Source organism: Flavobacterium lacustre (genome assembly GCF_027474525.2).
Taxonomy (GTDB): domain Bacteria; phylum Bacteroidota; class Bacteroidia; order Flavobacteriales; family Flavobacteriaceae; genus Flavobacterium; species Flavobacterium lacustre.
The window spans coordinates 2,478,976-2,536,646 of the sequence record NZ_CP114882.2; the positions used below are offsets into that span (position 1 = coordinate 2,478,976).

51 protein-coding genes and 1 tRNA gene are annotated in these 57,671 nt (G+C 33.1%); 34 read left to right on the top strand and 18 right to left on the bottom strand.

Annotated elements, in window-relative coordinates; all coding sequences use genetic code 11:
* Nucleotides 1–14 precede the first annotated feature (14 nt).
* On the bottom strand, nucleotides 15–491 hold the full coding sequence (locus O6P34_RS10765; RefSeq protein WP_269684509.1) for a helix-turn-helix domain-containing protein: 477 nt from the start codon (nucleotides 489–491) through the stop codon (nucleotides 15–17).
* Between the two features lie 311 nt (nucleotides 492–802).
* On the opposite strand from O6P34_RS10765, the gene O6P34_RS10770 reads away from it, so the two are divergent.
* The 4 genes from O6P34_RS10770 (at nucleotide 803) to O6P34_RS10785 (ending at nucleotide 5,738) form a co-directional block, all read left to right on the top strand.
* Nucleotides 803–1,957, top strand: a complete 1,155-nt coding sequence (locus O6P34_RS10770; protein ID WP_269684510.1) for a M14 family metallopeptidase — start codon at nucleotides 803–805, stop codon at nucleotides 1,955–1,957.
* A gap of 77 nt (nucleotides 1,958–2,034) precedes the next feature.
* Complete coding sequence (locus tag O6P34_RS10775; protein WP_072943262.1) at nucleotides 2,035–2,514, top strand: Lrp/AsnC family transcriptional regulator; 480 nt, start codon at nucleotides 2,035–2,037, stop codon at nucleotides 2,512–2,514.
* A 94-nt stretch (nucleotides 2,515–2,608) separates the two neighbouring features.
* Complete coding sequence (locus tag O6P34_RS10780) at nucleotides 2,609–5,194, top strand: phosphoenolpyruvate carboxylase (RefSeq protein WP_269684511.1); 2,586 nt, start codon at nucleotides 2,609–2,611, stop codon at nucleotides 5,192–5,194.
* A gap of 28 nt (nucleotides 5,195–5,222) precedes the next feature.
* On the top strand, nucleotides 5,223–5,738 hold the full coding sequence (locus O6P34_RS10785; protein WP_269684512.1) for a DinB family protein: 516 nt from the start codon (nucleotides 5,223–5,225) through the stop codon (nucleotides 5,736–5,738).
* Between the two features lies 1 nt (nucleotide 5,739).
* On the opposite strand, the gene O6P34_RS10790 is transcribed toward O6P34_RS10785, so the two are convergent.
* The 6 genes from O6P34_RS10790 to aroB form a co-directional block, all read right to left on the bottom strand.
* Nucleotides 5,740–6,216 carry a DNA-deoxyinosine glycosylase gene (locus O6P34_RS10790; RefSeq protein ID WP_269684513.1) on the bottom strand — a complete coding sequence of 159 codons (477 nt, stop codon included), beginning with the start codon at nucleotides 6,214–6,216 and terminating at the stop codon, nucleotides 5,740–5,742.
* A 13-nt stretch (nucleotides 6,217–6,229) separates the two neighbouring features.
* Nucleotides 6,230–8,338 carry a DNA helicase RecQ gene (recQ, locus tag O6P34_RS10795; protein ID WP_269684514.1) on the bottom strand — a complete coding sequence of 703 codons (2,109 nt, stop codon included), beginning with the start codon at nucleotides 8,336–8,338 and terminating at the stop codon, nucleotides 6,230–6,232.
* A gap of 85 nt (nucleotides 8,339–8,423) precedes the next feature.
* Nucleotides 8,424–8,825, bottom strand: a complete 402-nt coding sequence (locus O6P34_RS10800) for a DNA primase (protein ID WP_269684515.1) — start codon at nucleotides 8,823–8,825, stop codon at nucleotides 8,424–8,426.
* A gap of 11 nt (nucleotides 8,826–8,836) precedes the next feature.
* Nucleotides 8,837–9,808 (bottom strand): deoxyhypusine synthase family protein, encoded by a 972-nt coding sequence (locus O6P34_RS10805; protein ID WP_269684516.1) that lies wholly within the window; start codon nucleotides 9,806–9,808, stop codon nucleotides 8,837–8,839.
* A 94-nt stretch (nucleotides 9,809–9,902) separates the two neighbouring features.
* A complete protein-coding gene (locus tag O6P34_RS10810) occupies nucleotides 9,903–11,303 on the bottom strand; it encodes a type III PLP-dependent enzyme domain-containing protein (protein WP_269684517.1) in 1,401 nt (466 codons plus the stop codon).
* A 290-nt stretch (nucleotides 11,304–11,593) separates the two neighbouring features.
* Nucleotides 11,594–12,661, bottom strand: coding sequence for a 3-dehydroquinate synthase (aroB, locus tag O6P34_RS10815; protein ID WP_269684518.1), 1,068 nt, complete (start codon nucleotides 12,659–12,661; stop codon nucleotides 11,594–11,596).
* 92 nt (nucleotides 12,662–12,753) lie between these two features.
* Here aroB and O6P34_RS10820 point away from each other — a divergent pair, with 92 nt between their 5' ends.
* A complete protein-coding gene (locus O6P34_RS10820; protein ID WP_269684519.1) occupies nucleotides 12,754–13,923 on the top strand; it encodes a proline dehydrogenase family protein in 1,170 nt (389 codons plus the stop codon).
* 81 nt (nucleotides 13,924–14,004) lie between these two features.
* Here O6P34_RS10820 and O6P34_RS10825 read toward each other — a convergent pair whose 3' ends face one another.
* Entirely contained in the window at nucleotides 14,005–15,792 is a 1,788-nt protein-coding gene (locus tag O6P34_RS10825) for an ABC transporter ATP-binding protein (RefSeq protein ID WP_269684520.1), read from the bottom strand.
* Between the two features lie 186 nt (nucleotides 15,793–15,978).
* Between O6P34_RS10825 and O6P34_RS10830 the strand changes: the two genes are divergently transcribed.
* A tRNA-Val gene (locus tag O6P34_RS10830) sits at nucleotides 15,979–16,056 on the top strand.
* 56 nt (nucleotides 16,057–16,112) lie between these two features.
* Nucleotides 16,113–16,463: a GIY-YIG nuclease family protein gene (locus O6P34_RS10835; protein WP_269684521.1), complete on the top strand. Its 351-nt coding sequence runs from the start codon at nucleotides 16,113–16,115 to the stop codon at nucleotides 16,461–16,463.
* 225 nt (nucleotides 16,464–16,688) lie between these two features.
* Here O6P34_RS10835 and O6P34_RS10840 read toward each other — a convergent pair whose 3' ends face one another.
* The 7 genes from O6P34_RS10840 to O6P34_RS10870 form a co-directional block, all read right to left on the bottom strand.
* Nucleotides 16,689–17,576, bottom strand: a complete 888-nt coding sequence (locus tag O6P34_RS10840; protein ID WP_269684522.1) for a PorP/SprF family type IX secretion system membrane protein — start codon at nucleotides 17,574–17,576, stop codon at nucleotides 16,689–16,691.
* A 19-nt stretch (nucleotides 17,577–17,595) separates the two neighbouring features.
* A complete protein-coding gene (locus O6P34_RS10845; RefSeq protein ID WP_281324523.1) occupies nucleotides 17,596–22,197 on the bottom strand; it encodes a T9SS type B sorting domain-containing protein in 4,602 nt (1,533 codons plus the stop codon).
* A gap of 549 nt (nucleotides 22,198–22,746) precedes the next feature.
* A complete protein-coding gene (locus tag O6P34_RS10850) occupies nucleotides 22,747–23,679 on the bottom strand; it encodes a transglutaminase-like domain-containing protein (protein WP_269684524.1) in 933 nt (310 codons plus the stop codon).
* Between the two features lie 283 nt (nucleotides 23,680–23,962).
* The gene (locus O6P34_RS10855; RefSeq protein ID WP_269684525.1) at nucleotides 23,963–25,087 is read right to left on the bottom strand and encodes an SDR family oxidoreductase; all 1,125 of its coding nucleotides are present in this window, start codon (nucleotides 25,085–25,087) and stop codon (nucleotides 23,963–23,965) included.
* A gap of 76 nt (nucleotides 25,088–25,163) precedes the next feature.
* Complete coding sequence (locus O6P34_RS10860) at nucleotides 25,164–26,033, bottom strand: nucleoside phosphorylase (protein ID WP_269684526.1); 870 nt, start codon at nucleotides 26,031–26,033, stop codon at nucleotides 25,164–25,166.
* Between the two features lie 44 nt (nucleotides 26,034–26,077).
* On the bottom strand, nucleotides 26,078–26,407 hold the full coding sequence (locus tag O6P34_RS10865; RefSeq protein WP_269684527.1) for a translation initiation factor: 330 nt from the start codon (nucleotides 26,405–26,407) through the stop codon (nucleotides 26,078–26,080).
* 151 nt (nucleotides 26,408–26,558) lie between these two features.
* Entirely contained in the window at nucleotides 26,559–27,509 is a 951-nt protein-coding gene (locus tag O6P34_RS10870; RefSeq protein WP_269684528.1) for an isopenicillin N synthase family dioxygenase, read from the bottom strand.
* A gap of 168 nt (nucleotides 27,510–27,677) precedes the next feature.
* Between O6P34_RS10870 and O6P34_RS10875 the strand changes: the two genes are divergently transcribed.
* Together O6P34_RS10875 and O6P34_RS10880 are read left to right on the top strand one after the other, a co-directional pair.
* Entirely contained in the window at nucleotides 27,678–29,654 is a 1,977-nt protein-coding gene (locus O6P34_RS10875) for an alpha-ketoacid dehydrogenase subunit alpha/beta (protein ID WP_269684529.1), read from the top strand.
* A 50-nt stretch (nucleotides 29,655–29,704) separates the two neighbouring features.
* Nucleotides 29,705–29,962, top strand: coding sequence for a hypothetical protein (locus O6P34_RS10880; RefSeq protein ID WP_269684530.1), 258 nt, complete (start codon nucleotides 29,705–29,707; stop codon nucleotides 29,960–29,962).
* Nucleotides 29,963–30,006: 44 nt separating this feature from the next.
* Here the strand turns inward: O6P34_RS10880 and O6P34_RS10885 are convergent, their stop codons facing one another.
* Nucleotides 30,007–31,551 (bottom strand): hypothetical protein, encoded by a 1,545-nt coding sequence (locus O6P34_RS10885; protein WP_269684531.1) that lies wholly within the window; start codon nucleotides 31,549–31,551, stop codon nucleotides 30,007–30,009.
* Between the two features lie 153 nt (nucleotides 31,552–31,704).
* Between O6P34_RS10885 and O6P34_RS10890 the strand changes: the two genes are divergently transcribed.
* The 14 genes from O6P34_RS10890 (at nucleotide 31,705) to O6P34_RS10955 (ending at nucleotide 47,967) form a co-directional block, all read left to right on the top strand.
* Nucleotides 31,705–32,880 (top strand): 2-isopropylmalate synthase, encoded by a 1,176-nt coding sequence (locus tag O6P34_RS10890; protein ID WP_269684532.1) that lies wholly within the window; start codon nucleotides 31,705–31,707, stop codon nucleotides 32,878–32,880.
* A 55-nt stretch (nucleotides 32,881–32,935) separates the two neighbouring features.
* Nucleotides 32,936–34,051 carry a 3-isopropylmalate dehydrogenase gene (leuB, locus tag O6P34_RS10895; protein WP_269684533.1) on the top strand — a complete coding sequence of 372 codons (1,116 nt, stop codon included), beginning with the start codon at nucleotides 32,936–32,938 and terminating at the stop codon, nucleotides 34,049–34,051.
* Nucleotides 34,052–34,312: 261 nt separating this feature from the next.
* On the top strand, nucleotides 34,313–35,986 hold the full coding sequence (ilvD, locus tag O6P34_RS10900; protein ID WP_269684534.1) for a dihydroxy-acid dehydratase: 1,674 nt from the start codon (nucleotides 34,313–34,315) through the stop codon (nucleotides 35,984–35,986).
* A gap of 57 nt (nucleotides 35,987–36,043) precedes the next feature.
* On the top strand, nucleotides 36,044–37,738 hold the full coding sequence (gene ilvB / locus O6P34_RS10905) for a biosynthetic-type acetolactate synthase large subunit (RefSeq protein WP_269684535.1): 1,695 nt from the start codon (nucleotides 36,044–36,046) through the stop codon (nucleotides 37,736–37,738).
* A 4-nt stretch (nucleotides 37,739–37,742) separates the two neighbouring features.
* Entirely contained in the window at nucleotides 37,743–38,267 is a 525-nt protein-coding gene (gene ilvN / locus O6P34_RS10910) for an acetolactate synthase small subunit (RefSeq protein WP_269684536.1), read from the top strand.
* Between the two features lie 15 nt (nucleotides 38,268–38,282).
* Entirely contained in the window at nucleotides 38,283–39,752 is a 1,470-nt protein-coding gene (ilvC, locus tag O6P34_RS10915) for a ketol-acid reductoisomerase (protein WP_269684537.1), read from the top strand.
* A 476-nt stretch (nucleotides 39,753–40,228) separates the two neighbouring features.
* Entirely contained in the window at nucleotides 40,229–42,136 is a 1,908-nt protein-coding gene (acs, locus tag O6P34_RS10920) for an acetate--CoA ligase (protein ID WP_269684538.1), read from the top strand.
* A gap of 222 nt (nucleotides 42,137–42,358) precedes the next feature.
* A complete protein-coding gene (locus O6P34_RS10925; protein WP_269684539.1) occupies nucleotides 42,359–43,489 on the top strand; it encodes an NAD(P)/FAD-dependent oxidoreductase in 1,131 nt (376 codons plus the stop codon).
* On the top strand, nucleotides 43,490–44,215 hold the full coding sequence (locus tag O6P34_RS10930) for a methyltransferase domain-containing protein (RefSeq protein WP_269684540.1): 726 nt from the start codon (nucleotides 43,490–43,492) through the stop codon (nucleotides 44,213–44,215).
* A gap of 37 nt (nucleotides 44,216–44,252) precedes the next feature.
* A complete protein-coding gene (locus O6P34_RS10935; RefSeq protein ID WP_269684541.1) occupies nucleotides 44,253–45,305 on the top strand; it encodes a type III polyketide synthase in 1,053 nt (350 codons plus the stop codon).
* 17 nt (nucleotides 45,306–45,322) lie between these two features.
* Nucleotides 45,323–45,751: a 3-hydroxyacyl-ACP dehydratase FabZ family protein gene (locus O6P34_RS10940; RefSeq protein ID WP_269684542.1), complete on the top strand. Its 429-nt coding sequence runs from the start codon at nucleotides 45,323–45,325 to the stop codon at nucleotides 45,749–45,751.
* 62 nt (nucleotides 45,752–45,813) lie between these two features.
* The gene (locus O6P34_RS10945) at nucleotides 45,814–47,088 is read left to right on the top strand and encodes a beta-ketoacyl-[acyl-carrier-protein] synthase family protein (RefSeq protein ID WP_269684543.1); all 1,275 of its coding nucleotides are present in this window, start codon (nucleotides 45,814–45,816) and stop codon (nucleotides 47,086–47,088) included.
* A 115-nt stretch (nucleotides 47,089–47,203) separates the two neighbouring features.
* A complete protein-coding gene (locus O6P34_RS10950) occupies nucleotides 47,204–47,461 on the top strand; it encodes an acyl carrier protein (RefSeq protein WP_269684544.1) in 258 nt (85 codons plus the stop codon).
* A 17-nt stretch (nucleotides 47,462–47,478) separates the two neighbouring features.
* Nucleotides 47,479–47,967 carry a 4'-phosphopantetheinyl transferase family protein gene (locus O6P34_RS10955; RefSeq protein ID WP_269684545.1) on the top strand — a complete coding sequence of 163 codons (489 nt, stop codon included), beginning with the start codon at nucleotides 47,479–47,481 and terminating at the stop codon, nucleotides 47,965–47,967.
* Here the strand turns inward: O6P34_RS10955 and O6P34_RS10960 are convergent, their stop codons facing one another.
* Nucleotides 47,968–48,567: a 3'-5' exonuclease gene (locus O6P34_RS10960; RefSeq protein WP_269684546.1), complete on the bottom strand. Its 600-nt coding sequence runs from the start codon at nucleotides 48,565–48,567 to the stop codon at nucleotides 47,968–47,970.
* 3 nt (nucleotides 48,568–48,570) lie between these two features.
* Nucleotides 48,571–50,490, bottom strand: a complete 1,920-nt coding sequence (locus O6P34_RS10965; protein WP_269684547.1) for a DUF294 nucleotidyltransferase-like domain-containing protein — start codon at nucleotides 50,488–50,490, stop codon at nucleotides 48,571–48,573.
* Between the two features lie 185 nt (nucleotides 50,491–50,675).
* Here O6P34_RS10965 and O6P34_RS10970 point away from each other — a divergent pair, with 185 nt between their 5' ends.
* The 11 genes from O6P34_RS10970 to O6P34_RS11020 all read left to right on the top strand — a co-directional run bounded on the left by O6P34_RS10970 (nucleotide 50,676) and on the right by O6P34_RS11020 (nucleotide 57,554).
* Nucleotides 50,676–51,182 carry a DUF2911 domain-containing protein gene (locus O6P34_RS10970; protein WP_269684548.1) on the top strand — a complete coding sequence of 169 codons (507 nt, stop codon included), beginning with the start codon at nucleotides 50,676–50,678 and terminating at the stop codon, nucleotides 51,180–51,182.
* A 485-nt stretch (nucleotides 51,183–51,667) separates the two neighbouring features.
* Nucleotides 51,668–51,988 (top strand): hypothetical protein, encoded by a 321-nt coding sequence (locus O6P34_RS10975; protein ID WP_269684549.1) that lies wholly within the window; start codon nucleotides 51,668–51,670, stop codon nucleotides 51,986–51,988.
* A gap of 146 nt (nucleotides 51,989–52,134) precedes the next feature.
* The gene (locus O6P34_RS10980; RefSeq protein WP_269684550.1) at nucleotides 52,135–53,328 is read left to right on the top strand and encodes a hypothetical protein; all 1,194 of its coding nucleotides are present in this window, start codon (nucleotides 52,135–52,137) and stop codon (nucleotides 53,326–53,328) included.
* Between the two features lie 3 nt (nucleotides 53,329–53,331).
* Entirely contained in the window at nucleotides 53,332–53,499 is a 168-nt protein-coding gene (locus O6P34_RS10985; RefSeq protein ID WP_269684551.1) for a hypothetical protein, read from the top strand.
* A 114-nt stretch (nucleotides 53,500–53,613) separates the two neighbouring features.
* Nucleotides 53,614–54,339 carry a hypothetical protein gene (locus O6P34_RS10990; protein ID WP_269684552.1) on the top strand — a complete coding sequence of 242 codons (726 nt, stop codon included), beginning with the start codon at nucleotides 53,614–53,616 and terminating at the stop codon, nucleotides 54,337–54,339.
* Between the two features lie 2 nt (nucleotides 54,340–54,341).
* A complete protein-coding gene (locus O6P34_RS10995; protein WP_269684553.1) occupies nucleotides 54,342–54,779 on the top strand; it encodes a hypothetical protein in 438 nt (145 codons plus the stop codon).
* A 111-nt stretch (nucleotides 54,780–54,890) separates the two neighbouring features.
* The gene (locus tag O6P34_RS11000; RefSeq protein ID WP_269684554.1) at nucleotides 54,891–55,310 is read left to right on the top strand and encodes a hypothetical protein; all 420 of its coding nucleotides are present in this window, start codon (nucleotides 54,891–54,893) and stop codon (nucleotides 55,308–55,310) included.
* A gap of 120 nt (nucleotides 55,311–55,430) precedes the next feature.
* The gene (locus O6P34_RS11005) at nucleotides 55,431–55,592 is read left to right on the top strand and encodes a hypothetical protein (RefSeq protein WP_269684555.1); all 162 of its coding nucleotides are present in this window, start codon (nucleotides 55,431–55,433) and stop codon (nucleotides 55,590–55,592) included.
* Nucleotides 55,585–56,136 (top strand): hypothetical protein, encoded by a 552-nt coding sequence (locus tag O6P34_RS11010; RefSeq protein ID WP_269684556.1) that lies wholly within the window; start codon nucleotides 55,585–55,587, stop codon nucleotides 56,134–56,136. The genes O6P34_RS11005 and O6P34_RS11010 overlap by 8 nt, the downstream gene beginning before the upstream one ends.
* A 161-nt stretch (nucleotides 56,137–56,297) precedes the next feature.
* A complete protein-coding gene (locus O6P34_RS11015) occupies nucleotides 56,298–56,813 on the top strand; it encodes a hypothetical protein (RefSeq protein WP_269684557.1) in 516 nt (171 codons plus the stop codon).
* Between the two features lie 6 nt (nucleotides 56,814–56,819).
* On the top strand, nucleotides 56,820–57,554 hold the full coding sequence (locus O6P34_RS11020; RefSeq protein WP_269684558.1) for a hypothetical protein: 735 nt from the start codon (nucleotides 56,820–56,822) through the stop codon (nucleotides 57,552–57,554).
* The last annotated feature ends 117 nt before the right edge of the window (nucleotides 57,555–57,671 follow it).

Here is a 57,671-nt window from a genome sequence, read left to right on the forward strand (position 1 = left end):
TCGGGTTTTTTATTTTAATCTGGAATGTAACTCTTAAAAGTTCCGTTTTTATAAAAAATTACAATTTTATCAATTTCGCCCGAAGCAGAATCTTTCATCGTATTTTGAGATTCTGTTTTTTTTGTTTCTAATAAATCGTTGTGCTTTGTGCTTTGTATTTTAGAAAATAAATTTTCCGGTACAATTTCTATTTTGGAGGGAGTGGGAATATTTGGTTTTAAAAGTTCATCAAATGTATTTTGCTTAGGCATGATGTTTTCTTCATTTTTTGGAAAAGTTCCTTTGCCATTCAAAATCCAATATAAATCTACATCAGGGAAACCGTCTAAAATTTTAAGAATAAAATCTAAACTGGGTTTGTTCCTTCCGGACAGCAGGTGAGATAAACTGGAACGTTGTACTCCAATTTTATCCGCAAATGAAGAGGCATTCAGGCTATAATAATCCAGTATAATTTCTAATCTTTTTATAAAATCATCTGTGTTTACCATTGTAAATTGTATTTAAAAATAGTGTATTTACAAATGTAATTAAAATAGTGTGATTAGCCAAAATTACAACTGTAAATTACTTAAAAAAGAATAATTAATTTAAATTATAACATAATGTAATAATAATTAAATAACTGATAAATAATAATTTAATTGTTAAAATTATAACTAGTAACAATTGTTAATCACGGTAATGGCAAAACCGATTTAAACCGAACTAAAGCTGTTTACAAATCTAAAATAATCAAATAAAAACAAGTTTACAATTGTAAATGTAAAGATGTTTACTTTTGTAAATCAAATAATTTAGTATGAATTTAGAGCAAATGTTCCAACAATATAAGGAGCAATCAATTCAGGGTCGTTACATTACTTTAGAAAATATCGAACCCTTATTACAGCAATTAAACAGCAATAATCAAGTTAGTGTTATTGGAAAATCAGTACTTGAAAAACCAATTTATAAGTATCAAATTGGTGTTGGAGAAACAAGAATTTTTCTTTGGTCTCAAATGCATGGTAATGAAAGTACGACCACAAAAGCGCTTTTTGATTTCTTGAATCTGTTAAACAGCGATTCGGAATTAGCAAATCAATTGTTAAGTACCTTTACTTTTTGTTGCATTCCGATTTTAAATCCGGATGGTGCTACTTTATATACACGAGAAAATGCTAATAAAATTGATTTAAATCGTGATTCTCAAAATTTGACACAGCCAGAAAGCAGGGTCTTGCGAGAAACTTTTGAATCATTTGAACCGCACTATTGCTTTAATTTGCATGATCAGCGTACTATTTTTGGAGTTGGAAGTACTGGAAAACCAGCAACTTTATCCTTTTTGGCGCCTTCTTATAATGAAGAAAGAGAGATTAATGATTCTCGATTGAAAGCAATTAATTTAATTGCGGGAATAAATGATGTTTTGCAACAATATATACCGGGGCAAGTGGGGCGTTTTGATGATTCATTTAATATTAACTGTATTGGCGATACGTTTCAGTATTTAGGTGTTCCGACAGTGTTGTTTGAAGCAGGACATTTTCCGAATGATTATCAAAGAGAAGAAACTCGAAAATATGTTTTTATGGCACTTGTGTCGAGTTTTACGATACTTAGCGAAAACGATATAGTTAGCAATGGAATTAATAAATATTTGAATATTTCACAAAATAAAGTCGTTTTTTATGATTTAATGTATAAAAACATCAGAATAAATTATGATGGTATTGAAAAAATCACCAATTTTGCAGCACAATACAAAGAAGAATTGGTTGATGGTCAGATTTGTTTTAATGCTTACATTAGTCAAATTGGCGATTTAGAAAATCATTTTGGTCATGTGGAGTATGATGCTGAAGAAGCTTTATATAAAGATGATTATGATAATTTTCCGAAATTAAATCAAAAGGCTAATTTTTATTTAAATAATAACATGAAATTTGTTAATGGATTAGTAAAAATTTAATTTATTTATCGATTTCTTATTTTTTATGTATATTTTTATACTTTGTAATAGTAATTAGTAATATTAATTAAAGAATTATGAGTAAGTTTCGTTTAGATGAAGTAGATCATCAGATATTAGATATGTTGATTGACAACACAAGAGTTCCTTTTACGGATATTGCAAAAAAATTATTAATTTCTGCGGGAACAGTTCACGTTAGGGTTAAAAAAATGGAAGATGCCGGTATTATAATGGGGTCTTCACTAGTTCTTGATTATGATAAATTAGGATATTCTTTTATTGCTTATGTTGGAGTTTTTCTTAATAATACTTCTCAGACTAAATTTGTTTTGGAACGTATCAATGAGATTCCTTTTGTAACCGTAGCTTCTGTGACTACAGGAAAATTCAATATCTTTTGTAAAATTAGAGCAAAAGATACTAAACATGCTAAAGATGTAATCTTTATGATAGATGATATCGATGGTGTTTACAGAACAGAAACGATGATTTCACTTGAAGAAAGCATAAATGATAAGAAGCGCTTGATGCATACTATATTTAAAAATATGTAATTAATCTTGAATGCTATATAAAATATAACCTCAAGTTAATTCTTGGGGTTTTTTTATGAAAAACCGACTAAATTAAACCAACTATAACAAAATTATGTATACACTGCCTAAAATTGAACGTTTCAATCAAGACGTTCTCTCTAAATATCATATTTACAACAGTGTCTTTATCACGTTGCCTTTTGATTCTATAGATAATACAGGGGTTTTACTTCCTTTATTTACAGATATTTGTGAAACAGGGTTTAAAAAACAGGAAACTCCGGGAGAGATTGTCAATTTTTTTGCTCAAAAATATTTGCATACAGATTCAGAAGAGGATAAAATCGATTTGATGTTTCGTTTTATTCAATATATTGAGCGTCAAATTGTTTTGTTTGATGCTATTGAAGATGCTGCGTTTCCGGTTGTGAATAACATGGAAGGAAGAGGTTCGCTTCGAGATATTAAAGAAAAAGCGGATGCTAAAAATAATACCGAAGAGTTGATTGAGTTTCTGGAAAATTTCAATGTTCGAACTGTTTTAACAGCACATCCAACACAGTTTTATCCTGGTGCTGTACTCGGAATTATCAATGATTTGACAAATGCAATCCGTAAAAACGATTTACTTGATATTAAACAATTATTAGCTCAATTAGGAAAAACGCCTTTTATTCAAATTGAAAAACCAAATCCTTTTGACGAGGCTGTAAGTTTGATTTGGTATTTAGAAAATGTGTTTTACGAAACTGCCGGTGAAATGGTGCATTATCTTGAAAAGAATTTATTTCACGGTAATTCTATCAAAAATCCTATAATTAAATTGGGCTTTTGGCCTGGAGGAGATCGTGACGGTAATCCCTTTGTCACAACTGAAATTACATTAAAAGTTGCTGAACGTTTAAGAACTTCAATATTGAAATGTTATTACATCGAAATGAGAAGTTTGAAACGTAAGTTAACATTCTCAGGTGTAGATGTTTTGGTATCTGAATTAGAACAAAAACTTTATCGTTCTGTTTTTTATTCAAAAGGAGAAATTTATATTACTTTAGAGGAGTTTAAAACCCAATTAAACAAGATAAAATTCATTATACAAGAACAACATCAGTCTTTGTATTTAGACGAATTAGAGGCGTTGCTTATCAAAGTTAATTTGTTTGGTTTTCATTTTGCTTCTTTAGATATTCGTCAAAATAGTAAGATACATGATGCTGTTTTTAATGATGTCGTGAATTTTTATTTGAAATCGAATGCGGACGTTTTTCCAGAGAACTATTTTGAACTTTCGGAACAAGAGAAGTTTGAGGTTCTGTCAAGCATAAATGGAAATTTAGACGCAAATGTTTTTGATAATGAAATGACACGCTCTACAATTGAGTCTATTCAAGCTATTAAATCGATACAAGAAAAGAACGGTGAATATGGTGCAAATCGTTATATCATAAGTAATAACGAAAGCGCACTGAATGTAATGGAAACGTTTGCATTATTCCGTTTGAGTAATTGGCAAGACCCAACAGTTGATATTATACCACTTTTTGAATCGGTGGATGATTTGCAAAATGCGCATGCCATTATGGAAAAATTATATACCAATCCTGCATATGCGAAGCATTTAGTGAATAGAAATATGAAGCAAACAATTATGCTTGGTTTTTCTGACGGTACAAAAGATGGTGGATATTTGATGGCAAACTGGAGTATTTATAAAGCAAAAGAGGAGCTTACCGAAATTTCAAGAAAATACGGAATTAAAGCTATTTTCTTTGATGGTAGAGGTGGTCCGCCAGCACGTGGAGGTGGTAAAACACATAAATTCTATGCTTCATTAGGTCCAAATATTGAGAATAATGAGATTCAGGTTACGGTACAAGGACAAACGATTAGTTCTAATTTTGGAACTTTAGATTCTTGTCGTTACAATTTAGAGAACTTATTGAGTGCAGGAGCTACCAATCAGGTTTTTAACAAAGGACAAAATAGGTTATCCACTGATGAAAAAGAAATTTTAGATCAATTGGCTGAATTTGGATATCAAAAATATTTGAATTTTAAGAATCATCCAAAATTCATTCCTTATTTAGAGCAGATGAGTACTTTGAAATATTACGCTAAAACGAATATTGGTAGTCGTCCGTCTAAAAGAAGCAAATCAGAACATTTAGATTTCGCAGATTTGCGTGCAATACCTTTTGTTGGTTCTTGGAGTCAATTAAAGCAAAATGTACCAGGGTTTTTTGGGGTAGGTTCTGCGTTAAAGCATTTTGAAGATACAAATCAATGGGATAAGGTTCAGGATTTATATGACAACTCTTTGTTTGTAAAAACTTTATTAGAAAACAGTATGATGTCATTGGCAAAATCATTTTTTCCATTGACTGCTTATATGAGAAAAGATCCTGAATTTGGAGAATTTTGGCAAATTATTTATGATGAATTTTTAGAAACTAAAAGATTGTTGTTGAAAATTGCAGGTCATAAAGAATTAATGGAGAACTATCCTGACGGTAAAGCATCAATTCAAATTAGAGAGCGTATTGTGTTGCCTTTGTTGACGATACAACAATATGCACTAACCAAAATTAATGAGTTGAATAAAGAAAAAAATCCAAATGAGGAGCTAATTAAAGTATATGAAAAGATTGTAACCCGCTCTCTTTTTGGTAACACAAATGCAAGTAGGAATTCAGCTTAATTCAGGTTTTTAATAAAAAGTAAAAGGTATGAATTCAAATCAATTACCAGTAAATGAATATTCAAATTTTAACGCAACTTATATCAAAGCCGCTGCAAATGTAGAATTGATAGAAGAATTGGAAATTTGTTTACATGAATTTATTCGTTTTGTCCAAAATATTCCAATGGATAAATTCGATTATCGGTATGCCGAAGGAAAATGGACAATAAAGGATATTATTCAGCATGTGATTGATACGGAACGTATTTTTGCGTATAGAGCTTTGCGAATTTCCAGAAATGATACCACTCCGTTGCCAGGTTTTGAGGAAAATGATTATGTAGAAAACACAAAAGCTAACGAAAGAGGTATTCAGGATTTATTAGCTGAATTCTCTGCGGTTCGTTACGCAGCCTTATTTCTTTTTAAGAGTTTTTCAGAAGAGCAATTAAAAAGAATAGGAACGGCATCAGGAACGGTGATTTCTGTTCGTGCCATAGGTTTTATAATTATTGGACATCAAAAACACCATCAGAATGTTTTTCAAGAAAGATATTTGTAGATTATAGAAAACCTGTTGACCAAATTTTCAATTTGTTTTCAAAAGACATTGTATTAGCAGGACTAGTCGAAGGCATCACATAATACGTGATGCCTTCTATTTGCCCGAATTTTTTAATAAAATACTTGTGACTTTCTTTTCCGTTAAAAACAATGGTATGAATTGCCGGGTATTGTTTGAATAGCATTCCAAAATCATTTTCTTTATGATTTTTGATATGTATGTCTAAACTTCCTTTTCTTTCACAATTTTCAAGAACATCCCAAAGTCCAATTTTATTTTTTTGCAGTAATTGTATTTTTTCTTCAAAACTATCAGAAACCGGCAAAGTATCAAACAAAGTATACATGATTCTCCAAAAATGGTTTCTCGGGTTTCCATAATATTCCTGCTTAGTCAACGAAGCTATGCCGGGCATTGTTCCTAAAATCAAAATTTTAGTGTTAGAATCTACAAATGCCGGAAAGGAATTGATCATATACATTGATTTTTTACACTAAATTCTCTTTTTCTAAAATTGCTAACGCTAAACGTATTTTTTCATAAGCCATTTTTTCTTCAAAAAAATCAAAATACGGTTTTAGTGCATTTGGCGCATCTAGTTTTTGTTGCGCTTCGGCAATTTGTTCGACTTCTTCTTTTGAGATAAACGGACTTAGGTCGATTGCTTCTCCATCAACATATAATTTTGCTAAATGTGACATAATAGTTCCAATGCCTAGTTTTCGCTGTTGCGAAATTTCCTCAGCCGAAAATCCTTTTAGGTATAATTCTAATGTTTCTTTATAAGTTGTGGCTTCTTTTTTCCTTTTTAAAGGTTTGTTTTTTTCAAAATCGATAATAACTTTAATGAAGACATCTCCATATTTTTCAAGTTTTGCTTTTCCGACTCCGTCAATTGCGATTAATTCTTGATCACTCATTGGTCTGTTAGTTTCCATTTGGCGCAAAGCTGCATCACTGAAAATCACGTAAGCTGGAACTTCTTCCTCTTTTGAAATTTCATAACGTAGTCTTCTAAGTGTTTCAAAAAGAGAATTGGCGATAGTTTTACTTTTCGGTTCTTTGCTCTCGGATTTTTCTATATTGTTTTTCTGAACGGTATTCAGGAGTACTTTTTCTCCTTCAAACAATACTTTTTTGGCAAAAGCGGTTAATCTGATTTTGTTTTGTTGGTGAAAAGCAATTTCGCAAAATCCTAAATTAATCAGTTGAATTAAATATTGGTTCCAATCGTACCAAGAAATATCATGACCAACGCCATAAGTTTTCAAATTTTGATATTCTTTTTCAAAAATGTATGCGTTTTTTGAACCTCTCAAAAAGTCAATAATTACGGGTAATGGCTCGCTTTCTTGAAGACGAATCACGGCTGACAATGCTTTTTGTGCAATAATTGTTCCGTCAAAAAAAGCAGGAGGGTTTTTGCAAATGTCACAGTTACCACAATTTTCGGTCACTAATTCACCAAAATAAGAAAGTAATATTTTGCGACGGCAGCTCAGTGCGTCCGCGTATTGTTTCATTCTTTCGAGTTTGGCCAATTGTACTTCGGCATTTAAACCTTCAGAAGCAAACTTTTGTAATTGAATGACATCTCCATAACTTTCGAATAGTATAGTTTCGGACGGTAATCCATCCCGACCGGCACGACCAATTTCCTGATAATAACCTTCAATGTTTTTGGGTAAATTGTAATGAATTACCCAGCGTACATTTGATTTGTCGATTCCCATGCCAAAAGCTATTGTCGCGCAAACTACTTGGCAATCGTCATTAATGAATTCATCTTGGGTTTTAGAGCGAATTTTAGTGTCTAAACCTGCATGATAGGCTTTAGCATTAAGGCCGATTTTTTGTAATTTTTCGGCTAATTCTTCGGTTGTTTTTCTACTTAAACAATAGATAATTCCGGATTCATTAGGTTTTCCTTTTATAAAATCGATAATTTGTTTGACTCTGTCTAATGCGGGCCGAACTTCTAAGCTTAAATTTTTTCTATCAAAAGAAGCTACGAAAGTTTTAGCATTTTTAAGGTTTAATTGTTGGCTAATGTCTTTACGTGTAGCTTTATCAGCAGTGGCAGTTAAAGCAAGGATTGGAGTAGAAGGAAAGCGATTTTTTAGGTATCCTAAGTTGGTGTATGCAGGTCTAAAATCATGTCCCCAAGCCGAAATACAATGTGCTTCGTCAATTGCAATCAGACTTACTGTTGTTTGACTAAATACATTTTCTAAGTAGGATAAACTTTCGGGAGCGACATAAACCAGTTTCATCAGATTCGATTGTAAGTGATCTATATAAAATTGCTGTTCCGTTTCTGTTTGGCTGCTGTTGATAAAACAAGCTTCAATTCCGTTTGCTTTTAAACTGTCTACTTGATCTTTCATCAAGGCAATAAGTGGAGAAATCACAATCGTTATGCCGGGTAAAACTAAAGCAGGGAGTTGGAAACAAATTGATTTCCCTCCTCCGGTTGGCATAATGGCTAAAGTGTCCTGACCTGAAAGCACACAATTTATGATGGCTTCTTGATTGGGTCTGAATTTTTCAAACCCAAAATTCTCTTTTAATTTGGCGTGTAAAATTTCTGTTGTCATTATGGCGTATATTTGAATTTCTAAGTTAATAAAAAAAGGAACTCATTTTAGCGAGTTCCTTTTTTTATTTTATTGATGAATAAAATTAATCTTCATCATCATCTTCGTCGTCTTCGTCAGAGATTTCTTTATCATCTGCTTCGTCGTCGTCATCACTTTCGGAATCAGGTTTGTCCAGATTTTCATCTTCGTCGTCATCATCGTCAATGTCGTCATCGTCAAGGTCAAGACCTTTGATTGGTTCTACGACTTCGTCGATAATTTCATCATCTTCGTCAAAATTTTCAATTCTGTCTGCTAATTTGGTGCTTACTTTTACTAAATAAATAGTATCCTCAGTTCGTACTTCGACAGCTTCAATTAATTCGTTTTTAGCATTTCTAAAACGGATAATGTTCGAATCATCATAACCATCAGGAAATTTCTCTACCAAAAGGTTTAAAATTTCGTTGGTAAGTTTTGCGTAATCAACAATTACTCTTTTCATAAATTTTTATTCTATAAATCTAATAAATAAGCGAAAATTAAAGGTGCCACAATTGTAGCATCGGACTCAATAATGAACTTTGGCGTTTTGATATCTAATTTACCCCAAGTTATTTTTTCATTCGGTACCGCTCCAGAATACGAACCATAACTGGTTGTTGAGTCTGAAATCTGACAGAAATAGCTCCAAAAAGGAATATCATGCATTTCCATATCTTGGTACAACATTGGTACAACGCATATTGGGAAATCACCTGCGATTCCTCCTCCAATTTGGAAGAATCCAACACCGTTTGTACTATTTTTTGGATACCAATCAGATAAGAAAACCATATATTCTATACCAGATTTCATTGTAGAAGCTTTTAAATCTCCTTTTATAACATAGGAAGCAAAGATATTACCCATGGTACTATCTTCCCATCCTGGAACAATAATTGGCAAGTTTTTCTCAGCAGCGGCATACATCCAGCTGTCTTTTAAGTCAATTTCATAATATTCTTCAAGAACACCAGAAAGTAACATTTTGTACATAAACTCATGTGGAAAATAACGTTCTCCTTTATCATCAGCATCTTTCCAGATTTTGTAAATGTGTTTTTGCAAACGACGGAATGCTTCATGCTCCGGAATACAAGTATCTGTAACTCTGTTTAGTCCTCTTTCTAATAAATCCCATTCGTCTTGTGGAGTCAAATCACGGTAATTTGGTACTCTTTCATAGTGAGAATGAGCCACTAAATTCATGATATCTTCCTCTAAATTGGCACCTGTACAAGAAATAATTTGCACTTTATCCTGACGGATTATTTCGGCAAAAATCTTTCCAATTTCAGCGGTACTCATTGCACCAGCCATGCTCACCATCATTTTTGCACCATTGGCTAATTGCTGTTCGTATGCCTTTGCGGCATCAACTAAAGATGCAGAATTAAAATGCAAATAATGCTTTTCAATAAACTGACTGATTGGTCCTTTGCTCATTTTTTTTAATTTAAAGATTTAAAAATCGAAAAGGTTGAAAGATATGCATCCAAATTTAACGAATTTTTAAATTGACTAATTGTGTATTTAATAATTATTTTTTGTCGTAACCTAATATTTTTAGAACGTCTTCAGAAGTTTGTTGTTCCGAAAATACTTCGGTTGCCAAAATTCCGTTTTCGTCCCGGTCAATTAAAATATGTTTGGGTTGTGGGATTAAACAGTGATGCAAACCACCATAACCACCTATTGTTTCCTGATATGCTCCTGTATTGAAAAAACCAATATACAATGGTTTTTCTTTATTGTATTTAGGTAAATAAATGGCATTCATATTTTGCTCAGAGTTGTAATAATCATCACTATCACAAGTCATTCCGCCTAATAAAACCCTTTCGTAAGTATCATTCCAGCGGTTAACAGCCAGCATGATAAAACGTTTATTGATAGCCCAAGTATCCGGCAAAGTTGTAATGAAAGAAGAATCAATCATATTCCATTTCTCTCTGTCGTTTTGTTGTTTTTGATACAAAATCTGATAAATGGCACCGCCGCTTTCTCCAACTGTAAAAGACCCAAACTCGGTAAAAATATTGGGAACATCAACTTCTGCTTCGTCACAGGCAATTTTAATCTGATTGATAATTTCATCAATCATATATTGGTAATCGTATTCAAAAGTTAATGAATTTTTGATAGGGAAACCACCACCAATATTCAAACCGTCTAATGTTGGACACTCTTTTTTTAGCGCCACATATACTTTGATACATTTTACTAATTCGTTCCAATAATAAGCATTGTCATTAATTCCGGTATTAATAAAAAAGTGCAACATTTTAAGTTCCAGTTTTTTATTCTCCTTAATTTCTTTTTTATAGAAAGGAACAATGTTTTTGTATCCAATTCCCAAACGTGAAGTATAGAACTCAAATTTTGGTTCTTCTTCTGCAGCAATACGAATCCCAATTTTAAATTTTCCTTTTATTTGACCTTGAAGCAAATCTAATTCTTCAAAATTATCAATAATAGGAATGGCATTTTTATGACCATTATTTATTAATCGGGCAATGTTGTCAATGTATTGATCTCTTTTGAAACCATTACAAATTACATATGTGCTTTTGTTTATTTTGCCATTTGCCAAAAGATTTTCAACAATATTAATATCAAATGCCGATGACGTTTCGATATGAATATTATTTTTGAAAGCTTCATTCATTATGTATTCAAAATGAGAGCTTTTGGTACAGTAGCAATAAAAATATTTAGCCTCATATTTGTTTTTTTCCATCGATTTACGAAACCAGCTTTTGGCTTTGTTGATGTTGTTAGAAATTTGAGGTAAATAAGTGAATTTTAATGGCGTACCATATTTTTCTACCAGTTTCATCAAATCGATATTGTGAAACTGAAGATTATCTTTGTTTAAGGTAAACTCTTCTTGAGGGAAATAATAAGTTTGATTTATTAAGTCGTAGTATTTTGTATTCATTTAGTTTTCAGAATTTTAGATTAAATATACATAAAAATAATTAAACTAAAATTCAAACCCGAATATTTGCATAAACGATCTGAAGCTTTTCATTTTCTGCTTTCAAGTATTGAAATAAATCAAAACTAAAGTTGCCTTTGATAGCATAAAAACGATTCAATATTCTTAAAAAAGGAATATTGTTTTGGTTTCTATCGGAACTAAAATATATTTGATTTTGATTTCTTTTCATTGCAGCAAATGTAAAAAATAATATATACGTTATGCAATCCTTTTTCGTAAAAAATGGATTAAGATTTATAATCTTGAAAGGCGGCAAGAATTAATTCATTTTCAACCAATTGATTGATTTTTATTTTTCCGATACCTTCAATTAATGCGAATTGGATGGTTCCAAACTCATTTTTCTTATCATGAATAAGCAATTCTAAGATAGGTTCGATGTCATTTTCTTCAAAAATGATGTCGTTATATATGGATTTAATAGCTGATTTTATTTGAAAATATTCTGCTTCGTTGATCAAATCCTTTTTTAGTGCAATATAACTTTCCAGAATCATTCCTACAGCAATGGCTTCTCCGTGCAATAATGTAGTTTTATTCTCATTTTCCAGAAAGTAACTTTCAATTGCATGTCCCAGAGTGTGTCCAAAATTCAATGATTTTCGGATATTTTTTTCGGTAGGATCTTGTTTTACAATTTCATTTTTGATTTCAACAGAACGGTAAATTAAAGCATCAAAATCAGCGAAATCAATGGCTTTTAAATCCAAAAATTGTTCCCAATAGGCTTTGTCATATATTAGTCCGTGTTTCAACATTTCTGCTAATCCGGAACGCATTTCGTTTTGTGGGACTGTTTCAAGATATTGGGTGTCTATAAGAACCATTTTTGGAACATTTATAACCCCAATTTGATTTTTAAGATTCCCTAAATCTACTCCGTTTTTTCCACCTACCGATGCATCTACCATAGAAAGCAGCGTTGTTGGGATGTGAATAAAGTCAATACCTCTTTTGAACGTAGAAGATACAAAACCACCTAAATCAGTTACAACTCCACCCCCCAAATTGATTACAAGACTTTTTCTGTCAGCACCAAGTTCCGTCAATACTTTCCAGATTTCTACACATGTATCAATGTTTTTATTGGCTTCTCCCGCATCAAATTCTATGATTTCTATAGTAAGTTCTGTTTCTAAATACGGAAGGAATTTAGGCAAGCAAAATTCATTGGTACAACTATCAACGATGATAAACAGGTTAGAATATTTATGTTCTTTTAAATGAAGATTAAGGGCTTCATATCCTTTTTCGTTGAAATATATTGGGTAATTATTGGCTTGAATCGTCTGCATCTTTTTGTATTAAATGAAAGCGCAAAATAAGGGAATTTTTGGTAATTAATATTGAAAACTCTATCTATATTTGTATAAAAATATAACAAAAAATGAAAGAAATATTCAATAACACACAAATTGCATTTTCATTAAAAAGCGATACCGAACTCGATAGAGCTTATTTTCTCTTCAAAATGATTGATAATCAGCCTTTAGTGCGAATAGGAACCGCTGTAACCAATTTTGCTATAAAAGCGAACCTTCCGGTGGAAGGATTAATACGTGCAACTGTTTTTGACCATTTTTGTGGTGGTGTAAATGAGAATGATTGTTTGACTGTGGTCGATAAAATGTTTACCAAAGGAGTTTCGTCTGTTTTAGATTATTCAGTAGAAGGAAAAGAAGAAGAAGAGCAGTTTGATGCGGCCCTTGAAATGACTTTAAAAACAATAGAATTTGCCAAAGAACGGGAAGCAATTCCGTTTGCAGTGTTTAAACCAACCGGTTTTGGTCGTCTTGATTTATATGAAAAAGTAGGTGAAAAGCAAGCATTGACTCCGGCAGAAGATTTAGAGTGGAATAGAGTAGTGGAACGTTTTGATTTTGTTTGTAACGAAGCCCATAAAAAAAATGTTGCTTTATTGATTGATGCCGAAGAAAGTTGGATGCAAGATGCCGCCGATGATTTGGTTACTAAAATGATGCAGAAATACAATAAAGAGAAAGCAATTGTTTTTAATACTTTACAAATGTACCGTTGGGATCGTTTGGATTATTTAAAAAAATTGCATGAAAAAGCTAAAAAAGAAGGTTTTTTTATTGGAATGAAATTAGTTCGAGGTGCTTACATGGAAAAGGAAAATGAGCGTGCTGAAGAAAGAGGATATCCAACTCCAATTTGTGCTTCAAAAGAAGCTACAGATGTGAATTATGACGCAGCAGTTCAATACATGATGGAGCATTTAGACCAGATGTCCATTTTTGCCGGAATACATAATGAATTGAGTTCTTACAAATTAATGGATTTAATTCAGGAAAAAGGAATAAAAACTAATGATCACAATGTTTGGTTTGGTCAATTATACGGAATGAGTGATAATATCAGTTATAATCTGGCAGCTCATGGATATAATGTGGCTAAATATTTGCCGTTTGGTCCTGTAAAAGATGTGATGCCTTACTTGATTCGTCGTGCAGAAGAAAATACTTCGGTAGCTGGGCAAACAAGCAGAGAATTAGCGATGATAAAAACAGAAAGAAACAGAAGAAAAGGGAAGTAGTTTTCATCTGTTCTTAGATTTTTAGCATAAAAAAAACTCCATTTGCATAGGCGAATGGAGTTTTTTTATTGAAGTTATTTTCTAAAAATTATTAAACTGCAGATTACTTAAATTTTTATAGATTCCGTTTTCTAAAGTAATTAATTCAGTATGTGTTCCTTGTTCAGTTATTTCGCCGTTATCAAGAACCAAAATTTGATCTGCGCTGCGTATGGTCGAAAGGCGGTGCGCAATAATTATACTGGTTCTTCCTTCCATCAAAATTTCTAATGCTTCTTGCACTAACTTTTCGCTTTCACTGTCTAATGAAGAAGTGGCTTCATCCAGAATTAAAATACTTGGATTTTTTAATAAAGCTCTTGCAATTGCGATGCGTTGTCGTTGTCCACCCGATAATTTGATTCCTCTTTCACCGACAATTGTTTCAAATTTTTCAGGGAAACTTTCAATAAAATTATAAGCATTGGCTTGTTTTGCTGCAATAAGAATTTCTTCTTCGGTAGCATTAGGTTTTCCGTAAGCAATGTTTTCCCGAATAGTTCCGCCAAAAAGAATTACGTCCTGTGGAACAATACTCATATTCCCGCGAAGATTTTCTAAATCATAATCGTAAATGTTTTTTTCGTCAATTAATATTTCGCCTTCATTAACATTGTAAAAACGCAATAATAAGGAAGCGATAGTCGATTTACCAGCGCCACTTGGCCCGACAATTGCTATTTTTTGCCCGAAGCTGGCGGTAAAACTTACATCTTTTAATACTTTGACTTCTTTTCTCGAAGGATAATGAAAAGCTACATTTTTGAACGTAACATTTCCTTTTATTTTCTCAACTGAGGCCGCACTTTGTGTAGTGTTGATTTTTTCAGGAATTTCTTCCAATAATTCAAAAACTCTTTCAGTAGCACCAATCGCTTTTTGCATTTGTGCATACAATTCGGCAATTCCGCCTGATGAAGCACCTACATAACTTGAATACAAAATAAAGGTGAATAATTCACCAACGGTAATTTCGCCTGCAATACTCAATTGAACGCCGTACCAAACAACAGCCACAATAGTTCCGAACAAACAAATAATAATGAATGAAGCAAAATAACCTCTGAATTGACCACCCTTAATGGCGATTTTTACAACTTCTTTGATTTTTTCTTTATAGCGTTCTATTTCGTACCATTCGTTTGCAAAAGCTTTTACAATACTGATTCCTTGCATAGTTTCCTCGACAACAACTTGGCTTTCGGCTACTTGGTCTTGAACTTTTTTAGAATACTTTCTAATGAATCGGCCAAAAATAACTGCAGCAACTCCCACTAATGGCACTACTGAAACCATCATAATAGTTAACTTGATGTTGATACTGGCCAGCATTATAAAACTTCCGATTATTAAGATAAATTGACGTAAAAACTCTGCAATTGTGGTTGTCAGTGTATCTTGAATTTGTCCGATATCGTTGCTGATTCTACTGTTCAATTCTCCAACTCGTTTTTGCGAGAAAAAAGACATCGGTAATTTGACTAAATTAGTATAAAGTGCTAAACGAACATTAGCCAATGTGTTTTCAGTGAAATTTACAAATAGTGATAATCTGAAAAATGAAAAAACAGATTGTAATATTAGGACTAATCCTAATCCAAGGGCAATTTGATTCGCAAGAGCGCTGTCTTTTTTATTGACACAATCTACTAACATTCCCATAAATTTAGGGAAAGCCAAAGCGGTTACACTGGTAAGAAGCAGAAAGACTAGACCAACATAAAATTTCCAACGATTTTTCCCTGCATATTTAAAAATAATTTTGGCTTTATTGAGTGAACTTGCAGTAATTTTTGATTTTGGCAAATCGTTTTCTTTGAATCTTCCCATTTTATAAATTTTATTGTTCCAAATGTAATACTATAACGATTCATAACAAAAAAATAACACCTTTTGATAGAATATTTAAAAGGTTGTAAGTGAGGGAATAAGTATTTATTGTTCACTTTTTTAATTAATTTTCTAAAAAATCACTTGCAAATACAATTTCTAAATGTATATTTGCACTCACAATTAGGGCGATTAGCTCAGCTGGTTCAGAGCACCTCGTTTACACCGAGGGGGTCGGGGGTTCGAACCCCTCATCGCCCACCATAATTATAAACCTTCAAAATTATCTGATTTTGGAGGTTTTTTTATTTCAAATAGTTATGGACTTTGTAGTATACATTTTATTAAGCGCAACCAAGAATAGATTTTATGTTGGATTCACTTCTAATTTAGAAGAAAGACTCGTTAGGCATAATCAAAAAAGCAAAGGCTTTACTGGAAATGTAAACGACTGGAAAGTTGTTCATGTCGAAAACTATCAAACTAAAGAATTAGCTCACAAGAGAGAATTACAAATTAAATCTTGGAAAAGTAGAATTAAGATTCAAGAATTAATCTCAAAAAAAAGAGTAGCTCAGCGGGTCCAGAGCATTCCGATTTTCATCGGAAGCGGTCGGGGGTTCGAACCCCTCATCGCCCACAGTAGTACCAATGACCTTAGATTATTTTAAGGTCATTTTTTTTGCTTCATATCGAACCAATAACCATCACAAAATCAAGTACTTGATTCGATTTTAAATCTATATCGCCCACAAAAAACTCCATTAGAAATAATGGAGTTTTTTTTATGCTTAATCGTTAAATAATCAATTCCATCAATTTTATTTAAAAAAAAATCCTCAAAGATTGAGGATTTTTTCAGGTATTTAATTTGGTTTTTGGAATTTATTATTGGTTTAGAATTTAAATTGCAAGAAAATTTCATTCGTATTTTTGGCGCTTGCCAAAGTTGGTCTGGTACTCATTTCATAAGCAAACCCAAAAATGAAGCGATTGTTAATGGTAATATTGGCCATTGCAGCATACGCTTTATCGGTTCTGTACATTCCACCAATTTCAAGATTGTTTTCTATTTGTAACATAGTATTCAAATCTACAGACATTGGAGCACCATTGACGTAACGCACCATTACAGAAGGTTTCAATTTCAATGAAGAATTTAAATCAAAATCATAACCACTGCTTAAATAGGCGTGTGGTCTATCTGTAGCAACAGTAGCATAACCATTTTCGTTTTTAGCTCTTTCTGTATTTAATAGTCGAGGAAGTGATAGGGAAACGAAGAATTTATCATTTTTCAAAACAGCACCAACACCTACATTTGGATTAAAACTATGAATAGAGTTTAGAGCAGGATCTGCTTGCATATTGTAAGTTTCTAAACCAGCAGTGTTGACATCATAGAAATTCCCGGCAGCTTTCAATCCAAGATATAAGTCAAAAGTTTCATTCATCTTTACTTTATAAGAGAAATCAATTCCAACAAAAGTTTGTTTTTCGATGAAAGTTCTGTCATTTACTACTGACATACCAAACCCAAGATTATTTCCTAAAGGTGTACCAAATGATACCGCTTGAGTTTTTGGCGCACTTTCAATTCCTGTCCATTGTGTGCGAATAGAACTAGTTCCAAGAGTTTCTTTATCCATACCAACATAGGCTGGATTGACCATATTCATATGATATTTATAAAAGGAGAAAGTACTTTCTTGTTGGGCAAAAAGAGTACTACTCATTACAAATAGTAGAACAGTTAGTATATAATTATAATTACGTTTTTTCATTTTATCTTTTCTTAGTCAATTATTTTGTTATGTATATCCAGCCTTGTAAGTCAATTGTACCTTTTCCTTCAATATCTATTTGATAATAGTAAGCTGAAGTTTCCGGTAGTGATTGGTCTTTGTTTTTGTAATGTCCATCCCAATCATTTTGATAGTTTTTAGCAAAGAAAACTTCAGAACCCCAACGGTTAAATACGCGAACAGTTAAATTTGGATATTGCTCAGTATTGTAAATCATCCAAGTATCGTTTATACCATCACCATTTGGAGTAATAGCTTGTGAGACATTTAATGATAAATCACATACATCACCTTTACCATCATGATCTCTGTCAGCTTGATCTGTATTTGGAGTTAATGGACAATTATCCAATGTGTCTAATATTCCATCGTTGTCATCATCATCATCACAAGTATCACCTATGCCATCATTGTCGTTATCAGATTGGTTTTGGTTTGCTTTGAATGGGCAGTTGTCAACTCCATTGCTAATTCCATCATTATCACAATCAGCATTATCCCAAATTGAGCTTGGTGTTAAAGTTTGACTTGCTGCAAGGTAGCTACATGTATTTTTTGGATTAGTACCGTCTGTTTTTTCTTTTCCATCAGTTACACCGTCACCATCCGTATCAGGATTATTAGGGTTTGTACCGTCTAACTTTTCTTGTTTGTTGTTAACACCATCATTATCACAATCGGTAGTTTCCCATGCAGAAGAAGGAGTTTCAGTTTGGCTTGCTATAAGATAATCACAATTATCAGTAGCATCTGTACCGTCTGTTTTCTCTTTATCATCAGTTACACCATCACCATCCGTATCAGGATTATTAGGATCAGTACCGTCTAACTTTTCTTGTTTATTGGTTATACTGTCGTTATCACAATCGGCAGATTCCCAAGCAGCATTTGGCACTCCAGTTTGACTAGCTGTAAGATAATCACAATTATCAGTAGCATCTGTACCGTCTGTTTTCTCTTTATCATCAGTTACACCGTCACCATCTGTATCAGGATTTTTAGGATCAGTACCGTCTAACTTTTCTTGTTTGTTGGTTATACCGTCGTTATCACAATCGGCAGATTCCCAAGCAGCATTTGGCACTCCAGTTTGACTAGCTGTAAGATAATCACAATTATCAGTAGCATCTGTACCGTCTGTTTTCTCTTTATCATCAGTTACACCATCACCATCCGTATCAGGATTATTAGGATCAGTACCGTCTGTTTTCTCTTGTTTGTTGGTTATACCGTCGTTATCACAATCGGCAGATTCCCAAGCAGCATTTGGTACTCCAGTTTGACTAGCTGTAAGATAATCACAATTATCAGTAGCATCTGTACCGTCTGTTTTCTCTTTATCATCAGTTACACCGTCACCATCTGTATCAGGATTATTAGGATTAGTACCGTCTGTTTTCTCTTGTTTGTTGGTTATACCGTCGTTATCACAATCGGCAGATTCCCAAGCAGCATTTGGCACTCCAGTTTGACTAGCTGTAAGATAATCACAATTATCAGTAGCATCTGTACCGTCTGTTTTCTCTTTATCATCAGTTACACCGTCACCATCTGTATCAGGATTTTTAGGATCAGTACCGTCTAACTTTTCTTGTTTGTTGGTTATACCGTCGTTATCACAATCGGCAGATTCCCAAGCAGCATTTGGCACTCCAGTTTGACTAGCTGTAAGATAATCACAATTATCAGTAGCATCTGTACCGTCTGTTTTCTCTTTATCATCAGTTACACCGTCACCATCTGTATCAGGATTTTTAGGATCAGTACCGTCTAACTTTTCTTGTTTGTTGGTTATACCGTCGTTATCACAATCGGCAGATTCCCAAGCAGAAGAAGGAACTAACGTAATACTTGTTGCTGTGAAAGAACAGTTGTCATCAGGGTTTGTGTTATCGGTAACTTCAGTTCCATTAGCCACACCATCACCATCGCAATCTAAATCATTCCAAGAAGAAGTTAATGCTATTGTGAAATTTTTAATAATTGAACATCCATTTACATCAGTAATTGTACAACTGTAATTTCCGGCAGTTAAACCTGTTGCAGTTGATCCAGTTCCACCAGAAGGAGACCAAGAATAGGTATAAGAACCAGTTCCGCCAGAAAGAGTAACAGATGCACTACCGTCTGATGCACCATTACATGAAATGTTTATTTGTGATGTGGTAGCTGTAATAGAAGTAGGTTGAGTGATAGTAAAGTTTCTTGTTGCAGTACATCCGTTGGCGTCTGTAACTGTTACTGTATAACTACCAGCAGAAAGTCCAGTAGCAGTAGCAGCAGTTCCCCCCGAAGGCGCCCAAGAATAGGTATAAGAACCTGCTCCACCCGAAGGAGTTACAGATGCAGTTCCATTCGAACCACCATTACAAGCTACATTTGTTTGAGAAGCTGTAGCGGTACTGATTGCAGTAGGTTGAGTGATAGTAAAGTTTCTTGTTGCGGTACATCCGTTGGCGTCTGTAACTGTTACCGTATAACTACCAGCAGAAAGTCCAGTAGCAGTAGCAGCAGTTCCACCCGAAGGCGCCCAAGAATAGGTATAAGAACCTGCTCCTCCCGAAGGAGTTACAGATGCTGTTCCATTAGAACCACCATTACAAGCTACGTTCGTTTGAGAAGCTGTAGCAGTACTGATTGCAGTAGGTTGAGTGATAGTAAAGTTTCTTGTTGCAGTACATCCGTTGGCGTCTGTAACCGTTACTGTATAACTACCCGCAGAAAGTCCAGTAGCAGTAGCAGCAGTTCCACCCGAAGGCGACCAAGAATAGGTATATGAACCTGCTCCACCCGAAGGCGTTACAGATGCTGTTCCATTAGAACCACCATTACAAGCTACGTTCGTTTGAGAAGCTGTAGCGGTACTGATTGCAGTAGGTTGAGTAATAGTAAAGTTTCTTGTTGAAGTACATCCGTTGGCGTCTGTAACCGTTACCGTATAACTACCAGCAGAAAGTCCAGTAGCAGTAGCAGCAGTTCCACCCGAAGGCGACCAAGAATAGGTATAAGAACCTGCTCCTCCCGAAGGAGTTACAGATGCAGTTCCATTCGAACCACCATTACAAGCTACATTTGTTTGAGAAGCTGTAGCAGTACTGATTGCAGTAGGTTGAGTGATAGTAAAGTTTCTTGTTGCAGTACATCCGTTGGCGTCTGTAACCGTTACCGTATAACTACCAGCAGAAAGTCCAGTAGCAGTAGCAGCAGTTCCACCCGAAGGCGCCCAAGAATAGGTATAAGAACCTGCTCCTCCCGAAGGAGTTACAGATGCTGTTCCATTCGAACCACCATTACAAGCTACATTTGTTTGAGAAGCTGTAGCAGTACTGATTGCAGTAGGTTGAGTAATAGTAAAGTTTCTTGTTGCGGTACATCCGTTGGCGTCTGTAACTGTTACCGTATAACTACCAGCAGAAAGTCCAGTAGCAGTAGCAGCAGTTCCACCCGAAGGCGCCCAAGAATAGGTATAAGAACCTGCTCCTCCCGAAGGAGTTACAGATGCTGTTCCATTCGAACCACCATTACAAGCTACATTTGTTTGAGAAGCTGTAGCAGTACTGATTGCAGTAGGTTGAGTAATAGTAAAGTTTTTAGTAATAGAGTTTAGATTAGCGTCTGTAACCGTTACTGTATAACTACCAGCAGAAAGTCCAGTAGCAGTAGCAGCTGTTCCACCAGAAGGCGACCAAGAATAAGTGTAAGGCCCTGTTCCTCCAGAGGCAACAACAGATGCGCTACCGTTGCTACCAGCAAAACAAGATATGTTTGTCTGAGATGTACTTGCTGTTAATGGAGTACTATCATTATCTGAAATATTACCCGTACCTGTTTTGTTACCAATATTTAGTATCAAAGTTTCAGTCGATTCAATTGCACTATCATCGATTGTATTAGCTGTAATTGTAAAAGAGCTAACACCACCTGGTACTGTAATTGTTCCGTCACCATTATTGATTACTCCATTTGAAAATGTAAATGTGGCATTGTAATCAGATCCATTTATAGCAGTTCCTCCATATGTAAAAACAAATGTTTGTGGATTTCCTGTAGTTGTTGCTGAAGATAAAGTGACGTTATATACTAAGTTTTGACCTTCTGTAACGGTTGATGTGCTTAAACTTACTGAAGAAGGTTGTGGGGAATTTAATAGTTCTGCATTAAGAGCATCAAGTAATCCATTGGTTGCAGCATTTCCTGCTCTGTTTTCTCCATCAATAAAAATAAAGCTTGATGCATATGCTTTTAGTCCCAAAGTTGTACTTGTATTAGATGTACTTCCTCCAACTATATTATAAGTTTGACTTAAACCGTAAGGAATAGTATAATCTTGACCTGCATCAAAAATAAACCCAAATACTTGAACAGTTGATCCCGTAGTCTCTCTCCAGTTAAGAGCACCTGTCAATGAAAACGAAGTTCCATTAGCTAAATAAAAAGTTAAGGTTCCTGATAAGTCGTTTCCTTGTGTACCTCCAAAAGACCCAGAATAGGGTTGGCTAAAACTAATTCTATTTATGCCAATAGAAGATAAATTATCAATTATATTCGCCTGATTAGTATTAGACCCTTGAGTACCTATGTATCCCTTAGAAAAAGTCAAACTAACATTTTGAGCGTTTAAGGAATAACTACTTGATAAAGAGAAAAATAACACAGCGAAAAATAATAATATTTTTTTGCTATAAAATGTATTGTTTTGATTGCATTTTATAAGCTGATCTAGTAAGTAATTTTTTATTTTCATAAAATAATTTTAGTTAAAATTTTTGTTGTGCATCACATGCAAAAGTAGAACTCATTGCATTCAATTTACTTGAAATAAGCCTTTACAATGTCCAATTTTGAAAAAAACAGGACAACGTTTTCAGATTTTAAGCAGACTAAAAGAATAAAATTGTTTGTTCATGAAACATTTTGGGAGGTATTTTTGTTTGACAATTTATTATTTTAGAATAATTAATTGTCAAACTTAAGTTGTTTATTACTTTGTTAACAATCAAAGTATTAATGCATTAAAATAAGTGACTGATATTTTAAAAAGAAGGTGTTTTTGGAGAAAATATACAATTGAAAAGGACTTTTTTATAAACAAAAAAAAACGTTTTTTTTTTGTATCGTTTATAAAATCATAAATTGTGATTAGCCAAAATTAATTTAAGGTCAAAGCACCCAGAATTTCTTCTGACAAAAAAGGACCTCCGGGATAATTAGCGGTATAATCTAAATTCATCCAAACCTGACCACGTTCATCAATGTGATAATGTAGTTTTTGATTGTGGCTTTCCTTTACAAATAATTCATTTTTAATCAAATAATTTACTTTTTCTAAATCATTCATGGAACCAATCAAAATTTCCGGATAAATATGGCCTTTAGTATGAATCAGGCGAGGAGTTCCGCCAATAGCTCTAACTGCCGCTGCCATAAGAATAGAATGATCGTCACAATCTCCGGAGAAATAAAGGAGTGATTCGCTTGCTGTGGCGATATAATCGCCTTCTTTTGGATCATTTACATAATTCCAACGGTGGTTTATTTCTTTGAAAACAGCAAAACATTGAATTATGGTTCGGTAATCCGAATAGCCTTTAAGGTTCTTAAAATGTTTAGAAGTCGCCATAATAGCGAAGTTTCTCACCTTCGGATTTTGGTATTCAATAGAGCTGATTATTTCGGATTTATTAGGAAACGGAAGCAGTTTGGCAATAATTATATCTTGAGGATAAGGATTGTCGGACATGGTATAGACCATAGAATTATAATCTTCGAAAACGCTGTTAAACCCATAATTTCCTATTACGGTTCCGTAGAATAAAATCAGGAAATAAATGGCTAAACAAACGATGATTATAGTACGCAACGATAGTAGAACAAAATGAATTACCGCTAATAAAACCAAAAACAAAAAAATACGATCAATATTAAAAGGCCAATTCGGATTGATGATGTTTTGATGTAATATGATAAAAATGGGAAACGCAATTAACAGATTTAGAAAAAAAATAATAATATGATCCCAAGGTTTTTTAACCTGAAGTTGCATCTTTATTTTTTTAAAATCAATTTTCTTAGGTTGTGTCATAGTTCAAAAAAGCAGAACGCTATACCGTTTTTACAATTTTAGTAAAAGTACTTTTTTTATCAATAATACCCAGCGCTAATAATTGAATTTGAAGTTTGTTTAACACTTTTTGTGATAAAGATTTTTGAAACCATTCCGTAAAGCAATTTTTAATTCTTAGGGAAACGTTTTTATAATATAAAGGTTGTTGTTTTTACGATTTAGCCCTGATCGAAACGGCATCCTTTTGTGCTCTTTTTTGAGCACAAAAGATACAGTGTAGAGCAGGAATCAGCTCCTGAAATTACACATTAATGTCCTTGAAATTGCGTAATCGGGCATACCGAATCATATTTGTAAACGCTTCTTGATCCAGTTTTGGTATTTCTAAAATAGAGTTTAACAAAGTGGTGTCATATTCGTTGGCAGTTGTTGTAAAATAAGGCTTCAAATGCTTCCCAATACTTTCGTAATACAATTTTTCGATGGTGTTTTTGTATTTGAAATCGAGTGTGTTTTGAATCAAAGTAAAATTGGTGTATCCTACTTCTTTCATGATTAATTGCAATCCTTTTGCAATATTGAAACTTGTATCGTTTACAATATTAAGTTGCTCAATATCATCTCTTTCAAAAGTGTTTACAATGATTTTTGCGACATAATCAACTGGAATAATGTTCAAGCCGGTTTCTTCATTGATGATAAAACGTACATTTTCTTGTTCATTTTTTCTTTGAGCTGTAAAGTGAAAGAATTTTGCCAAAAGATAAAAAACCATATATTTCTGGATGAAATAAGTGCTTTCGTTTCCTAACATTTTACCTCCAATAACGCTCGGACGCAATATTTGAAAAGGCAATCCCAGTTTTTTACATTGCTCAGCTATGAAATTTTCGGAATGAAATTTAGCGCCTTCGTAGGCATTGCGATGTTCCGGAGTAAAATCTAAATTATGAAAATCATTGTCAATAAGTCCTTTTCGGATACCGGATGAAAATGCGGTGCCAATGTAAATGAACTTTTTTATAAAAGGGTGAAAAGTATTGAAAATGGCTTTTGTAATTTTGGCATTTTCATCAAATATTTTCTCTTTTTGGTCTTCATCTGTAGATAAATTCACGTATCCGGCAGAATGAATGAAATAAGCATCTTGTATTTTTTCTGAAAAAGTATCCTGAATATCGGCCAAATCAGAATCGATTATTTCTAGATATTCGTGCAGATTTTCGAGTCCTTTGTCTTTTAAAATTTTAGGCGTATAATCGCTCGATAAAAGTTCGTTTATTCGGTCCAGAGCTGAATTTTTCCCTTTGTTTCGCGCAATTATAAAAAGGGTATTTTTGCTGTTTTTTTGTATAAAAAGTTCCAGAATTTCATACATAATATGAGAACCCAAAACGCCTGTAGCACCTGTAAGTATTATCTTCATTATAGTTTTGTTCTAAAAGCAAAGGTAGTTTTAAAAAAACTAAGTTTTTATTTAAAGTTAATCTCTCTTTATAAAACTAATTTTCCGCTAATTTGTCCAGCGTATAGGCAATTAATGCATCAACTGCTTTGTACGGATCTTCGCTAAAAGTTCCCGAAGCACGATTTGCAATGATAGCATTCATAGAAAGTGCCTGATGACCAAGCAAAAGCGAAAGTCCATAAATGGCTCCTGTTTCCATTTCGAGATTAGTAATTCGGGTCCCTTCAAAATTAAAAGTGTCCATTTTATTGTTCAACGTTTCATCTTGAATATTCAAACGCAAAATGCGCCCTTGCGGACCATAAAAACCTCCGGCGGTTGCTGTAATTCCTTTGTGAATTTGGTGGCTTTCAATCTTTTTTTCTAATGCAGAAGAACACGCAATTACATATGGTTTTCCTTTTTTTAAATCCCAATTGGTATGTTTTATAAAAGCATCTTCCATTGCTGGATTCGAAATTTCGTCAATCAAATAGGAGCGAAGCATATTGTCTAAACCCAACCCGAATTTTGCCATCACAAAACTATCCACAGGAATATCAGCATGTAAGGAGCCGGAAGTTCCAATTCGGATTATATTTAATGAAGTCAGATTTTCTTTTGGTTTCCGGGTTTCTAAATCAATATTAACCAAAGCATCCAATTCATTCATCACAATATCAATATTATCCGGACCAATTCCCGTTGACATAACCGTAATTCGTTTGCCTTTGAAAATTCCGGTTTGCGTTTTGAATTCTCTTTTTTGCGTCGAAAATTCAATGCTGTCAAAAAACTGTGTAATTTTCTCCACCCGATTTTGATCGCCTACAAAAATAATGTCGCGAGCAATATGTTCGGGTTTCAAATTCAAATGGTAAACGCTTCCGTCTGGATTAAGTATTAATTCTGATGATTGTATCATTGTTTTTATATTTAAGGTTTAAAAGTTGCTCAACGGAACACTTTTTAGCCTCCGACACGTTTTACTTTAAAGCCTTTTTCTTTTAGAATAGTCATGATTTTATCGCGATAATCACCTTGAATGATAATAGACTCCTCTTTGAAAGTGCCACCAACACTCAGTTTAGTCTTGATTTCTTTGGCAAGAATTTTAAAATCTTCATCAGTGCCTTCGTAGCCTTCAATTATAGTGGTTGCTTTTCCTTTTCGTTTTTCGAATTTGCAAATCATAGGTTCTTTTTGAACGTATAATTCGTGAGCCACTTCTTCAATTGCTTCTTCCGGTGATGGTTCGTGGTCTGGAAATAGGTTTTTTAATTGGTCTTGTAAATCCATAGTTTTGAAATTAATTTTATTTTGAAACCTGTAAGAAATTAAGGTTTACAGAGAGAAATATAACTTAATTCTCTTTATTTCTTATTGGTAAAAACAAAAAGACATTGAGCATTTGCTCCATGTCTTTTATGAATTATTGCAATTTTAAGCGTTATTTTTTTATTAAACCCAAATCAACCAAACGCTCATATAAATAAGCTCCAGCGGTTATATCTTCGAATTTTTTAGGGTTTTCTGCATCAATACAGTTTGCTAAACAATCTAATTTCATATCACTTACCGGATGCATAAAAAATGGAATCGAATATCGTGAAGTTCCCCATAATTCTCTCGGAGGATTTACCACTTGATGAATCGTAGATTTCAGTTTGTTATTTGTATGTCTGGATAACATATCGCCCACATTAATTACTAATTCATCCGATTCTGCGATAGCGTCAATCCATTCTCCATTATGATTTTGAACTTGAAGTCCTTTTCCTTGGGCACCCATCAACAAAGTAATTAAATTGATATCGCCGTGAGCCGCTGCGCGAATTGCATTTGCGGGCTCAGAAGTAATAGGAGGATAATGAATTGGTCTTAAAATAGAATTTCCGTCTTTGGCATATTCGTCAAAATAAAATTCATCTAAACCAAGGTGTAATGCCAAAGCTCTTAGAACATAAACACCAGTTTTTTCCAGCATTTGATACGCCTCTTTTCCCACATTGTTAAAACGCGGTAATTCTTTTACTTCAACATTTTCAGGGTATTCCGAAGCATATTTGGAGTCTTCAGAAACATATTGTCCAAAATGCCAAAATTCCTTCAAATCTCCTTCTTTTCGGCCTTTGGCATGTTCGGTTCCAAAAGAAACATAGCCTCTTTGACCGCCAATTCCTGGAATTTCATAACTGCGTTTTGTTTCTAATGGCAAAGCGAAAAACTGTCTAATTTCGCTATACAATTCATCAACCAATTGGTCGTCTAAAAAATGCCCTTTGAGTGCTACGAAGCCAATGTCTTCAAAAGCACTTCCGATTTCATTTACAAATTTTTGTTTACGTTCCGGGTCAACCGAAAGGAAATCACGCAAGTCTACACTAGGAATGTTTTGCATATTATATTTTTTGATACTTTAGAAGCCTATAAAACTTCCTTTTACAAATGTAAAGAATATTTTTAAATGAGATTTTTTAAATACGTTTCTAAAATAAAATAATATAACAAAAAATACCAAAACTGTTATATTTTTTTATCTTTGAAGCATTCTATAAAAGCATCCAAAATGAATTTTGACAGAAAAAATCTTAGCGACGAGAAATTATTAGATTTATACAAAAGACTCCTTAAACCAAGGCTTATAGAGGAAAAAATGTTGATACTGATTCGTCAGGGAAAAGTATCTAAATGGTTTTCTGGTATCGGTCAAGAAGCAATTTCTGTTGGTGTTACAGCCGTTTTAGATTCAGATGAATATATTTTGCCAATGCATCGAAACTTGGCTGTATTTACAGGACGAAATATTCCTTTGTACCGTCTTTTTTCGCAATGGCAAGGCAAAGCCAATGGTTTTACCAAAGGACGCGATCGCAGTTTTCATTTTGGAACCCAACAATATAAAATCATTGGGATGATTTCCCATTTGGGACCGCAATTAGGCGTTGCTGACGGAATTGCATTAGCCAATAAATTGCAGAAAAATGGCAAAATAACAGCGGTTTTCACAGGAGAAGGCGCAACAAGCGAAGGTGATTTTCATGAAGCTTTGAATATTGCTTCAGTTTGGGAGTTACCGGTTATGTTCGTAATAGAAAATAATGGATATGGACTTTCGACGCCCACAAATGAGCAATACCGTTGTGAAAATCTGGCCGACAAAGGAATAGGCTACGGAATAGAAAGTCATATAATTGATGGAAATAATATTCTGGAAGTATATCATTTATTGTCAGAATTAAAAGCTTCAATGATCGAAAAACCGCGTCCAGTTTTATTAGAATTTAAAACCTTTAGAATGCGTGGTCACGAAGAGGCGAGTGGTACTAAATATGTTCCGCAAGAGCTTATGGACATGTGGGCTATAAAAGATCCAGTGAATAATTACTTCAATTATTTAACCGAAAACGGAATTCTTACTGCCGAATTTGATTTGGCTTTACGAACAGAAATTAAAAAGGAAATTGATGAAAGTTTGGCTTTGGCCAATGAAGAACCTGAAATCGAGGCTTCTTACAATGAAGAATTGAATGATGTATACAAACCATTTAAATTTGAGTTAGTTAAGCCAAATTCAGTCTCAGAAAATATCCGTTTAATAGACGCTATTTCTACCAGTTTGAAACAATCAATGGAGCGTCATGAAAACCTGGTTATTATGGGGCAAGATATCGCAGAATATGGTGGTGCTTTCAAAATCACAGATGGTTTTGTGGCACAGTTTGGTAAAGAACGTGTTCGCAATACGCCAATTTGTGAGAGCGCAGTCGTTTCGGCAGGAATGGGTTTGTCTATCAATGGATACAAAGCAATTGTTGAAATGCAGTTTGCTGATTTTGTTTCTACAGGTTTTAATCCAATAGTCAATTTATTAGCTAAATCACATTATCGTTGGTTAGAAAAAGCCGATGTTGTGGTTCGGATGCCTTGTGGTGGCGGAACGCAAGCGGGGCCTTTTCATTCACAGACAAATGAAGCTTGGTTTACCAAAACGCCAGGTTTAAAAGTCGTTTATCCGGCATTTCCTTATGATGCTAAAGGCTTGTTGAATTCGGCTATTAATGATCCAAATCCAGTATTGTTTTTTGAACACAAACAATTGTACCGAAGCATTTATCAAGATGTTCCAACCGATTATTATACTTTACCATTAGGGAAAGCAGCTTTGTTGAAAGAAGGAAACGATGTTACAATTATATCTTTTGGGGCGGCAGTGCATTGGGCTTTAGAAACTTTGGAAAAAAATACTGAAATTTCAGCTGATTTACTTGATTTGAGAACTTTACAACCATTAGACACCGAAGCCATTTTTGTCTCGGTTAAGAAAACAGGAAGAGCAATTATTTATCAGGAAGACTCTATGTTTGGTGGTGTTGCCAGTGATATTTCGGCATTAATTATGGAAAACTGTTTTCAATATCTTGATGCGCCTGTAAAACGTGTAGCCAGTTTAGACAGTCCGATTCCTTTTACAAAAGCACTGGAAGACCAGTATTTGCCGAAGGGCAGGTTTGAAAAAGCACTTATTGATTTAATTGCCTATTGAATAAAAATAGTTGTATTGCAATTTGGGTTTTATAGTTTCATAATTTAATTTTGGAAAATTATTTTTATAACATTACTCCATCCGGAATGAAACCTTTAAGAGAAAAGTTACTGATAAAAGACGCCACAATCAATAAAGTACAGTTTGATACCGAATGGTTTTACAAGTTAGACGATATGGCTTTTTATTTAAAGGAAGATTTGTCTGAAGTTGAATTTGTTTATTTATCAATGCTGATTGAAGGTGAAAAAGAAGTTGTAAAATGTGCCACATTTGAAGATATTATAAGAGGCCGAAAAGAATTATAAATAAAAAAGGAGACAAAAAATTGTCTCCTTTTTTATGCAAAATCTTACCGATTACTCAGCTTTGCTTTTTCCTTGATTATATCACTAATTTTTCGGTTTTCAATTTTGCTTTCGAGCCAAGAGATAATATCCAAGTATAAAAACGCTCTTTTTTCATACGTGTTTTTTTCTAATTCGATAAAACGTTCTTTCATTTTAACGAATTCTTTCTTGATATCGCTTGGATAAATTGAATTTAAATTTTTCATAAACCGAATGATTTCTTTCTGCACTTCATGCAAATCATTCATTTTCAGTAAGAATTTATACGTATTCTTTAATTGGTTTTCTAAATAATAGTCTTTCCCCAATTCGTAATGAGCAATCAAACACAAAATGCGGGCAAAACACATTAAATCTTCTCGCATGGAGAGATTTTTGTTGTTTATTATTTTTTCTAAATAGAATATGGTTTCTTCGTATTTTTCGTTTCCAAAATAAATACAGGCAATTTTGTAAAAAAACATCATCTCGTGATGCTCATCAAGATGCTCATTATGTATTTTCAGTTTGTTTAAAACTTCCGGAATCAGGTATTCGCTTTCGGCAAAAGTTCCTTCAAGAATGTGGTAGTTTAATTTGTTATTATACAAATACAAAAATGATAACGAAGCGATATTATCATTTACCGGAAATCGGGGGTCGTTGATGGTTTCTTCTAATAAAACTAAATATTTCTTGAAATTCGATTTGTATTTCAGCATAAATAAAGATTCTAACAGGTATTGATTTCCTTTAAGGAAAAACACCGGATTTAGAAAAATCATGTTGGGGTTATCATAAAAAAGAGTTACCCATTTATATGCATATTTATAGCTGGCCAAAAAGTCCTGCACCAAAAAACTATGCCACAAATTAGCGTTATAGAACCAATATTTTTCTCGAAAGCCAAATTTATTCTCATCGAATTTGGCAATGTGTTTGTTGAAATATTCGTCAATATATTTGTATTCTTCATCACTTTTTACATAGCCCGTTTTGAGCATAATGCCATATAATTGCAGTGATAAATTTGATAATTTACTCGAAATGGTGTTGCGATAATTGAGTTCTTTGGCCTGAATAACTAATTCATCCGCGCGCCCTTGAATACTTCGGGTGATGTATTGCGATTCGATTAGTTTTTCGAATTCAACAATCTCATAAGCCATTAGCTTTTCGTCATTTTCCAAAGCCAGGATTTTAGTTTTATCTAGTATTTTTAAACTTTGTTTATAAAGTCCTTTATTGTAGAGTATTGCGGCAAAATCAATTTGTTCCCGTAGTTGATATCGTATGTTTTGACTTGGAATATTCAAACGGATACTTACCAATATTTGTTTGTATAAATAGGATTTCAGGTTCGATAATTGCACTTTTTTGATAATACCACTTTTCAAAATAATTTTCTCATCATAGACTTCGGATTTGTCTAAAATGTTGAATAATTCTATAAATTTTGTATTTGAACTCGTTTCTAATCGGCTTGCAAAAATCTTGAATTGTCTTTTTTCAGATTTTGAAAGTGATTTAATCAGTACAAATAAGAAATCTTTTTGATGGTTAGCCATTGTAAAATAAATCGTTGTAAATCGTTGTTTATTAGTGTTTTATAAGTTTTTTGTATGCCTTATAAGCAGTATATTCCATTAAAATGGTTTTTGTAATACAGTAATGAAATCTATTTTTGTTTAGAGATGTGAAATTACATTAAATAAATGAAAATGAATAGAGAGAAAGTTCAAATTTTTGACACCACTTTAAGAGATGGCGAACAGGTCCCAGGATGTAAATTAGATACAAACCAAAAACTTGTTATTGCCAATCGTCTCGACGAAATGGGTGTTGATATTATAGAGGCTGGTTTTCCTGTTTCGAGTCCAGGTGATTTTTTATCCGTTTCAGAAATCAGTAAAATAGTTAAAAACGCAACTGTTTGTGGTCTTACAAGAGCGGTTAAAAACGATATTGATGTTGCTGCAGCTGCACTAAAGCATGCAAAAAAACCTAGAATTCATACCGGAATTGGTACTTCAAATTCACACATTGTACACAAACTTAATACAACAAGAGAGGATGTTATTGCCAGAGCAAAATTTGCCGTGGCTCATGCTAAATCATATGTTGAAGATGTAGAATTCTATGCTGAAGATGCTGGTAGAACAGAAAATGATTTTTTAGCACGAGTTTGTGAAGAAGTTATTAAATCAGGAGCTACCGTATTAAATATTCCTGATACAACCGGATATTGTTTGCCTGAAGAATATGGTGCTAAAATTAAATATTTAAAAGAAAACGTAAAAGGAATCGAAAACGTAATCATTTCTTGTCATTGTCATAATGATTTAGGAATGGCAACAGCGAATTCTATTGCAGGTGCTGTAAATGGTGCAAGACAAATTGAGTGTACTATAAATGGAATAGGAGAAAGAGCCGGAAACACTGCACTTGAAGAAGTGGTAATGATTTTCAAACAACATCCTTATTTGAATTTAGACACTAATATTAATACGAGACAATTAAACGAGATGAGTCGTTTGGTTTCTGAAAGTATGGGAATGATGGTGCAACCCAATAAAGCTATTGTGGGTGCTAATGCTTTTGCACACAGTTCAGGAATTCACCAAGATGGTGTGATTAAAAACAGAGCTACATACGAAATAATGGATCCGTTGGAAGTTGGTGTTAATGAATCTTCTATTATTTTGACTGCCAGGAGTGGTAGAGCTGCATTAGCGTACAGAGCTAAAAAAGTAGGATATGAGTTGACAAAAGTACAATTGGATATCATTTACGTCGAGTTTTTGAAGTTTGCAGATATTAAAAAAGAAGTATTAGATGAAGATATTCATCAAATTATCGAAGCCTGCAAAATGTATAGTGAAGTAACAAGAAGTTAATTCGGTTTTTAAAGTATAAGTTTTAGTATAAAATCATATTAAAAAAACAACAATCATGAACTTAAAAATAGCAGTACTTTCGGGAGATGGGATAGGACCAGAGGTTATTTTGCAAGCAAAAAAAGCTTTGTATGCGATAGGAGTAGTGTATGATCATGAGTTTGTTTTTGAAGATGCGCTGATTGGTGCTATTGCTATCGAAAAAACAGGAAATCCGTTACCGGAACAAACTTTAAATCTTTGTTTGAACACGCATGCAGTTTTGTTTGGAGCCATTGGTGATCCAATGTATGATAACGATCCAACTGCTAAAATTCGTCCAGAATTAGGCTTGTTGAAACTAAGAAAAGAATTGGGTTTATTTGCTAATATTAGACCAATCAAAGCGTATCCTAAATTAATGGATTCTTCTCCAATAAAGAAAGAAGTTTTACAAGGAACTGATTTTATAGTTTATAGAGAATTGAATGGCGGAATGTATTTTGGTGACAAAACCACAAATGAAGAAGGAACATATGCTTCTGATTTGTGTGAATATAATGAAGAAGAAATTACAAAAATTACCCATTTAGCTTTCAAAGCAGCACAAGGTAGACGTAAGAAAGTTACCTTAGTTGATAAAGCTAATGTATTAGAAACATCTCGGTTGTGGAGAAAAGTAGTTACTAATATTGCTAAAGAATATCCGGATGTTACGTTAAACTTCTTGTATGTTGACAATGCGGCAATGCAAATTATTTCGAATCCAAGACAGTTTGACATTTTATTAACCGATAATCTTTTTGGAGATATTCTTTCTGACGAAGCGAGCGTTATTTCGGGTTCTATTGGGTTAATGGCTTCGGCATCTTTAGGAGAAAAACATTCTCTTTTTGAGCCAATTCACGGTTGTTACACAGAGGCAAAAGATAAAAATATTGCAAATCCAATTGCAGCAATACTTTCGGTGGCGTTGTTGCTAGAGCATTTTGGACTTACAACAGAATCTAAAAAAGTTATTAAAGCTGTAGAAAGAGCTATTATTACTCAAGTGGTTACTGTAGATTTAAAAGTAAATTCACAATTTGGAACGAATGAAGTGGGTGATTTTATTTCAAATTATATAATGAACGAAGGTGATTTATATTTTAAAAAGGATTTTGTTCAAATAGGACAATCGACTATTGTTTAAAATAGTTAAAAAGCATTTATAATTGAATGCCAAAATAATGAGATTATGTTTTTGTAGTGGTATTAGTTTTTATACTTTTACACCACAATTAAACCAAAAATGCTAATCTCAAATATTATTTCTTCAATTATTAATGTCAGTGTGGTTATCACATGTGCAGGGGAAATGGTATAGATATAATTAAAAAATATTTAAAACCTCCCAAATCAATTTGGGAGGTTTTTTTTTAGAAAGAATTTAAAACATACAAACATAAATACAATGGAATTAAATAAATACAGCAAAACCATAACACAAGACCAAACTCAACCTGCGGCACAAGCAATGCTTTATGGAATTGGATTAACAGAAGAGGATTTAAATAAAGCGCAAGTAGGAATTGTCAGCATGGGTTACGAAGGAAATACATGTAACATGCACTTGAATGATCTTGCCAAAGATGTCAAGCAAGGTGTTTGGGACGCGGATTTAGTTGGATTGATTTTTAATACTATTGGAGTAAGCGACGGAATTTCAAATGGAACTGAAGGAATGCGTTTTTCATTGGTTTCTCGCGATGTAATTGCTGATTCTATCGAAACAGTTATGGGAGCACAATGGTATGATGGTTTAATTGCCGTTCCAGGTTGTGATAAAAATATGCCTGGAGCATTAATCGCAATGGGGAGAGTAAATCGTCCTTCTATTATGGTTTATGGAGGAACAATCAATTCCGGAAGATGGAAAGGGGAACACCTGAACATTGTATCTGCTTTTGAAGCATTGGGAAAAAAATTCCAAAAAACTATTTCTGACGAAGATTTTAAAGGAGTTATAAAAAATTCTTGCCCTGGTCCGGGAGCTTGCGGTGGAATGTATACAGCCAATACAATGTCATCTGCCATTGAAGCATTGGGAATGAGTTTGCCTTATAGTTCCTCAAACCCGGCTTTGAGTGAAGACAAAAAACAAGAATGTGTTGATGCCGGTAAAGCCATCAGAATATTATTGGAAAAAGACATCAAGCCTAGAGATATTATGACTCGTAAAGCTTTTGAAAATGCCATTACAATTGTTGCCGTTTTAGGAGGTTCTACCAATGCAGTTATGCATTTAATTGCTATGGCGCATGCAGTAGATATCGAGATTACATTGAAAGATTTTCAAGAGATAAGTGATAAAACACCTGTACTTGCCGACTTGAAACCAAGTGGTAAATATATGATGGAAGATTTACATGCTGTTGGAGGTGTTCCTGCGGTAATGAAATATTTATTGAAAGAAGGATATATTCATGGAGAATGTTTGACTGTAACCGGAAAAACAATCGCTGAAAATTTAGCTAATGTTCCTGATTTACAAGATGGTCAAGAAGTAATTCATGAAATTCAAAAAGCTTTAAAATCAACTGGAAATATTCAAATTTTATACGGAAACTTAGCTTCAGAAGGATGTGTGGCTAAAATTAGCGGAAAAGAAGGAGAATATTTTGAAGGACCTGCTGTTGTTTTCGAAAGTGAATTTACAGTTATTCCAGGAATTCAAAGTGGTTTAGTAAAACCAGGCGATGTAGTCGTCATCAGGTATTGTGGTCCAAAAGGTGGTCCGGGAATGCCTGAAATGTTAAAACCAACATCTGCTATTATGGGAGCTGGATTAGGAAGTAGTGTTGCTTTGATTACAGATGGTAGATTCTCTGGAGGTTCACATGGTTTTGTGGTAGGACACGTAACGCCAGAAGCTTATGACGGAGGTGGTTTAGCATTTGTTGAAGATGGTGATTTAATTACTATTGATGCTGTTAAAAACACCATTAATTTGAAAATATCTGATGAAGAATTCGCTAAAAGAAAAGCAGCTTGGGTTCAACCGGCTTTGAAAGCGACAAAAGGGGTTTTATTGAAATATGCAAGATCGGTCTCCAGTGCTTCAACAGGATGTGTGACCGACAAGTAATTTCAAAAATCAATGTCAATGCTATTGCAAAATTGACATTAGCTTAAATAACAAATAATGAAAAATAATAAAATATCAGGTGCTGAAGCAATTATCAGATGCTTACTAGCAGAAGGAGTAGATTTGGTTTATGGATATCCCGGAGGTGCTATAATGCCAGTTTATGACGAATTATATAAATTTAAAGATGAATTGCATCATGTATTAGTTCGTCACGAACAAGGTGCTACTCATGCTGCTCAAGGTTTTGCCAGAGCTACAGGAAAAGTAGGCGTTGCCATTGCAACGTCGGGTCCGGGAGCAACAAATTTGGTCACAGGAATTGCAGATGCTCAAATAGATTCTACTCCAATGGTTTGTATAACAGGACAGGTTGGGAAACATTTATTGGGTTCAGATGCGTTTCAGGAAACGGATATTATCGGGATTTCGACACCGGTTACCAAATGGAATTATCAAATTACTGAAGCTCATGAAATTCCTGAAATTATTGCAAAAGCGTTCTTTATTGCGCGCTCAGGTCGTCCAGGTCCAGTATTGATTGATATTACCAAAAATGCTCAATTCGATGAAATTGAATTTAGCTATAAAAAATGCACCAGCATTAGAAGTTACAATCCGAAGCCAACGCTAAATCTTGAAAAAGTGGCAGAAGCGGCAGCATTAATTAATAATGCTAAAAAACCATATATCATTTTTGGACAAGGAATTATTCTTGGGGAAGCCGAAGAACAATTAAAAGCATTAGTAGAAAAATCAGGAATTCCGGCAGCTTGGACTATTTTAGGACTTTCGGCTTTGCCAACAGATCATCCGCTAAATGTGGGTATGTTAGGAATGCACGGGAATTACGGACCTAATTTATTGACTAACGAATGTGATGTTTTGATAGCACTCGGAATGCGTTTTGATGACCGTGTAACCGGAAATCTGGCTACGTATGCGAAACAAGCCAAAGTGATTCATTTTGAAATTGATCCGGCCGAAATTGATAAAAATGTAAAAACAACAGTAGCTGTTTTGGCAGATGTTAAAGAATCATTGAATGCGTTGCTTCCGCTTATCGAAAGTAAAACACATGAATCTTGGCACAACGAATTCAAAGAAAAATACAAAATAGAATTAGATGCAGTTATCAACGAGGAATTAAAACCAACAAACGGTGGAATTTCTATGGGAGAAACTATCGAAATGATTAACAAACACTCGAATGGGGATGCGATAATGGTTTCGGACGTAGGACAACACCAGATGTTTACTTGTCGATACTCTAAATTTAATTCCACTAAAAGTAACATTACTTCCGGAGGTTTAGGAACTATGGGATTTGCTTTACCAGCAGCTATCGGTGCTAAAATGGGAATGCCGGATCGTGAAGTGGTTGCTATCATTGGCGATGGAGGTTTTCAAATGACAATTCAAGAATTGGGAACTATTTTTCAAACTAAAGTTCCAGTGAAAATTGTGGTCTTGAATAATGAGTTTTTAGGAATGGTACGTCAATGGCAACAGTTGTTTTTTGACAAAAGATATGCATCTACTGAGATGATCAATCCAAACTTTATAGCGATTGCCGAAGGGTATTATATCAAATCTAAAAAAGTGACCAAAAGAGAAGATTTAGATGCTGCAGTAGCTGAAATGATGGCTTCAAAAGAATCATATTTCCTTGAAGTTATGGTTGAAAAAGAAAACAATGTATTCCCAATGATTCCAACAGGAGCTTCGGTTTCGGATATGCGATTAAGTTAATATTATGGAAAATAAAACATTCACCATTTCTGTTTATTCAGAAAACAACGTTGGCTTATTAAACAGAATATCAGGAATATTCTTGAAACGCCATATCAATATTTTGAGTTTAAATGTATCCGAATCTGAAATCGAAAATGTTTCGAGATTCATCATTGTGGTAGATACCACTGAAAAATGGGTACAAAACATTGTGGGTCAAATCGAAAAGCAAATCGAAGTCATCAAAGCATTTTATCATATTGATGAAGAAACGATTTTTTTGGAAAGTGCAATATTCAAAATAGAATCCAGCTTATTATTTGACGAAAGACAAATTCAAAATATCATCAAAGAAAGCCATTCAGAAATCGTAACGGTTTCCAGAGACTTTTTTGTGATATCAAAATCAGGAAGACGTTCCGAAATAGACGAATTACACTCCAAATTAAAACCTTTCGGAATCATGCAGTTTGTGCGTTCAGGAAGAATATCGGTTTCTAAATCAAAAATGGAAATCTCATCATTATTAGAAGAATTAAAATCATAAATTAAATATTAGAAAATGGCAAATTATTTCAATTCATTACCACTTAGATTACAATTAGAACAATTAGGCGTTTGCGAATTCATGGATCAATCTGAATTTGCTAATGGTATTGAAGCTTTAGCTGGTAAAAAAGTAGTTATCGTAGGTTGTGGAGCTCAAGGTTTAAACCAAGGTTTGAACATGAGAGATTCAGGTTTAGATATTTCTTATGCATTACGTGCGGAAGCTATTCAAGAAAAAAGAGCTTCTTACATGAACGCTGCTGATAATGGTTTCAAAGTGGGAACTTATGAAGAATTAATCCCAACAGCTGATTTGGTTTGTAACCTTACGCCAGACAAGCAACATACTGCTGTAGTGACAGCAATTATGCCTTTAATGAAACAAGGTTCAACTTTGGCTTACTCACACGGTTTTAATATCGTTGAAGAAGGAATGCAAATTCGTAAAGACATCACTGTAATTATGTGTGCTCCTAAATGTCCGGGATCTGAAGTTCGTGAAGAATATAAAAGAGGTTTTGGTGTACCAACATTAATCGCGGTTCACCCTGAAAATGATCCAAACGGAACAGGTTTCGACCAAGCAAAAGCATATGCAGTTGCTACAGGTGGACATAAAGCAGGAGTTTTGAACTCTTCATTTGTTGCCGAAGTAAAATCGGATTTAATGGGAGAGCAAACTATTCTTTGTGGAATGTTGCAAACAGGTTCTATCTTGTGTTTTGACAAAATGGTTGAAAAAGGAATCGAACCAGCTTATGCATCAAAATTAATTCAATATGGTTGGGAAACTGTAACTGAAGCTTTGAAACATGGTGGAATTACCAATATGATGGATCGTTTGAACAATCCTTCAAAAATTAAAGCTTTTGAATTAGCCGAAGAATTAAAAGATATTATGCGTCCTTTATTCCAAAAACATCAAGACGACATCATTTCTGGAGAATTTTCAAGAAACATGATGATTGACTGGGCTAATAATGATGTTAATTTATTGACTTGGAGAGCTGCAACTGCAGAAACTAACTTCGAAAAAACAGCACCAACAGCAGCTCATATTTCGGAGCAAGAATATTTTGACAATGGTGTTTTAATGATTGCTATGGTTAAAGCCGGAGTAGAATTAGCATTCGAAACAATGACACAATCAGGAATCATTGAAGAATCTGCTTACTACGAATCATTACATGAATTGCCTTTGATTGCTAATACTGTAGCAAGAAAAAAATTATATGAAATGAACAGAATCATTTCGGATACAGCAGAATATGGTTGTTATTTATTTGATCATGCTTGTAAACCGTTATTGACAGATTTCATGAAAACTATTGATACAAACGTAATTGGAAAATCTTTTTCTGCTACAAATGGTGTTGATAACGCACTTCTTATTGCAGTAAACAAAAGTATTCGTCAACACCCTATTGAAGAAGTAGGTGAGTGGTTGAGAGAATCGATGACTGCAATGAAAAAAATTGGATAAATATAAAATTCAGGAATTACCACACATGAGGGTGTGTTGGAGTTTGCATTATATCATAAATAAGGTCTCGTAATATTTTGAATTAGTTAAAACGTATTAAAGATAAAACGATATTGATGCATATTACATTCACTTAACTTCAAACTACTATTTAGCATAAGTTAAGTGAAGTAATTCCCTAATAAACAGGTACTATTTTATAGAATTTAATGTAAAATATAGTTGCTTGTACTGTTATATATTTTAGGTATAAAACGAATTGTTGTTAAATTTTGTTAAAATTAAAGGTGAGGTAGAAATTTCTATTTCACCTTTTTTTATGTGGATATCTCAATTTTTTGACACTGTGGGTTGAATTAAATTCATTGAAAGTGAGAATCAGATAAAAAGAGTTCAATTATTTGAGAATATTTATAATTTAAATCATTTTAACAATAAAGAGATATTTAATACATTTATAAAAATTTTTAAAAAACATGAGCTACTATAAAATTGACAACCTAGAACAATACTTTAAACACTATAATAAATCAGTACGCGAACCAAGAAAATTTTGGGGAAAAATAGCAGAAGAGAACTTTACTTGGTATCAATATTGGGAGAAAGTTGTTGATTTTAACATGGCTGAAGCCGAAATAAAATGGTTTACAGAAGCTAAAGTTAATATTACTAAGAACTGTATCGACAGGCATTTAGCTAAAAGAGGTGATAAAACAGCCATCATTTTTGAACCCAATGATCCAACAGAAACAGCATTACATATTTCGTATAACGAGTTGTACGAACGCGTTTCTAAAATGGCAAACGTTTTACGTGAAAAAGGCATTAAAAAAGGAGATCGTGTTTGTATTTATTTACCAATGATTCCAGAATTGGCAGTTTCAATTTTAGCTTGCGCCAGAATTGGAGCGATACATTCAGTAGTTTTTGCAGGATTTTCGGCTTCTGCAGTTTCGGCAAGAATAAATGACTCCGAATGTAAAATGGTTATTACTTCTGACGGTGGTTATAGAGGAAATAAAACTATCGATTTAAAGGGTATCATAGATGAAGCTTTAGAAAATTGTCCTTCGGTAACTTCTGTTTTGGTTGTTAAAAGAACAAATGCTGAGATTCAAATGAAATTTGGACGTGACCAATGGTTACAACCACTTTTAGATGAAGCATTGAATAATAATGTGGCCGAAATCATGGATGCGGAAGATCCTTTATTTATTCTTTATACTTCTGGATCTACCGGAAAACCTAAAGGAATGGTTCATACCACTGCAGGATATATGGTTTATACGGCTTATACTTTTAAAAATGTTTTCAATTATGAAGAAAACGACATTTTTTGGTGTACAGCAGATATTGGCTGGATTACAGGACATTCTTATACATTATATGGTCCGTTGTTGAACGGCGGAACTACTGTTATTTTTGAAGGTATACCCTCTTATCCAGATTTCAGTCGTTTTTGGGACACTATCGAAAAACATAAAGTAACCCAATTCTATACTGCGCCAACTGCTATTCGTTCTTTGGCAAAAGAAAGTTTGGACTATATTCAGAAATATCCTTTAAAATCTCTTAAAGTAATTGGCTCTGTTGGTGAACCAATTAATGAAGAAGCTTGGCACTGGTATAATGACCACGTTGGGGCAAAAAGATGCCCAGTAGTTGATACTTGGTGGCAAACAGAAACAGGTGGAATTATGATTGCTCCAATTGCTTTTATTACACCAACAAAACCTACTTATGCAACCTTACCTTTACCTGGAATCCAGCCCGTTTTGATGGATGAAAGACGTAATGAAATAGAAGATAATCAAGTTGTAGGAAGCTTGTGTATAAAGTTTCCTTGGCCAGGAATCGCCCGAACAATTTGGGGAGATCATCAACGCTACAAAGACACTTATTTTTCTGCTTTCCCAGGGAAATATTTCACAGGAGATGGTGCTTTGCGTGATGAAGTTGGATATTATAGAATTACAGGACGAATTGATGATGTGGTAATTGTTTCCGGACATAATCTGGGAACTGCGCCTATAGAAGATGCAATTAATGAGCATCCGGCGGTTGCAGAATCTGCAATTGTAGGTTTCCCTCACGATATCAAAGGAAATGCCTTGTATGGTTATGTAACTTTGAAAGAAACAGGAGAAGTTAGAAACAAAGAAAATCTGGCAAATGAGATTAATCAATATATAACGGATCACATCGGTCCGATTGCTAAACTTGACAAAATTCAATTTGTAGCCAGTTTACCAAAAACACGTTCAGGTAAGATTATGCGTAGAATTTTACGTAAGATTGCCGAAGGTGACTATTCTAACTTTGGTGATACTACTACTTTATTAAATCCTGAAGTTATTGAAGATATAAAAGAAGGAAGAGTTTAGTAAATAAAATATTTTTCATAAAAAGACTGCTTTATCTAATTTAGGTAAAGCAGTTTTTTATTTGGCCTTTGTTTAAGATAGTAGTTTTTTATAAATAATATATTGTAATTTGGTTTTGTTTAAGAATATGTTTAAAATTTCTAACTTAATTTTGGTAATTATGTAACTTATTAAAAAATAATATAACAATATTGAGAAACTATTCCTTAAATTTACTTTGATATGAAGGAAACTGAAGTGCTAATTATTGGTGGTGGTTTAGCAGGATTAACTGCTGCGATTCATTTGTCTAAAAAAGGATTTCAGGTAATTGTTATCGAGAAAAATGAATTTCCTAAACATAAGGTTTGCGGAGAATATATTTCTAATGAAGTAGTACCTTATCTGAATTGGCTGGGAATTAGTAGTAATGATTTACATCCAACACTTATTACAAAACTTCAGTTTTCGATACGTAACGGAAAAACAATTGATTGTGTTTTACCTCTTGGAGGATTTGGAATCAGTCGATATACATTGGATGAATATTTGTACCATAAAGCATTGGGTTGTGGTTGTACAATCCTTAAAGATAGTGTAGAAAGTGTTGTTTTTGATGAGAATCAATTTACGGTAACCACTTTGAATAATGTTATTTTAAAGGCTAAAATTGTACTTGGAGCTTTTGGAAAACGTTCTAATATAGACCAAAAACTCAATCGGAATTTTATTCAAAAAAAATCACCTTGGTTGGCTGTGAAAGCACATTATTCAGGTAATTTTCCAGATGATTTAGTAGGATTGCATAATTTTAAAGGTGGATATTGCGGGGTTTCAAAAGTAGAAAATGACAAGATTAATATTTGTTATTTAGCGGATTATGAAACATTCAAGCGCTATAAAAATATTGAGGAATATCAAAAAGCAGTTGTTTTTAAAAATCCAAATTTGAAATTATTATTTGAAAAATGCACCATGTTATTTGATAAGCCGATGACGATTAGCCAAATCTGTTTTGAGCAAAAAAAAGCTGTTGAAAATCATATTTTAATGATAGGAGATACGGCCGGATTAATTCATCCATTATGCGGAAACGGAATGGCAATGGCGATACATAGTGCTAAAATTGTTTCGGAATTGGTCGAATGTTTTTTTAATAATGAGATTAAATCCAGAGGCGATTTGGAAAAAAAATACATACAAGAATGGAAGTTTAATTTTGAAAAACGAATACTAGCAGGTCGTTTTTTAGCTCGACTTTTACAACATCAAAAAGTATCAGAGTTTTTACTGCAAATAGCAATTAAATTTCCTTTACTATTACCAAAAATCATAAAAAAAACGCACGGAAAACCAATAATTTTGAAAAATTAAATGGCTTTAAACACAAAACAACGAACCGATAAACCTGAAATCATGGATGATTTTTCTATGGAAGGTGAAGTTTTACGGGATGCTTTAGATAAAATAGCTAAAATAAATCAGCTGTTGGGAGGAAATCAGCTCACGTTGCGAGGGATTAAAGAGTTGATGAGAACAATTGCAACCGCCAAAGAACTTACAATTGTTGATGTTGGTTGTGGTAATGGCGACATGTTGCGCACTATTGCGGATTTTGGATTGAAAAATGATTTAGAATTCAAATTAATTGGTATCGATGCTAATGCTTTTACCATAAATCACGCTCGAAAATTATCTAAATACTATCCAAATATCACGTATTTGTGTAAAGATATTTTTGGTGAACCTTTTAGTAAAATGAAATATGATATTGTTTTGTGCACTTTGACTTTACATCATTTTAAAGAAGATGAGATTATGAAATTAATGGCGCTTTTTTATACGAATTCAACCATTGGAATTGTGATTAATGATTTGCATAGAAGTGCTGTTGCGTATCGATTGTTTCAAGCATTATGTTGGGTTTTTCGATTGAATGAGATGTCTCGTGAGGATGGTTTGACTTCAATATTAAGAGGTTTTAAAAAACAAGAATTGATTCGCTATTCAGAGAATTTGCATTTTAGCAATTATAAAATTCAATGGAAATGGGCATTTCGTTATCAATGGATTATAAGAAGAACAATTGTTTTAGATTAAATAGTATATGATTTTAATAATTCCCGGCTAATTAATTATGAGTGTAAAAATAAAAACAGTAGCCAAACAACTACCAAAATTTTCCAGAACAACCGAAGAAATAGTTCCATTTCTCGATGCTTGGCTCGAAGGTCAGGACGAACGTTTTATTCGAAAAGTAAAAAAGATTTTTGAAGGGGCAGCAGTAGATAAAAGGTATTCAATTATGGATCCAATTGAAGTTTTTACGAAAACCTCTTTTGAAGAAAGAAATGATATTTATGTGCGTGAAGTGATTGATTTGGGAGAGAAAGTGCTTGAAAAAGCATTAGAAAAAGCGAATTGGCGTCCGCAAGATTTAGATTATATAATAACAGTAAGTTGCACTGGAATTATGATTCCATCATTAGATGCATATTTGATTAACAAATTAAAATTACGCCAAGACATTATTCGGCTTCCAGTTACCGAGATGGGTTGTGCGGCAGGAATTTCAGGGATTATTTATGCTAAAAATTTCTTGAAGGCCAACCCCGGAAAACGTGCGGCTGTAATTGCTGTTGAAAGTCCTACGGCAACCTTTCAATTAGATGATTATTCGATGGCAAATATTGTCAGTGCGGCTATTTTTGGAGATGGTGCGGCTTGCGTTTTGTTGTCTTCTCATGAAGATGATGAAGGTCCCGAAATTTTAGCGGAAGAAATGTATCATTTTTATGATAACATTCATATGATGGGTTTTAAACTCACTAATTCTGGGTTACAAATGGTACTTGATATTGAAGTTCCCGAAACAATTGCCAGTCATTTTCCTGATATTATAAATCCTTTTTTAGAAAAAAATAATCAAACTATTGACACCATTGATCACTTAATTTTTCACCCTGGTGGGAAAAAAATTGTTCAAACTGTAGAAAGTTTGTTCTCGGATTTAGGCAAAAATATAAATGATACCAAAGAAGTTTTGCGTTTGTACGGAAACATGTCGAGTGCTACAGTTTTGTATGTTTTAGAGCGCATTATGGATAATCAACCTAAAAAAGGAGAATTAGGACTGATGTTGAGTTTTGGACCCGGATTTTCGGCGCAAAGAGTTTTACTGAAGTTTTAGCCCTTTAATCTTCAAATATGAGAAAAGAAGAAATTATACCGAAATTGCCGTATTCAAAACCGTTTTTGTTTGTGGACGAAATTATTCGTGTAGATGAAAATGGAGTGGAAGGAACGTTTACTTTTGATGAAAAACTAGATTTCTATGCTGGACATTTTAAAGATAATCCGATAACTCCCGGAGTGATTTTAACCGAAGTTATGGCACAAATAGGATTGGTTTGTTTTGGAATATTTTTATTGAATGATACGTTTAATACTGATACTTCAATTGCTTTAACATCAACAGAAATACATTTTTTAAAACCCGTTTATCCAAAAGAAAAAGTAACGGTAATTTCAGAAAAAATCTATTTTAGATTCGGAAAATTAAAATGTAAAGTGAGTATGAAAAATGAAAAAGAAGAAGTTGTTTGCTCCGGAATAATTGCAGGAATGATCGTATAAGATTGAAAACGAGATAATCTTAGCAGTAAAAATCAATAGATATTAAAATAAATCCAGCATAAATGAATAAACGTGTCGTAATTACTGGTCTTGGCGTTGTCGCTCCAAACGGAGTGGGGCTTACTACGTTTATTCATGCAATTAGAAATGGAATTTCTGGAATTAAACACGATTCTGAATTAGAACGATTGCAATTTTCTTGTCAAATTGCAGGGAAACCTGACGTTTCAAATGAGTTGGCATTACAATATTTTTCGGAATTAGAGTTGCGAAATTTTAATTCATCAGGAATCTTATATGGCGTCATTGCCGGAATTGATGCTTGGAAAGATGCTGGTTTAACTTTAGAAATTAAGGAAGAACCAGATTGGGACAGCGGAACAATTTTTGGAACAGGAACATCAGGAATCGAAAAATTCCGGGAAAGTATATATAAAATAGATGATTTTAAAACCCGAAGGCTTGGTAGTACTGCTGTGGCGCAGACTATGAATAGTGGAGTAAGCGCTTATTTGGGAGGTAAATTAGGTTTAGGAAACCAAGTTTCGACTAATTCTTCAGCCTGCACAACAGGAACAGAAAGTATTTTGATGGCGTATGAACGCATTAAATCTGGGCAGGCCAAACGCATTTTAGCCGGAAGTACAAGTGATTCAGGTCCTTATATTTGGGGTGGATTTGATGCGATGAAAGTGTGTACTTTTAAACATAACGAAGCGCCTGAACAAGGCTCAAGGCCAATGTCTGTTAGTGCATCGGGATTTGTTCCCGGCAGTGGAGCAGGAGCTTTAGTTTTAGAAGATTTAGAAACTGCTTTAGGGCGAGGTGCTAGAATATACGCTGAAGTTCTGGGTGGAAATATTAATTCCGGGGGACAACGCGGTTTAGGTACAATGACCGCTCCAAATCCTGCGGCGGTTCAAAAATGCATAAAAAGTGCTGTTATAAATGCGGGAATTGTGGCAGATGATATTGATGCGATAAACGGACATTTAACTGCCACATCAAAAGATAGTCTTGAAATTCAGAATTGGAGTGAAGCTCTGGGAAGAAGCGGAATTAATTTTCCGTATATTAATTCTTTGAAATCATTAGTGGGACATTGTTTATCAGGAGCGGGAAGTATTGAAAGCGTTGCTTCGGTATTGCAATTGCATCACGGATTTGTTTTTCCGAATATCAATTGCTCTGATTTGCATCCGGAAATTACAGCTTTGATTGATCAATCTAGAATTCCACAACAATTGATTGAGAAAGAATTAAATGTAATTGTAAAAGCCAGTTTTGGATTTGGAGATGTGAATGGATGTGTGGTTTTTAAGAAATTTAAAGATTGAAAAAATTAGTTCTAAATTATATAAAATAACAACAAAAATAATTTGCGAATTTGTGGCAATTATTTTAAAAATACAAAATAGAAATTTACCAAAGAACTTTAAACTAGATACAAATATGAACAAACAAGAAATTATTGAAGAATTAAAAGCTATCGTCAAACCGTATATTCAAAATCAAGAAGCTTTTGATACTCTTACAGAGGAAACTGATTTTATCAATGATTTGAAAATAAACTCTGCTAATTTAGTTGATGTTATTTTAGACATCGAGGAAAAATATAATATTGTTATCGATAATGAATCAATGGAACGAATGGTCAATGTAAAGGCTGCTATGACTATTATTGAGACTCAATTAGCTACAAAAAAGTAGTGAATCAACAGTGAAATATGATAGGAAACGACATTGTAGATTTGGCTTTAGCCCGAAAAGAAAGTGATTGGCAACGGAAAGGTTTTTTGGATAAAATATTCACAAAAAAGGAACAATTACAAATTGTAACTGCACAAAATCCAGAAACTATGGTTTGGAATTTATGGAGCAGGAAGGAAGCGGTTTATAAAATTTACAATAGGGAAACGGGAATCCGAGCATTTATTCCTCTAGAATTAGAGTGTTTTTATGAGAGTGGAACTTTAGGAACTATTTTAATCAAAGGAAAAACCTATTTTACCCAAACTAAAATAGAAAATGATTTTATTTACACCATTGCTTGTGCAGAAAAAGAGTATTTCAAGCAAATCAAAAACATTGATATAGATACTAAAATCAATAAAAGAAACGGAATTCCCTTTATTATTGATTCCAATTCAAAGATAGAAAAACCAGTTTCTATAAGTCATCACGGGAGGTTTTGGAAAGGGATAATAATAGAATAATTAAATTTTTATCCCCAATCGTGATTTCAATTTCAAAAACAATAAAGCGATTCTATAAGCATCTTCGGAAGAAGAATTTCGGTCACTTTTAGGGATTTTGTAAATAGTACTCAATTCGTCAAGTGAAAATTCTTTGTCGGTGATGTCATGCAATTTTCGGTACATGATATCAATGTCTAAAGCTTCGTTTTTTAGGCGGCCACAATTGAGCCTTTCGAGAGCTGCATTAATCATTTCTACATCAAAATCAACATGATGTCCCACAAGAACCGCATTACCGATGTATTCAATAAATAATTTTATAGCCTCAGGTTCTACTAATTTTTTCATTTTGCTTTCCACAATAAATTCATTGGAAAGGCCATTGTCATGCAAGAATTTGTACTGTAATAAAACGGTTTCAAAATTATCCCCAATGACAATACTGTTATCAATCACGGCAAAAGATCCAATGGATAGAATGATATCTTTGTCAGGATTTAAACCAGATGTTTCGGTAGATAAAACAACAAAACGATTCGATTTTTTTTCGAATTTAGCAACATAATTTTTCCAGAATTCCGGATATTCCTTATTTATATTTTTCAGCCAGTCTAACATAATTTATGAAAATTGGGTAAGTTGAAACTTATTTTTTATCAATTCTTCCAATTCTTTCATGGGAGCTAATGCATTTTTCAATTTTTCTTTATCGATTTTTGTCATTTCTTCTAAATTGATAAACTGTCCGTTGTCGTCATTTTTCAATCCTTCTATAGTTCTAAATTTTGATAATATCAAAAAAGCTTCAGCGCAGTTAAGATAAATTTCGGCATTTTTTGGGTCGGTGATTGAGAGTTGCTTAAAACGTAAATAGGTATTGTTGACACCTTTTATATTGTAATGTAAAGCAAATAAACGAGCACCGTCAATTAATGGCATTAAAGCACGGGTTTTAATATCAAATTTATTTTTGTTAGGTCCGTCTTCTTCTTCAACAATGAATTTTTTGAAAAAACTCAAAGGGGAATTTTTTCTTAAAGCATCATTGCCCAAAAAGTCAAAGAAAAGTGCATTGTTTTTTATGTTATTAAAAATAACATTTTCTATGGCTTCTTCAATTTTTGGTTCACCAAAAACAATTTCATAATCAAAGAAAATACTACTGATGTCATTACTATTTTCACCTGGAGTATTTATCCAACTATTGTATTGTTTAGTCCAATCAGTCAGAGATTTACACCAAAGCATATTGCTTCCCATATGTCCGTTTGGACACAATGGATATCCTACTTTTTCTAGTGTATCTGTTGTTCTTCGGGCTAATTTAAGGAAGTAATCTTTTACATCTCTGTATTTTTCGGGCGCTACATCTTCAAATATCAAAATACTATCCTGATCGGTTAGTAATAATTGTTCTTTTCGACCTTGACTTCCAATGCTTAACCATGCAAAACGGGCAGGAGGAGAGCCTAAATCTAAAATTGATAATTCTACCGCTCTTTTGATGACAGCAAGATTAATGTCACTGGCAATGTTAGTAACATGAGTCAACGGAATGTTCTTGTGAATCGAATTTTGAACAAGATCGGCCATTTTATCCCGAATTTGTTTTAAATCTTTTGCCGCATGCGAGCGTTTAATTTCTTTGATTAAAACTCCGGGGTTACTGGCTTGCGCAATAATTAAATCGTGTTCTGTAATAATTCCTTTTACTGCTGAATTAGTTGTTCCGTCTAGTGTTACGCACAAATGGGTTACACTATGTTTTAACATAAGCAGTTGTGCTTCGGCAAGAGATACATTTTCGGCAACTGTTACTACTGGTGCAGACATAATTTTATCAATTGTATCAGTGATAGAAAATCGGCCTGTAGCGATTTTGGTACACATATCACGGTCAGTTACGATACCGATAGGAAAGCTATTTTCGCAGATAATGACATTATTCTTGACTTCTTCAGTCATGAGTTGTGCAATATCTTTGATGATGCTTTTTTTAGTTGCCGTTAGTGGAGAATTATTGTAGGATAAAGATTGAAAATATTGAATTTCGGATTGTTGATCAGAATAGAATACATTGTCAGAAATAAGTTTTCCTCTCAGGTTTTCTTTGTCTTTTGTATTGCGGGTATTTGTTGCAAAACTTTCTAATAAAAAGTTTAATACTAACGCATTATTGGCAACAAAAGGTCTGAAAGTCGCAATTGGAATAGCATAAACAATACTTTCCTCACGCGCTTTAGCGGTCATCATGTAATTGTTTTTAGCAAAAAAAGGGCGTAACCCAAAAATATCACCTTCATGACATTTGTTCAATAAAGTTTCTTCGGCATCCGATATTACGGATAAATTGATAACGCCAGAAGCCACCACGTAAAAACTGTCATGCAAGACATCATTAATTTGGAATAAGGTTTTATGCTTTTCTAAATTAACCACACGGATACTTGTTGCAATTTCTGATAATTCCTGAAAAGTTAAATTATCAAATGGCGGATATACTTTTAAAAAGTCTGCAATATGTTCTGCAATTGTATTCATATGTTTGATAAGTAAAATAAAGGATTGCTTGTAAAATTAATAAAATAATAAATTATAATGATGTCATTAATAGAGTAAAATTATTTATTTATTAAATCTTAATTTTTTCCCAAAATAACAGGTTTTTATAGTCAGTTTAGTTCAGTTATTTTAAATTTATGTCCTAAACTAAACTATTTTAAATCATGGGATTACAAAAAAAAATACATCTGTGTATTATTGCGTTACTAATGGTAACTTTCGTGAATGCACAAGATAAGCCGGCAAGTCCTCCAGAAGTTGTCTCAGGTAAAATTAATGATGCTACAATAAGCATTAATTATGGCAGTCCGTCAGTTAAAGGCCGAAAAATATGGGGCGAATTAGTTCCGTTTAATAAAGTTTGGCGTGCAGGAGCTAATGAAGCAACAACTTTTGAGACCAACAAAGAAATTATGATTGAAGGTTCTAAATTGCCAGCTGGGAAATATTCTTTTTTTATAATTCCAAATGAAACTGAAAGTATCATTATTTTTAACAATGAAGCTAAACAATGGGGCGCTTACAAGTATAAAGATAAAAACGACCAGCTTAGAGTTACTGTAAAACAACAAATCACAAGTTCGCCTGTTGAAAAATTAACCTATACAATTACAGAAAATGGTATTGTTATAAGTTGGGATAATTGGAATATTCCAATTGCTATTAAATAAAATACAATTCGTTTTACAATTAAAGCATTACCAAAAAGAGGTAATGCTTTTTTATTTAAATAAGGTATAGTATTGGTTTTATGCATTGGCTTAAAAATTCTATTTTACATAATATAAATTATAGTGCAAATTTGTGACGTAATAATTAACAAATTTTATACTATGTCATTAAAACGAACATCACTCGAAAACTACACTTTGTTACTGGTTCAACTTGAAAAAATGCGTCATACCAAATTTACTCCTAAAAAGTTTCTTAAAAAAATTACTCCCTTTTGTAAAACTGAACATTTAAAATATAAAATTCTTCATATAAGAATTAGAGGTTCAAAATTAGGTATTTCTATTCACATAGAAAAAGAATGTTTTGTAGTTCGTCAAAATCAGTCATTACACGAATTTATCTTTTATTGTGACACTGCAAATTCATCTATAAAAACTCTGCTTTTTAAATTGTTAAAACATAAACTTTTAATTTATTAATTATGGCTACAATTAACGAATTACAATTAAAAAGAGAAAATCTACTTATACAAATAGCGTCTGTAACTTACGATTTAAGAGAATACACTAAATACCCGTGTGAAACTATTGATTTGGAAAACATCAAAAATCAATATTCTTTTATTCTTCGTGAAATTAAACAAATTGACGAAAAGATAAAATTTATACTTAAATCTCAATTGTTAACGCTTGAAACTGATTTAACAATAATCGAAAAGGAAATTATAACAAGTGAAAAGGTAAATATTTTTGCTTCTTCTCAAAAAACTGCTTTTTCATTATTCGATGAGCCTTTTATTTAATTATTTATTCGTTTGCGCTGATCTGTTTTTGTGAAGTGAAACGGAACAAAAAAAGATAAAAGCAAACGAACATTTATACATCAATTTTTTTACATCGTTCCCGTTGGGTATAACGGGAACTAACTCACTCAAACCACAAAAAATAAATGATTTCATATAAAGAACGCCACCAACTTAATAAAAGGCGAAAATCAAATAATTTAGAAACTCAGTTAGTAAATATTGACTATTTAATTATAAATCTCGATGGTACTCCTTTTAGAGAATTTCCCGAAAATTCAAATTTCACACTCAAACCATATGATTACGGTACAAAAATTTTTGAAAATAGAGCCGATTTGTATTACAACGAAATAAAAGTCGGTTTACTTACTTCCGCTCCCCGTTCTGCAATTATTGATAAAAATTTAGCCCAATTACAAATCGAAAACAATCTTTTCTACACTTTACAAAATAATGAATTAAAAAATATAATCTGGGATTTCTGTAATGAAACTAAATATAGCTTTAAATCTGTTAACCGTTTGGATATCTGCATCGATAAAAATGATGTTAATCATACTTATAGGGATTTATACCGTAACATTATCAATTCTGTATATCTTATTAGCGGTCGCCCTAAAAATATTCAATCCTATTATGAAACATATAAAGGCAAAAGTATTTTAAATGGTTTTCAAATTGGCAAACGTACCTCTGACAAAATAATCCGTTGTTATAATAAAACACTCTCTCTTCAGCTGACAGAAAAACCATATATCAATGAATACTATAAAAATAACAGCCTAAAAAATGATAATGTATGGCGTTTTGAATATCAATTAAACAGCGCTTTTTTTCGTGGTTTAAATGAAATATACAAGGATGACGAAACAAAAAGCAAGTCGATGACTTGGGGTATATTTGATAAGGCTATGTTAATAGAGTTATTAAAAATAGCTACTAAAGGTTTTTTTGAACTTCGGGAAAATACGGGAAAATCACAAATTAATAAAGAAAATGAAATTCCCCTTTTTGATTTTGATTTATTACAAAATCAAGTTTCTAACTCTGTTCCAATAGTTAAAAGATTTAAGAAAATAATACTTTCCAGTACCACAATAAAAAAGCGTTTGGCGAAATCATTATTCCGAGAATATTACTCTAATAATCAGGATATAAGCTACATATTTGCTTTAAATTTATTATTAGAGGATAAAGATATTACTACCGATTTACCCCTTTTGTCTTGGTTTAAAGGAAAATATTATTTCTATCTGCATGAGTTTAGAAATAAAGAAAAAATTATAAATGATTTCGATTCAAAACTATTTAATGAACATCAACTTTTATTTTTATAAGCTATGAAAACAGACAATACAAGCCAAAAAGTTACTAAAACACAATTAATGCACATTCTTGAAGTAAGTTATCCCACTGCCTTAAAAGAGTATCAAACTATAATAGATTCTTTGCAAATTAAGAGGGATTATTTAACTATTTCGGACTTGGTTTTGTATGGTATTTTATAAAAAAATATAAAAAAATATAAAAAACTATAAAAAAATATAAACCCCCTTTTTCAATCCTTAATAATATTTGTGTCTATAAAACAAAAATAGTATTAACAAAAAAATGAAAAAAAAATGAAAATTGGAAGTGCAACTTTGGTAACTAAATCAGCAGAATTTACAGTTACAAAAAGCATTGGGGGTTTAATTCTTGCGGTCGATGGTTTCGATTTGTCAACGTTAACAACCGAAAAAATCAGCATTTATATTGAGCGTGCGAACGGTTCAAACGTAATTTTAGCGAATAAGGTTCTTTTGAAAGATTTTATTTTAGCGTCAACTTATGGAACCTCAGGAACTCAAAGCGATGCGACTTACGAATGTATTGCAGTTTGTGAATTGGCACATTTAGGCGGTATTGCTTTGGAAGAAAAGGAAAGTATTAAAATACAGTTAGACGATTTAATCTCTACAGCTGGTAAGGTTTATGATATTTTCGGAATTGAAGAGCCTATCGCTTCAAGTGATTTGTATTTCTTTGAACAAAAAACAGTAGCCTCTGAGCAGTTCAGTAAAATCTTAGACGTGAAAGGTTTTGATTTAGCTATTATGACTACTCACGCTTCTGTACAAGATCTTTCTTACCGTTACAGTAACGGTGTTGTTGTTAAGTATTTGCCTTTTGAGTTACAGTCTTTATCTCGTGATATTGACCCAATTCAAGCTTTAAACGGAACAGCTATTTTACAAGGTCTTACTGATAGAGTTTCTCTACCATTGGAAGAGGTTGACACTATTGAGATTAATAAATCTCAGGGTACTGTTATCAACTTCGTTGTAAGAAGTATTAAAAACGTCTAAAAATGGGGTTTTTCAAATCACTTGGTACTAAATTAAAGAGAGCGATTAGTATTAAGAATTTAACAAATGTCGCTACTGGTAATTTTTCGGCTGTAGGTCAGGACTTAATTAGAGTCGCTACGACTGAAAAGACAAAAGACGCAAACGGTAAGGTAGTTATTGTACCTAATGGTTTTTCAAAAACTCCCGTTGTTCTTCCTGAGCCTGTAAAAGAATTTTTAGACGTTCAGGGTAAAGATTTTTACAAAAAAACTACCGATGCAATAGCTAAAACTGATTCTGCACAAAGTGCTACTGATTTTGTAACTACAATAGCTTTGAAAGCATTTTGGAACAAAAACAAAAATTACATTATCGGTTTAATTACTGCTATTGTATTGTTTGTAGTTGTTAAAATGTCTTTTTTCGGAAAACGTCGAAAAGGTGGAAAACGAACCTAAAAAAAGAAACTACAATCGTATTTATTTTATAGTTTTTATTATAGATACGGTTGTAATTTTTATCAAAAAACTAACTGAAATTTTGTTAAACATTAAAAATTTATTCCACTAATGGCAAATAAATATCCAAATAATTATAATTCACAAAACAAGAGTTATAATTCACAAAATAAGAATTATAACAATTCTCAAAAGCCTTATGTTAAACATTCTGGTTGTAAAACTACAACTTATGAACCAACAAAAGGAAACAACAAAGGAAACAAACAGTATTTAACTACTGGATGGCGTTTACATGAACGTGATTTGATAAGTATTAAAGCAGTTACTACTGAAAAATCAAAACTTTCTGAAAAGGGATGGTTTGGTTCTATTGCTGTAACATTTACTAATACTAAAACTGGCGAAGTAAATTTTCACTGGGGAACTATGGAAAAGAAAAGCGGTAAAGTTGTAGTAGACAAATTAGCCTTTGTAATGAACCCAAAAGCCAAAAATGGCGGTTATGCGGGTACTTATATTCAAAGCTAATAATGTTTAAGGTATTATTAAAAATCTTACCTCTTATTATACATGAGGGGTTTGATTTACTTTTCGAAATTCGAGAAGAACGAAGAAACAAAAAAGAACAGAAACTTAAAACCAAATCAAATGAATAAGTTAAAAGGTGTTATTGCTATAGTTGGTATTATTGTCAAATATGGTGCTGTTGTTACTGCAATTATCAAAGGTATTCAAGTGGTTAGCGAAGAACTTGAAAAGATAGATTTCAACGAAGAAAAACAAACAATAAAAGATTTAAAAAATGAGTAGTTTTTTAGGTAAAAGCAATCTTTCAAGAGGGTTAAGAAATAATAATCCTGGAAACTTGGTTTACACTTCATCTGCTTGGGTTGGTAAAATTCCTTATTTAACTAATACCGACCAAAACAAACATTTTGAACAGTTTACTGAGGTTAAATTTGGTATTCGTGCTATGTTAATTGATATTTTAGGCGATATCGGAAAAGGTAAAGACACAATTAAAAAATTGATTTCTGAATATGCACCACCAAACGAAAATAATACTGCTTTATACGTTCAAAAAGTTGCTAAGGCTGTTGGTTTATTACCCGACCAAAAAATTTATCAAGTTGACGTCTTATTCATGATGCAAATTGCCCGTGCGATTATTAATCATGAAAACGGTAAGGATGGTTTATTAATAACTGATTCCGATATATTAGATGCTATTGATATACTTGAAAGGGATAATATTAACGGTATTAAAATAGATTCGAAAAAAACTTTTCGATTTAATGTTATTATCGTTCCTGTACTGCTTTTTTTGTATACTGTTTTTACCGTTACAGTCTAAACAAACGAGACAAAAGATAAATTAATTAATTCAAAAAAAAATAAAAATGGAAATTTTAAAAACAAAATTTAAAGACTTTTACACAAATAATAAAATGACTGTTAACATTGCGGGCGGTGTACTTGTTATCCTTTTAGCATGGAAAATGTTTAAAAAGTAAAATGAGAACTCAATTTCGTAATTCCTTAAAACCGTCAAGTGGCGGTTTTTTGGATATAGTAGAAAGATACTGGCTTGTTCTTCTTGGTTTAATTATTGGTTATCCTATAATCATGCGTTATTTTAAAGACGCCAGTACAAAGGATATAATAAACAATCAGGAGGAGGAAACAAAAATTTTGGTTGCAAATAACAACAACCCTATTACTCAATTACAAGAGTTAAATAAAATTACTTCAAATCCTTTTTATCATAATGTAGCTCGAAATTTGGCTGTAGATTTAGGTACAAATATTTTAACTAAAGAGAAAACCTTTTGGGATTTTGCATGGTTAAACCCTAAAGGATGGACTGAAAACGACGCTAAAATATACGCACAATTAAAGATTTTGACTAATGCTGGTCAGGTTAAAACAGTTACACAATGTTATTACGTCTTAACGAGGCGTAATTTAATGGATGACGTAAAAGAGTACTTAGACTCCTCAGAATTAAATAAATTACCACTATTTAAATAAAAAAATATGGACTTTCCACTTACTAACAATTATATACAATACTTAACAAAAAAAGGAATTGTAAAAACTAAATCTGTAACTTTTACAAAAAATTATTACGATACACTTTTCGAAGTGTCGGGTATAAATGAAGAGTTTTTTATACTTTCAGTTTTTGAAAATAACGTAAAAAAATCAGGTATAGGATTTCAAAATCTCGATAATCCCGATATGTTAGGATTTATTAATTCAAATTTTTTCGATATTAATTTAATCCCAGATAACAGTTTTTTTCCTGCAGAACAAATAGTTATTTTAACTTACAATCAGGAATATATAAGAACTGCAACAGAATATGTTAATGCTTTACATCCTGACCACGTTTATTTATTACAATTTTGTGAAAAAAATTATCCCGCAAAAACGTTTTATATTAAACCTTTTTATCATGGTTTAGATTACTTACATCAAATTAACAATCCTAATAATAATCTTTTGTATTTTGCTAAAGTAGTTGGTATTGTTACTTCTTTTGTTTCTGTTTTAGATAATATTGGGTTATCAAATCAGGAATCCTCTTTATCAATGTTTTATCATTCTGCTGGTGGAAGTGTTGCTTCTTCTACTCCTTTTTTGTTTAATAAATTGGTTTTTTCTACTGGTTCAAATTTTGCTGGTATTGCTACTCCTACTCCGCTATCAACTTACGCACAAGTAATGGGCTATGTTGCAATTTTTGACGAACCTGTTTTTGTTCTTTAATGGCTAATACTACCCCTACTCCTTATATGTGTTGGGTATTTCATAAGGATAAAACTCGCCACCCTATACAATACCCTTTTATGAAGTCAATATACTATCTTCATAAATTATTAGAAC

Bases quoted from the DNA above. Each gene is read 5' to 3' on its own strand.
- O6P34_RS10765 (WP_269684509.1), bottom strand. From the start codon at position 491: ATGGTAAACACAGATGATTTTATAAAAAGATTAGAAATTATACTGGAT.
- O6P34_RS10770 (WP_269684510.1), top strand. From the start codon at position 803: ATGAATTTAGAGCAAATGTTCCAACAATATAAGGAGCAATCAATTCAG.
- O6P34_RS10775 (WP_072943262.1), top strand. From the start codon at position 2,035: ATGAGTAAGTTTCGTTTAGATGAAGTAGATCATCAGATATTAGATATG.
- O6P34_RS10780 (WP_269684511.1), top strand. From the start codon at position 2,609: ATGTATACACTGCCTAAAATTGAACGTTTCAATCAAGACGTTCTCTCT.
- O6P34_RS10785 (WP_269684512.1), top strand. From the start codon at position 5,223: ATGAATTCAAATCAATTACCAGTAAATGAATATTCAAATTTTAACGCA.
- O6P34_RS10790 (WP_269684513.1), bottom strand. From the start codon at position 6,216: ATGATCAATTCCTTTCCGGCATTTGTAGATTCTAACACTAAAATTTTG.
- recQ (WP_269684514.1), bottom strand. From the start codon at position 8,338: ATGACAACAGAAATTTTACACGCCAAATTAAAAGAGAATTTTGGGTTT.
- O6P34_RS10800 (WP_269684515.1), bottom strand. From the start codon at position 8,825: ATGAAAAGAGTAATTGTTGATTACGCAAAACTTACCAACGAAATTTTA.
- O6P34_RS10805 (WP_269684516.1), bottom strand. From the start codon at position 9,808: ATGAGCAAAGGACCAATCAGTCAGTTTATTGAAAAGCATTATTTGCAT.
- O6P34_RS10810 (WP_269684517.1), bottom strand. From the start codon at position 11,303: ATGAATACAAAATACTACGACTTAATAAATCAAACTTATTATTTCCCT.
- aroB (WP_269684518.1), bottom strand. From the start codon at position 12,661: ATGCAGACGATTCAAGCCAATAATTACCCAATATATTTCAACGAAAAA.
- O6P34_RS10820 (WP_269684519.1), top strand. From the start codon at position 12,754: ATGAAAGAAATATTCAATAACACACAAATTGCATTTTCATTAAAAAGC.
- O6P34_RS10825 (WP_269684520.1), bottom strand. From the start codon at position 15,792: ATGGGAAGATTCAAAGAAAACGATTTGCCAAAATCAAAAATTACTGCA.
- O6P34_RS10835 (WP_269684521.1), top strand. From the start codon at position 16,113: ATGGACTTTGTAGTATACATTTTATTAAGCGCAACCAAGAATAGATTT.
- O6P34_RS10840 (WP_269684522.1), bottom strand. From the start codon at position 17,576: ATGAAAAAACGTAATTATAATTATATACTAACTGTTCTACTATTTGTA.
- O6P34_RS10850 (WP_269684524.1), bottom strand. From the start codon at position 23,679: ATGACACAACCTAAGAAAATTGATTTTAAAAAAATAAAGATGCAACTT.
- O6P34_RS10855 (WP_269684525.1), bottom strand. From the start codon at position 25,087: ATGAAGATAATACTTACAGGTGCTACAGGCGTTTTGGGTTCTCATATT.
- O6P34_RS10860 (WP_269684526.1), bottom strand. From the start codon at position 26,033: ATGATACAATCATCAGAATTAATACTTAATCCAGACGGAAGCGTTTAC.
- O6P34_RS10865 (WP_269684527.1), bottom strand. From the start codon at position 26,407: ATGGATTTACAAGACCAATTAAAAAACCTATTTCCAGACCACGAACCA.
- O6P34_RS10870 (WP_269684528.1), bottom strand. From the start codon at position 27,509: ATGCAAAACATTCCTAGTGTAGACTTGCGTGATTTCCTTTCGGTTGAC.
- O6P34_RS10875 (WP_269684529.1), top strand. From the start codon at position 27,678: ATGAATTTTGACAGAAAAAATCTTAGCGACGAGAAATTATTAGATTTA.
- O6P34_RS10885 (WP_269684531.1), bottom strand. From the start codon at position 31,551: ATGGCTAACCATCAAAAAGATTTCTTATTTGTACTGATTAAATCACTT.
- O6P34_RS10890 (WP_269684532.1), top strand. From the start codon at position 31,705: ATGAATAGAGAGAAAGTTCAAATTTTTGACACCACTTTAAGAGATGGC.
- leuB (WP_269684533.1), top strand. From the start codon at position 32,936: ATGAACTTAAAAATAGCAGTACTTTCGGGAGATGGGATAGGACCAGAG.
- ilvD (WP_269684534.1), top strand. From the start codon at position 34,313: ATGGAATTAAATAAATACAGCAAAACCATAACACAAGACCAAACTCAA.
- ilvB (WP_269684535.1), top strand. From the start codon at position 36,044: ATGAAAAATAATAAAATATCAGGTGCTGAAGCAATTATCAGATGCTTA.
- ilvN (WP_269684536.1), top strand. From the start codon at position 37,743: ATGGAAAATAAAACATTCACCATTTCTGTTTATTCAGAAAACAACGTT.
- ilvC (WP_269684537.1), top strand. From the start codon at position 38,283: ATGGCAAATTATTTCAATTCATTACCACTTAGATTACAATTAGAACAA.
- acs (WP_269684538.1), top strand. From the start codon at position 40,229: ATGAGCTACTATAAAATTGACAACCTAGAACAATACTTTAAACACTAT.
- O6P34_RS10925 (WP_269684539.1), top strand. From the start codon at position 42,359: ATGAAGGAAACTGAAGTGCTAATTATTGGTGGTGGTTTAGCAGGATTA.
- O6P34_RS10930 (WP_269684540.1), top strand. From the start codon at position 43,490: ATGGCTTTAAACACAAAACAACGAACCGATAAACCTGAAATCATGGAT.
- O6P34_RS10935 (WP_269684541.1), top strand. From the start codon at position 44,253: ATGAGTGTAAAAATAAAAACAGTAGCCAAACAACTACCAAAATTTTCC.
- O6P34_RS10940 (WP_269684542.1), top strand. From the start codon at position 45,323: ATGAGAAAAGAAGAAATTATACCGAAATTGCCGTATTCAAAACCGTTT.
- O6P34_RS10945 (WP_269684543.1), top strand. From the start codon at position 45,814: ATGAATAAACGTGTCGTAATTACTGGTCTTGGCGTTGTCGCTCCAAAC.
- O6P34_RS10950 (WP_269684544.1), top strand. From the start codon at position 47,204: ATGAACAAACAAGAAATTATTGAAGAATTAAAAGCTATCGTCAAACCG.
- O6P34_RS10955 (WP_269684545.1), top strand. From the start codon at position 47,479: ATGATAGGAAACGACATTGTAGATTTGGCTTTAGCCCGAAAAGAAAGT.
- O6P34_RS10960 (WP_269684546.1), bottom strand. From the start codon at position 48,567: ATGTTAGACTGGCTGAAAAATATAAATAAGGAATATCCGGAATTCTGG.
- O6P34_RS10965 (WP_269684547.1), bottom strand. From the start codon at position 50,490: ATGAATACAATTGCAGAACATATTGCAGACTTTTTAAAAGTATATCCG.
- O6P34_RS10970 (WP_269684548.1), top strand. From the start codon at position 50,676: ATGGGATTACAAAAAAAAATACATCTGTGTATTATTGCGTTACTAATG.
- O6P34_RS10975 (WP_269684549.1), top strand. From the start codon at position 51,668: ATGGCTACAATTAACGAATTACAATTAAAAAGAGAAAATCTACTTATA.
- O6P34_RS10980 (WP_269684550.1), top strand. From the start codon at position 52,135: ATGATTTCATATAAAGAACGCCACCAACTTAATAAAAGGCGAAAATCA.
- O6P34_RS10985 (WP_269684551.1), top strand. From the start codon at position 53,332: ATGAAAACAGACAATACAAGCCAAAAAGTTACTAAAACACAATTAATG.
- O6P34_RS10990 (WP_269684552.1), top strand. From the start codon at position 53,614: ATGAAAATTGGAAGTGCAACTTTGGTAACTAAATCAGCAGAATTTACA.
- O6P34_RS10995 (WP_269684553.1), top strand. From the start codon at position 54,342: ATGGGGTTTTTCAAATCACTTGGTACTAAATTAAAGAGAGCGATTAGT.
- O6P34_RS11000 (WP_269684554.1), top strand. From the start codon at position 54,891: ATGGCAAATAAATATCCAAATAATTATAATTCACAAAACAAGAGTTAT.
- O6P34_RS11005 (WP_269684555.1), top strand. From the start codon at position 55,431: ATGAATAAGTTAAAAGGTGTTATTGCTATAGTTGGTATTATTGTCAAA.
- O6P34_RS11010 (WP_269684556.1), top strand. From the start codon at position 55,585: ATGAGTAGTTTTTTAGGTAAAAGCAATCTTTCAAGAGGGTTAAGAAAT.
- O6P34_RS11015 (WP_269684557.1), top strand. From the start codon at position 56,298: ATGAGAACTCAATTTCGTAATTCCTTAAAACCGTCAAGTGGCGGTTTT.
- O6P34_RS11020 (WP_269684558.1), top strand. From the start codon at position 56,820: ATGGACTTTCCACTTACTAACAATTATATACAATACTTAACAAAAAAA.